The 55,893-nt window shown below is 71.6% G+C and carries 52 protein-coding genes and 1 other RNA gene (1 of these 53 cut by a window edge); 11 read left to right on the top strand and 42 right to left on the bottom strand.

The annotated features are described in order from the left end of the window. From ACTYVM_RS02690 to clpS, 4 genes are all read right to left on the bottom strand, one after another. On the bottom strand, positions 1 to 340 hold the 5' portion of the coding sequence (locus ACTYVM_RS02690; RefSeq protein ID WP_445524334.1) for a M67 family metallopeptidase. Its footprint begins 83 nt before the window's first position; only the first 340 of its 423 coding nucleotides appear in the window; it begins with the start codon at positions 338 to 340; its stop codon lies off the left edge, out of view. A gap of 143 nt (positions 341 to 483) precedes the next feature. Beyond that, positions 484 to 1,902 (bottom strand): amino acid permease, encoded by a 1,419-nt coding sequence (locus tag ACTYVM_RS02685; protein WP_445524333.1) that lies wholly within the window; start codon positions 1,900 to 1,902, stop codon positions 484 to 486. Positions 1,903 to 2,322: 420 nt separating this feature from the next. Further along, positions 2,323 to 2,925, bottom strand: a complete 603-nt coding sequence (locus tag ACTYVM_RS02680) for a DUF2017 domain-containing protein (protein WP_445524332.1) — start codon at positions 2,923 to 2,925, stop codon at positions 2,323 to 2,325. A 12-nt stretch (positions 2,926 to 2,937) separates the two neighbouring features. Then, positions 2,938 to 3,255, bottom strand: coding sequence for an ATP-dependent Clp protease adapter ClpS (gene clpS, locus ACTYVM_RS02675; RefSeq protein WP_141360548.1), 318 nt, complete (start codon positions 3,253 to 3,255; stop codon positions 2,938 to 2,940). A gap of 157 nt (positions 3,256 to 3,412) precedes the next feature. Between clpS and ACTYVM_RS02670 the strand changes: the two genes are divergently transcribed. Together ACTYVM_RS02670 and ACTYVM_RS02665 are read left to right on the top strand one after the other, a co-directional pair. After that, the gene (locus tag ACTYVM_RS02670; RefSeq protein ID WP_445524331.1) at positions 3,413 to 4,759 is read left to right on the top strand and encodes a nicotinate phosphoribosyltransferase; all 1,347 of its coding nucleotides are present in this window, start codon (positions 3,413 to 3,415) and stop codon (positions 4,757 to 4,759) included. Positions 4,760 to 4,856: 97 nt separating this feature from the next. Beyond that, positions 4,857 to 5,444 carry a nicotinamidase gene (locus ACTYVM_RS02665; protein ID WP_445524330.1) on the top strand — a complete coding sequence of 196 codons (588 nt, stop codon included), beginning with the start codon at positions 4,857 to 4,859 and terminating at the stop codon, positions 5,442 to 5,444. Between the two features lie 34 nt (positions 5,445 to 5,478). Here the strand turns inward: ACTYVM_RS02665 and ACTYVM_RS02660 are convergent, their stop codons facing one another. Together ACTYVM_RS02660 and ACTYVM_RS02655 are read right to left on the bottom strand one after the other, a co-directional pair. Continuing rightward, complete coding sequence (locus ACTYVM_RS02660) at positions 5,479 to 5,817, bottom strand: hypothetical protein (RefSeq protein ID WP_445524329.1); 339 nt, start codon at positions 5,815 to 5,817, stop codon at positions 5,479 to 5,481. Between the two features lie 121 nt (positions 5,818 to 5,938). Next, positions 5,939 to 8,287 (bottom strand): immune inhibitor A domain-containing protein, encoded by a 2,349-nt coding sequence (locus ACTYVM_RS02655; RefSeq protein WP_445524328.1) that lies wholly within the window; start codon positions 8,285 to 8,287, stop codon positions 5,939 to 5,941. Positions 8,288 to 8,769: 482 nt separating this feature from the next. Here ACTYVM_RS02655 and ACTYVM_RS02650 point away from each other — a divergent pair, with 482 nt between their 5' ends. Then, positions 8,770 to 9,090: a hypothetical protein gene (locus ACTYVM_RS02650; RefSeq protein ID WP_445524327.1), complete on the top strand. Its 321-nt coding sequence runs from the start codon at positions 8,770 to 8,772 to the stop codon at positions 9,088 to 9,090. Between the two features lie 24 nt (positions 9,091 to 9,114). Here ACTYVM_RS02650 and ACTYVM_RS02645 read toward each other — a convergent pair whose 3' ends face one another. Then, a complete protein-coding gene (locus tag ACTYVM_RS02645) occupies positions 9,115 to 9,846 on the bottom strand; it encodes an RDD family protein (RefSeq protein ID WP_445524326.1) in 732 nt (243 codons plus the stop codon). A 131-nt stretch (positions 9,847 to 9,977) separates the two neighbouring features. Next, a complete protein-coding gene (locus ACTYVM_RS02640; protein WP_445524325.1) occupies positions 9,978 to 11,465 on the bottom strand; it encodes an RDD family protein in 1,488 nt (495 codons plus the stop codon). A 242-nt stretch (positions 11,466 to 11,707) separates the two neighbouring features. On the opposite strand from ACTYVM_RS02640, the gene ACTYVM_RS02635 reads away from it, so the two are divergent. Next, positions 11,708 to 12,121 carry an SsgA family sporulation/cell division regulator gene (locus tag ACTYVM_RS02635; RefSeq protein ID WP_445524324.1) on the top strand — a complete coding sequence of 138 codons (414 nt, stop codon included), beginning with the start codon at positions 11,708 to 11,710 and terminating at the stop codon, positions 12,119 to 12,121. A 10-nt stretch (positions 12,122 to 12,131) separates the two neighbouring features. On the opposite strand, the gene ACTYVM_RS02630 is transcribed toward ACTYVM_RS02635, so the two are convergent. Both ACTYVM_RS02630 and hppD read right to left on the bottom strand, forming a co-directional pair. Next, positions 12,132 to 13,538, bottom strand: coding sequence for an FAD-binding oxidoreductase (locus tag ACTYVM_RS02630; RefSeq protein ID WP_445524323.1), 1,407 nt, complete (start codon positions 13,536 to 13,538; stop codon positions 12,132 to 12,134). Between the two features lie 238 nt (positions 13,539 to 13,776). Further along, positions 13,777 to 14,925, bottom strand: a complete 1,149-nt coding sequence (gene hppD, locus ACTYVM_RS02625) for a 4-hydroxyphenylpyruvate dioxygenase (RefSeq protein WP_445524322.1) — start codon at positions 14,923 to 14,925, stop codon at positions 13,777 to 13,779. 123 nt (positions 14,926 to 15,048) lie between these two features. On the opposite strand from hppD, the gene ACTYVM_RS02620 reads away from it, so the two are divergent. From ACTYVM_RS02620 to ACTYVM_RS02610, 3 genes are read left to right on the top strand one after another with little or no spacing between them, the layout of a single operon-like run. Beyond that, positions 15,049 to 15,516: an Lrp/AsnC family transcriptional regulator gene (locus ACTYVM_RS02620; RefSeq protein WP_445524321.1), complete on the top strand. Its 468-nt coding sequence runs from the start codon at positions 15,049 to 15,051 to the stop codon at positions 15,514 to 15,516. A gap of 60 nt (positions 15,517 to 15,576) precedes the next feature. After that, complete coding sequence (locus ACTYVM_RS02615; protein ID WP_445524320.1) at positions 15,577 to 16,161, top strand: ArsR/SmtB family transcription factor; 585 nt, start codon at positions 15,577 to 15,579, stop codon at positions 16,159 to 16,161. Between the two features lie 11 nt (positions 16,162 to 16,172). Beyond that, on the top strand, positions 16,173 to 16,379 hold the full coding sequence (locus ACTYVM_RS02610; RefSeq protein ID WP_445524319.1) for a hypothetical protein: 207 nt from the start codon (positions 16,173 to 16,175) through the stop codon (positions 16,377 to 16,379). Here the strand turns inward: ACTYVM_RS02610 and ACTYVM_RS02605 are convergent. The 13 genes from ACTYVM_RS02605 to ACTYVM_RS02545 form a co-directional block, all read right to left on the bottom strand. Next, a complete protein-coding gene (locus ACTYVM_RS02605; protein ID WP_445524318.1) occupies positions 16,376 to 17,164 on the bottom strand; it encodes a YlbL family protein in 789 nt (262 codons plus the stop codon). The genes ACTYVM_RS02610 and ACTYVM_RS02605 overlap by 4 nt on opposite strands. 88 nt (positions 17,165 to 17,252) lie before the next feature. Further along, complete coding sequence (locus ACTYVM_RS02600; RefSeq protein WP_445524317.1) at positions 17,253 to 17,894, bottom strand: IclR family transcriptional regulator; 642 nt, start codon at positions 17,892 to 17,894, stop codon at positions 17,253 to 17,255. Positions 17,895 to 18,216: 322 nt separating this feature from the next. Beyond that, a complete protein-coding gene (locus ACTYVM_RS02595; protein WP_445524316.1) occupies positions 18,217 to 20,016 on the bottom strand; it encodes a DEAD/DEAH box helicase in 1,800 nt (599 codons plus the stop codon). Positions 20,017 to 20,134: 118 nt separating this feature from the next. Further along, positions 20,135 to 20,518 (bottom strand): type II toxin-antitoxin system death-on-curing family toxin, encoded by a 384-nt coding sequence (locus ACTYVM_RS02590; RefSeq protein WP_445524315.1) that lies wholly within the window; start codon positions 20,516 to 20,518, stop codon positions 20,135 to 20,137. Then, complete coding sequence (locus tag ACTYVM_RS02585) at positions 20,519 to 20,716, bottom strand: Arc family DNA-binding protein (RefSeq protein WP_445524314.1); 198 nt, start codon at positions 20,714 to 20,716, stop codon at positions 20,519 to 20,521. 30 nt (positions 20,717 to 20,746) lie between these two features. Further along, complete coding sequence (locus ACTYVM_RS02580; protein ID WP_445524313.1) at positions 20,747 to 22,243, bottom strand: MFS transporter; 1,497 nt, start codon at positions 22,241 to 22,243, stop codon at positions 20,747 to 20,749. A 95-nt stretch (positions 22,244 to 22,338) separates the two neighbouring features. Further along, the gene (locus tag ACTYVM_RS02575) at positions 22,339 to 22,950 is read right to left on the bottom strand and encodes an SUKH-4 family immunity protein (protein ID WP_445524312.1); all 612 of its coding nucleotides are present in this window, start codon (positions 22,948 to 22,950) and stop codon (positions 22,339 to 22,341) included. Between the two features lie 218 nt (positions 22,951 to 23,168). Continuing rightward, positions 23,169 to 25,472 carry a xanthine dehydrogenase family protein molybdopterin-binding subunit gene (locus ACTYVM_RS02570; RefSeq protein WP_445524311.1) on the bottom strand — a complete coding sequence of 768 codons (2,304 nt, stop codon included), beginning with the start codon at positions 25,470 to 25,472 and terminating at the stop codon, positions 23,169 to 23,171. Next, a complete protein-coding gene (locus ACTYVM_RS02565; protein ID WP_445524310.1) occupies positions 25,469 to 27,706 on the bottom strand; it encodes a (2Fe-2S)-binding protein in 2,238 nt (745 codons plus the stop codon). Before ACTYVM_RS02565 ends, ACTYVM_RS02570 begins: the two co-directional genes overlap by 4 nt. After that, positions 27,703 to 28,596: an FAD binding domain-containing protein gene (locus ACTYVM_RS02560; protein ID WP_445524309.1), complete on the bottom strand. Its 894-nt coding sequence runs from the start codon at positions 28,594 to 28,596 to the stop codon at positions 27,703 to 27,705. The genes ACTYVM_RS02565 and ACTYVM_RS02560 overlap by 4 nt, the downstream gene beginning before the upstream one ends. Positions 28,597 to 28,859: 263 nt before the next feature. Continuing rightward, entirely contained in the window at positions 28,860 to 30,536 is a 1,677-nt protein-coding gene (locus tag ACTYVM_RS02555; protein ID WP_445524308.1) for a beta-N-acetylhexosaminidase, read from the bottom strand. Positions 30,537 to 30,678: 142 nt separating this feature from the next. After that, positions 30,679 to 30,960 carry a DUF3039 domain-containing protein gene (locus ACTYVM_RS02550; RefSeq protein ID WP_141360526.1) on the bottom strand — a complete coding sequence of 94 codons (282 nt, stop codon included), beginning with the start codon at positions 30,958 to 30,960 and terminating at the stop codon, positions 30,679 to 30,681. A gap of 28 nt (positions 30,961 to 30,988) precedes the next feature. Continuing rightward, positions 30,989 to 31,558 (bottom strand): YqgE/AlgH family protein, encoded by a 570-nt coding sequence (locus ACTYVM_RS02545; RefSeq protein ID WP_400034068.1) that lies wholly within the window; start codon positions 31,556 to 31,558, stop codon positions 30,989 to 30,991. A gap of 275 nt (positions 31,559 to 31,833) precedes the next feature. Between ACTYVM_RS02545 and murA the strand changes: the two genes are divergently transcribed. Next, positions 31,834 to 33,180 carry a UDP-N-acetylglucosamine 1-carboxyvinyltransferase gene (gene murA / locus ACTYVM_RS02540; protein WP_400034066.1) on the top strand — a complete coding sequence of 449 codons (1,347 nt, stop codon included), beginning with the start codon at positions 31,834 to 31,836 and terminating at the stop codon, positions 33,178 to 33,180. A 315-nt stretch (positions 33,181 to 33,495) separates the two neighbouring features. Here the strand turns inward: murA and ACTYVM_RS02535 are convergent, their stop codons facing one another. The 16 genes from ACTYVM_RS02535 to ACTYVM_RS02460 all read right to left on the bottom strand — a co-directional run bounded on the left by ACTYVM_RS02535 (position 33,496) and on the right by ACTYVM_RS02460 (position 52,061). After that, entirely contained in the window at positions 33,496 to 33,777 is a 282-nt protein-coding gene (locus ACTYVM_RS02535; RefSeq protein WP_003990598.1) for an HU family DNA-binding protein, read from the bottom strand. 297 nt (positions 33,778 to 34,074) lie between these two features. Beyond that, complete coding sequence (locus tag ACTYVM_RS02530) at positions 34,075 to 35,490, bottom strand: NAD-dependent malic enzyme (protein ID WP_400034064.1); 1,416 nt, start codon at positions 35,488 to 35,490, stop codon at positions 34,075 to 34,077. 386 nt (positions 35,491 to 35,876) lie between these two features. After that, positions 35,877 to 38,198, bottom strand: a complete 2,322-nt coding sequence (locus ACTYVM_RS02525) for a HelD family protein (protein ID WP_445524307.1) — start codon at positions 38,196 to 38,198, stop codon at positions 35,877 to 35,879. 64 nt (positions 38,199 to 38,262) lie between these two features. Beyond that, positions 38,263 to 39,027, bottom strand: coding sequence for an anti-sigma factor family protein (locus ACTYVM_RS02520; protein ID WP_445524306.1), 765 nt, complete (start codon positions 39,025 to 39,027; stop codon positions 38,263 to 38,265). A gap of 50 nt (positions 39,028 to 39,077) precedes the next feature. Further along, entirely contained in the window at positions 39,078 to 39,599 is a 522-nt protein-coding gene (locus tag ACTYVM_RS02515) for a sigma-70 family RNA polymerase sigma factor (protein ID WP_400034058.1), read from the bottom strand. 343 nt (positions 39,600 to 39,942) lie between these two features. Continuing rightward, positions 39,943 to 40,536: a CGNR zinc finger domain-containing protein gene (locus ACTYVM_RS02510; protein WP_445524305.1), complete on the bottom strand. Its 594-nt coding sequence runs from the start codon at positions 40,534 to 40,536 to the stop codon at positions 39,943 to 39,945. A 149-nt stretch (positions 40,537 to 40,685) separates the two neighbouring features. Beyond that, positions 40,686 to 41,474, bottom strand: a complete 789-nt coding sequence (locus ACTYVM_RS02505) for a hypothetical protein (protein ID WP_445524304.1) — start codon at positions 41,472 to 41,474, stop codon at positions 40,686 to 40,688. Positions 41,475 to 41,505: 31 nt separating this feature from the next. After that, positions 41,506 to 42,534: a hypothetical protein gene (locus ACTYVM_RS02500; RefSeq protein WP_445524303.1), complete on the bottom strand. Its 1,029-nt coding sequence runs from the start codon at positions 42,532 to 42,534 to the stop codon at positions 41,506 to 41,508. Continuing rightward, complete coding sequence (locus tag ACTYVM_RS02495; RefSeq protein WP_445524302.1) at positions 42,522 to 43,268, bottom strand: hypothetical protein; 747 nt, start codon at positions 43,266 to 43,268, stop codon at positions 42,522 to 42,524. The genes ACTYVM_RS02500 and ACTYVM_RS02495 overlap by 13 nt, the downstream gene beginning before the upstream one ends. Before the next feature lie 108 nt (positions 43,269 to 43,376). Beyond that, complete coding sequence (locus tag ACTYVM_RS02490; protein ID WP_445524301.1) at positions 43,377 to 44,279, bottom strand: MauE/DoxX family redox-associated membrane protein; 903 nt, start codon at positions 44,277 to 44,279, stop codon at positions 43,377 to 43,379. A gap of 34 nt (positions 44,280 to 44,313) precedes the next feature. Next, positions 44,314 to 44,934 carry a cell wall protein gene (locus tag ACTYVM_RS02485; protein ID WP_400034046.1) on the bottom strand — a complete coding sequence of 207 codons (621 nt, stop codon included), beginning with the start codon at positions 44,932 to 44,934 and terminating at the stop codon, positions 44,314 to 44,316. Between the two features lie 13 nt (positions 44,935 to 44,947). Continuing rightward, entirely contained in the window at positions 44,948 to 45,151 is a 204-nt protein-coding gene (locus ACTYVM_RS02480; RefSeq protein ID WP_445524300.1) for an RlpA-like double-psi beta-barrel domain-containing protein, read from the bottom strand. Between the two features lie 565 nt (positions 45,152 to 45,716). Then, entirely contained in the window at positions 45,717 to 46,985 is a 1,269-nt protein-coding gene (locus tag ACTYVM_RS02475; RefSeq protein WP_445524479.1) for an acyltransferase family protein, read from the bottom strand. 335 nt (positions 46,986 to 47,320) lie between these two features. Continuing rightward, entirely contained in the window at positions 47,321 to 49,549 is a 2,229-nt protein-coding gene (locus ACTYVM_RS02470; RefSeq protein ID WP_445524299.1) for a bifunctional polysaccharide deacetylase/glycosyltransferase family 2 protein, read from the bottom strand. After that, positions 49,549 to 50,643, bottom strand: coding sequence for a hypothetical protein (locus tag ACTYVM_RS02465; protein ID WP_445524298.1), 1,095 nt, complete (start codon positions 50,641 to 50,643; stop codon positions 49,549 to 49,551). Before ACTYVM_RS02465 ends, ACTYVM_RS02470 begins: the two co-directional genes overlap by 1 nt. A 413-nt stretch (positions 50,644 to 51,056) precedes the next feature. Beyond that, positions 51,057 to 52,061 (bottom strand): LysR family transcriptional regulator, encoded by a 1,005-nt coding sequence (locus tag ACTYVM_RS02460; protein WP_445524478.1) that lies wholly within the window; start codon positions 52,059 to 52,061, stop codon positions 51,057 to 51,059. 77 nt (positions 52,062 to 52,138) lie between these two features. Between ACTYVM_RS02460 and ACTYVM_RS02455 the strand changes: the two genes are divergently transcribed. The 3 genes from ACTYVM_RS02455 (at position 52,139) to ACTYVM_RS02445 (ending at position 54,395) form a co-directional block, all read left to right on the top strand. Continuing rightward, the gene (locus ACTYVM_RS02455) at positions 52,139 to 53,401 is read left to right on the top strand and encodes an MFS transporter (protein ID WP_445524297.1); all 1,263 of its coding nucleotides are present in this window, start codon (positions 52,139 to 52,141) and stop codon (positions 53,399 to 53,401) included. 247 nt (positions 53,402 to 53,648) lie between these two features. Next, on the top strand, positions 53,649 to 53,930 hold the full coding sequence (locus ACTYVM_RS02450; RefSeq protein ID WP_445524296.1) for a hypothetical protein: 282 nt from the start codon (positions 53,649 to 53,651) through the stop codon (positions 53,928 to 53,930). Between the two features lie 177 nt (positions 53,931 to 54,107). Then, the gene (locus ACTYVM_RS02445) at positions 54,108 to 54,395 is read left to right on the top strand and encodes an ATP-binding protein (RefSeq protein ID WP_445524295.1); all 288 of its coding nucleotides are present in this window, start codon (positions 54,108 to 54,110) and stop codon (positions 54,393 to 54,395) included. Here ACTYVM_RS02445 and ACTYVM_RS02440 read toward each other — a convergent pair. The 3 genes from ACTYVM_RS02440 to smpB all read right to left on the bottom strand — a co-directional run bounded on the left by ACTYVM_RS02440 (position 54,317) and on the right by smpB (position 55,845). Next, positions 54,317 to 54,652, bottom strand: coding sequence for a hypothetical protein (locus ACTYVM_RS02440; protein ID WP_445524294.1), 336 nt, complete (start codon positions 54,650 to 54,652; stop codon positions 54,317 to 54,319). The genes ACTYVM_RS02445 and ACTYVM_RS02440 overlap by 79 nt on opposite strands. Before the next feature lie 178 nt (positions 54,653 to 54,830). Next, positions 54,831 to 55,230, bottom strand: a transfer-messenger RNA (tmRNA) gene (gene ssrA / locus ACTYVM_RS02435). Positions 55,231 to 55,365: 135 nt separating this feature from the next. Next, positions 55,366 to 55,845, bottom strand: coding sequence for an SsrA-binding protein SmpB (smpB, locus tag ACTYVM_RS02430; protein WP_445524293.1), 480 nt, complete (start codon positions 55,843 to 55,845; stop codon positions 55,366 to 55,368). Positions 55,846 to 55,893 lie beyond the last annotated feature (48 nt).

Raw genomic sequence — 55,893 nt, 5'->3', positions numbered from 1 at the left:
GCCCGTCGGTGTCGGCCGTGGAGACCAGGACGTAGTGCGCGCCGGGCTCGTTGGCGTAGCCGATGTCGGTGCGGGAGGGGTAGGCCTCGGTCGCGGTGTGCGAGTGGTAGACGATCACCGGCTCCTCGTCCCGGTCGTCCATCTCCCGGTAGAGCTTGAGCAGGTCCTGCGAGCCGAACTCGTAGAAGGTGGGCGAGCGGGCCGCGTTCACCATGGGGATGAACCGCTCGGGCCGGCCGGAGCCCACGGGTCCGGCCACGACGCCGCACGCCTCGTCCGGGTGGTCCTTGCGGGCGTGGGCGACGATCTGGTCGTGGAGGGCCTGGGTAAGGGTCAGCATGGCGGCCAGCATAGACATGTGGGCCGTTCCGTACCGGAGTTCGGTACGGAACGGCCCACATCGTGGACGTCCTGAGCGGCTGCGGAAGCGGGTGCTTGGGGGACCCGCTCCTGCCGAACGTCCGGCCAGTAAGCGCCTCGGGGTCAGCCGATCTTCTCGAGTTGTGGTTCGCGCCGGTCGGCGACCTGCGGGTTGCGGGTCTTGAGGACCGCCCAGCCGACGGCCAGGGCGGCGGCCCACCCGGCCATCACGTACAGGCAGACGCGGGAGTCGGCGTCGTACGCGATCAGTCCGGTGACGAAGAGCAGGAACGCGATGGCGACGTAGGAGCACTTGGCGCCGCCGGGGGCCGGGAAGGAGGAGGCGCGCAGCCGGCCCGCCTCGACGCCCCGGCGGTACAGGACGTGGCTGATCAGGATCATCAGCCAGGTCCAGATGCCGGCCGCGGTCGCGACGGAGGTGACGTAGCCGAAGGCCTTCTCCGGGACGACGTAGTTCAGCACCACGCCGATGCCCATGAAGGCGACGGAGACGGTGATGCCGAACGCGGGGGTCTTGGAGCTCGACAGGCGGCTGAAGCACCGGGGGGCCTCGCCGTTGTCCGCGAGGGTGCGCAGCATCCGGCCGGTGGAGTACATGCCGGAGTTGCAGGAGGACAGGGCCGCGGTGAGCACCACGAAGTTCACGATGCCCGCGCCGGCCGGGATGCCGATGACCGCGAACGCCTTCACGAAGGGGCTGACGCCCTCGCCGAACTCGGTCCACTTCACCACGCACAGGATGACGGTGAGGGCGCCGACGTAGAACAGGGCGATGCGCCAGGGCAGGGTGTTGATCGCCTTGGGGAGGGTCTTCTCCGGGTTCTGGGACTCGCCCGCGGTGACGCCGACCAGTTCGACGGCGAGGTAGGCGAACATCACGCCCTGGAGGGTCATCAGGGAGGAGCCGACGCCCCTGGGGAAGAAGCCGTCGAACTCCCAGAGGTTGCTGACGGCCGCGGTGTCGCCGGCGGCGCTGAAGCCGAAGGTGAGGACACCCAGGCCGATCACGATCATGCCGATCAGGGCGGTGACCTTGACCATCGAGAACCAGAACTCGATCTCGCCGAAGACCTTCACGGAGATCAGGTTGGCCACGAACAGGACCACCAGGAACACCAGGGCGGTCACCCACTGCGGGACGGCGGGGAACCAGTAGTGGACGTAGATCGCGGCGGCCGTCAGCTCCGCCATTCCGGTCACCACCCACATCAGCCAGTACGTCCAGCCGGTGAAGAAGCCGAAGAACGGGCCGAGGAACTCGCGGGAGTACTCCGCGAAGGAGCCCGAGACGGGACGGTAGAGCAGCAGCTCGCCGAGCGCCCGCATGATGAAGAAGATGATCAGGCCCGCGAGGGCGTACATGACGATGAGGCTGGGTCCGGCCTTGGCGATGTTCGCCCCCGCACCCAGGAAGAGGCCGACGCCGATGGCGCCGCCGATGGCGATCATCTGGACCTGGCGGCTGCCGAGCCCTCGCTCGTACCCCTCTTCGGGAGCTTCCGTGACCTGTGGGGAGGTCATGTGGTGTGCGCCTTTCTCCATGCCGACCCGGGCCCTCGGTCGGCCCCGGATCGGGTTTCGATCCCCCCGGATTGATGGAGTGCGGGCCCGGGTCTCCCCGGATCCGCTGTGCCTGGCCGGCTGTTGCCGGCTCGGTGGCGCACCCGGCCGGACGTGGGTGGTGTCCGCCGGGCGGTCGTGAAGATGTACCACGGCCGCATCGCTGATCGGCGAGGAGCTTTGTGATGCATGCCACAGGAAGAAGCGGACAAAGCGCGCAGAGCGCACTCATACCCGGCCGCCACGGAGACCCGATCGTTATCCGGATTTGAGCGTCCTCTGAGCGAACGCGAAATCCGGATATACCGGGTGGATCACGGCATGGGCCGGGTCCTGACCGGATGGATCACGGCACGGGCCTGCGGCAGGAGAGGCGCGGCGCTACGGCAGGAGAGTGGAGACGAGGGTCTCCTGGAGCCCGCCCAGCCACAGGTAGGCCATCACCATCGGCTTGCGCGGATCCTCGTCCGGCAGGCGGTAGAAGTCGTCCGTGTCGTCCTCGTCGGTGATCTCCAGCCGGGAGCCGATGGCGAGGCGCAGGTCGTTGAGCGCGCCGAGCCACCGCCGGGACTCGTCCGGCGTCAGCTCGAGCACCGCCGGGCCCTCTCCGCCGGGGGCGAGAGCGTTGAGCGAGTGGATCACCGCGAGGGCGTTCTCGCGCTTGCCGGCCCGCAGGTCGTTCTCGGTGTAGCGGCGGAACTCGGCGGAGTGGGCGCGCTGCTCGGCGGCCTCCCGCGGGGTGCCGGGCGTCTCGGGGTCGCGGTAGGCGTCCGGGAGGAGCCGCTTGAGGACGGGGTCGGAGGGCGGTTCGCTCGGGCCCTCGGCGAACAGCTCGGCGAGCGGGTCGGCGGGGGCGTCCTCGGCGGGACCCGGGCCGATCAGTTCGAGGAGCTGCACCGCCAGCGAGCGGATGATGGAGATCTCGACGTCGTCGAGCGCGACGGACGCGCCGCCGCCGGGGAGCGGTTCGAAGGTTCCGGGCATGGAGGGAGTTCGCTACTTCCGGTCCTGCTGCAGGGTGGCCCACAGACCATAGCCGTGCATGGCCTGCACGTCCCGTTCCATCTCCTCGCGGGTCCCGCTGGAGACGATCGCCCGGCCTTTGTGGTGGACGTCGAGCATGAGCTTGGTGGCCTTGTCCTTGGAGTAGCCGAAGTACGTCTGGAAGACGTACGTCACATAGCTCATGAGGTTGACGGGGTCGTTGTGGACGATCGTCACCCAGGGCACGTCGGGTTCGGGTACGGCGAAAACCTCCTCCGCCGACTCGGTCTTCTCGATCTCGATGGGTGCGGCTGCCGTCACACGCCCCATGCTGCCACCCCGAGGGGGTACTCGCATAAACCAAGGGTCAAATCGTCAGTCTGACGAAATGGGAGTACGATTCCTCGCCAGGCATCATCCGGGGACGGTCCCCGGAACCCCCGGCCACGCCCGGGGGCACCCGCACGACATGTCTAGGAGAGCTTCGGTGAGCGTTGCGGACCTTGGGCTGCCGGTGGACGTTCCCTCGACGGCTCTGTTCACCGATCACTACGAGCTGACGATGCTCCAGGCCGCGCTGAGGGCCGGGACGGTCGGACGGCGCAGCGTGTTCGAGGTGTTCACCCGGCGGCTGCCCGACGGGCGCCGCTACGGCGTCGTGGGCGGCACCGGACGGGTGCTGGACGCTGTGGAGAACTTCCGCTTCGACGCGGGCGTCCTCGGTTTCCTGCGCGAGCGCCGGGTGGTGGACGAGCCGACCCTTCAGTGGCTCGCCGACTACCGGTTCGGCGGGGACATCTGGGGCTACCCCGAGGGCGAGGTGTACTTCCCGGGCTCGCCGATCATGCGGGTGGAGGGGTCGTTCGGCGAGTGCGTGCTGCTGGAGACCGTGATCCTGTCGATCCTCAACCACGACTCGGCGATCGCGGCCGCCGCCTCCCGGATGGCCTCGGCCGCCGGCGACCGCCCGCTGATCGAGATGGGGGCCCGCCGCACCCACGAGCTGGCCGCGGTCGCCGCCGCCCGGGCCGCCTACGTCGGCGGCTTCACCTCCACCTCCGACCTGGCCGCCGGCTTCCGCTACAACATCCCGACGGTGGGCACCTCCGCCCACGCCTTCACGCTGCTGCACGACAGCGAGCGGGACGCCTTCCAGGCGCAGGTCGACTCGCTCGGCCGGGACACCACGCTGCTGGTGGACACCTACGACGTGGCCGAGGCGGTCCGTACCGCCGTCGAGATCGCCGGGCCCGAGCTGGGCTCGGTGCGCATCGACTCCGGCGACCTGCTGCTGGTCGCGCACCGGGTGCGCCAGCAGCTCGACGAGCTGGGCGCCCGGGACACGAGGATCATCGTCACCTCGGACCTGGACGAGTACGCCATCGCCTCGCTGGCGGCGGCGCCCGTGGACGCGTACGGCGTGGGCACCCAGCTGGTCACCGGCTCCGGCCACCCGACGGCGTCCATGGTCTACAAGCTGGTCGCGCGCGCCGGGACCGGTGACGCCGGGGCGCCGCTGGTACCGGTGGCGAAGAGGTCCACCGGCGGGAAGACCTCCGTCGGCGGCCGCAAGTGGGCGGCGCGCCGGCTGGACGCGTACGGGGTCGCGGAGGCCGAGGTGGTGGGCACCGGTCCGGTGCCGGACGACCTGGCCGGCCGGCAGCTCCTGGTGGAGCTGGTCAAGGGCGGCGAGGTGGTCGCCCGCGAGCCGCTGGACGCCGCCCGGGACCGGCACACGGCCGCCCGCGCCAACCTGCCGCTGTCGGCGACCCAGCTCTCTCGAGGGGAACCCGTCCTTCCGACGGAGTACGTCCACGGAGGGTCGGGTAGCTAAAGCGCGTGCCCCCGCTTCGGTACGCCCCCGAAAGTCCCCTCCCGTCCGGCCCCGCTCCCCCTCCGCCCACCGATCCGACAGCCGAAGGACACCGCCCATGCGCCGCGCCTTGATCGTCGTCGATGTGCAGAACGACTTCTGCGAGGGGGGCAGCCTCGCGGTGACCGGGGGCTCCGACGTCGCCGCCGCCATCACCGAGCTCGTCGGGCAGGCCCCCGCGGGTTACCGCCATGTGGTGGCGACCCGGGACCACCACATCGCGCCCGGTGGCCACTTCGCCGACAACCCCGACTTCGTCCGCTCCTGGCCCGCGCACTGCGTCGCGGGCACCGAGGGCGTGGGCTTCCACCCCAACTTCGCCCCCGCCGTCGCCTCCGGGGCCGTGGACGCGGTCTTCGACAAGGGCGCCTACTCCGCCGCCTACAGCGGCTTCGAGGGCACCGACGAGAACGGCGAGTCGCTGGCCGACTGGCTCAGGGCCCGGCAGATCGACGAGGTGGACGTGGTCGGGATCGCCACGGACCACTGCGTGCGCGCCACCGCCCTGGACGCCGTGAAGGAGGGCTTCCGCACCCAGGTGCTGCTGGACCTCACCGCCGGGGTGGCCCAGGCGACCACCGAACGGGCGCTGGAGGAGCTGCGCCAGGCGGGCGTGCACCTCACGGGCAAGCCGGTCGTCGCCTAGGGCCTGAGGGCCTGGCCAGGTCCGGGACGGTCTGTCACGACGCCTGCCGGTGGGTGGCCGGTCTGCGCAGCAGGGCTCTGATCGGGTGCCACAGCTCCGGGGCGCCGACGGTGTCGCCGGGTGACGTGCGCCATATCAGGCCGTCGGGGTGGTGCAGGACCGCGGTGACCTCGTCCGGGGTCGGCGGGGCCGCGTTGCCCCGCAGGTAGACGGCGCGCAGGCCCAGGTTGCGCAGCCGGGTCAGAGCCCGGGCGCGGTTGCGCGCGTGGACGAGCACGCGCACGCCGCCGGTGCCGTCGAGAGTGGGGCTGGGCAGGTTCAGCGCCACCACCACGGTGCCGTTCGGCAGCTTGCAGAAGCCTCCTGCGGCCATGCGGTCACTTCCCCGTTCCGGTCGGTGTCAATAAGCAGGTCACAGCACGCACCTAAACACGATCGGCGGCAACCCGCCAGAGGGTTGCCGCCGATGTGCGTTTGACCTGCGAGAACGTCGATTACTTCAGCGCGCCGCCGACTTCGATCTCGATCGTGGAGCCGTCCTTGGCCTCCTTGGTGATCTTGATCTTGGTGTTGGTGTCAGTGACCTTGACGCTGCCGGTCGGGTTCGCCGGGTCGTAGTAGGTGCTGGCGTGGTCGTTGAAGACCGACACCCCCTTCGACGACTTGATCTTGGTCTTCACGCCCGCCTTGTGCAGCGTGATGCCGTCCGTGCCGTACAGGCTGAACGGCGAGTCGTAGGTCTGGACGCGGTTGCGCATCAGCGTGCCGTCGGACCACCGCAGCGCGTCCGGGTGCGAGTCGACCGGGAGGATCCGGCCGGTGCCCGGGTGCTTGCTGGTGTTGTTGTCGGCCTCGGAGGTGTCCCACTTCCAGATCAGCAGGCCGTTCTGGTACGGGTAGTGCTCGACCCAGTCCGGACGGTCGGCGAAACCGAAGTTGTACGGGCCGGTCTCCAGCGTGGTGTCGTACGAGACGTACTGGCGGTTCTCGGCTATGTAGTACTGCTGGTAGTCCTTGGTGAAGGACGCGCCGATGCGGGAGAAGCCGCTCGCCGTCCACTCCGGGTCCGCGCTCTCGGCGTCGTCCGCGAAGACCACCGAGCCGTCCGCGGTCAGCGTGATCCGGTCGGCCGTGAAGCCCTTCAGCGCCACGCCGCCGTCGGTCTGGTAGCGGAAGCGGAGCAGGATCTTCTGGCCCGCGTAGGCGTCCAGGGAGTACGACAGCTGCGTCCAGTCGTCGACCGAGCCGGTCAGGGCCGGGTTGCCGCTGCCGTCGCGCGGGATCGGCCGTCCGTCCACCGTGCCGTCCAGGGCGGTGTAGTTGGCGCCGCCGTCGGTGGAGACCTCGGCGTAGAGGAAGTCGTAGTCGGCCTCGATGTCGTACCAGCCGTCAAGAGTGAGGGCGGCCGACGTCCTGCCGGTGAGGTCCACGGACCGGGTCAGGGTGTTCTTCAGGTTGTTGGCGCTGCCGCTCCACCACTGGGTGGCACCCTGGGCCGGAGTGACGATCGTGGTGGTGACCGCCTTGTCGGGCAGGGAGACCACCACGGCCTGCCGGTGCTTGGTGTTGTACTCGGACAGACCCAGCTTGTGCGCGGACGTCACGCCCGCCTTGGCGAGGTCGTAGTTGAGCCAGCCGAGCTGGAGCTTGTCCCAGGCGTTCATGTCGCCCGGCAGGTCGCCGATGGCTTCCTTGCCGCGGCCGAGCCAGGAACCGGAGGACATCAGCGTCCAGAAGCCGGTGGAGTTCTCGCCGCCCGCCGTGTCGTACTCGTCCGGCAGACCGAGGTCGTGGCCGTACTCGTGGGCGAAGACGCCGAGGCCGCCGTTCTCCGGCTGGATGGTGTAGTCGCCGACCCAGATGCCGGTGTCGCCGATCTGCGCGCCGCCGAGCTTGTTGTACTCGGGGCCGGTGGAGCCGGCGTCGGTGCCGAAGGCGTACCAGCGGTGGGCCCAGATCGCGTCGGTGCCCTGGGCGCCGCCGCCGGCGGACTCGTCCTCACCGGCGTGCACGATCTGGAAGTGGTCGATGTAGCCGTCCGGCTCGTCGAAGTTGCCGTCGCCGTTGTAGTCGTAGCGGTCCCACTGGTCGTACTCGGCCAGCTGCGCCTTGATCTGGGCGTCGGTCTTGCCGGCCGCCTTCTGCTGGTCGACCCAGGCGTTCACGCCGTCGCTGACGATGTTCCAGACGGTGGAGCAGGTGCTGGCACCGCACGCGTTGTTGCCGTAACGGGCCTCGTTCCACGGCACCTTGACCCAGTCGGAGACCGTGCCGTCGACCGAGTAGCGGCCCGAGGACTGGGTCTCGTAGTACTTCTTCATCGACTCGACGTTCTTGCCGGTGCCGAAGTACAGGTCCTGGTAGTGCTGCTGGTTGTAGTCCTTCTGCCAGTCCGTGGAGTTGTCGTTCTTGCGGTCCGGGGCGGCGATCTCGTTGTGCAGCGGGCCGGGGGTGCCGCCGTACTTCGGGTCCGCCTGGTCGCCGAACTCGACCAGGATGGTGAAGATCTTGTCGGTCTTCTCCCGGCCCAGCTCGACGTACTTGGTGTCGCCCTTCTTGCCCTTGAGCTCGACGACCTTGGAGCCCTTGTGGTCCTTCACCTTGGCCTTGCCGGCGATGACCTGGCTCAGGGCCTCCTGGCGCTGGGCCTTCTGCGTCTTGCTCAGCGGGCCGTCCAGGTCGTGCGCGTGCTGCTCCACCGGCTGCGGGTCGTGCCGGGCCACGGAAGCGGAGTCGGCCGTCGTCGCGGCCTCCGCCACGGCGAATGTCGAGAACGTGGCGGTGGCCGCCGCGAGCGCGACACCGATCGCGGTCGTTCTGAAAGCCCAGCGTCTACTGGTCACTTGTGGTCCTCCCCTGCCGCGTCCGGGCGCGCGGTGAGGGGGTCAGGAGCCCATGGACCATGGAGAGGTCCGCGCGCGCGATGAACGCGTGTAGTCAAGTGACGTCATTCGACTAGACGTTCGCAAGAAAAACCAGATCTTGACTTGAACCCGTCAACTGCACTAGGCGGAGCCCGTGTTCGCTTTGCGGACACGAAAGGGCCAGGGCCGAACGGCCGCCGAACGGCCCCTGAAGGCGCGTGCGCCCGTCCGCTCCGTGGACCGCATGACTCCGTGCGCCCCCTGTGCATCGGCACCACGGGTTAGGTCGTGCTTACCAACGGTTCCAGTCGGGCACACAGGCGAATAGAGTCGATTGGCGAACCGCCCGGACACGGGTGGAAAGCCAGGCCACGCCCGCGTCACACCTACAAATCCTGTCCGCACCCTCCCCCGCAGCGAGAGGCACGGGGGGAGACCCCCACCTCCGAGGACCGATTGCCATGCCTCGTCCCACTGCCGCACAGGTCGCCTACGGTTCCTGCACCGTGATCCTCTCGACGCTCGCCATGCTGCTGCTGTCCAGGACGAGTTCGGGCCTGGGGATCGTGGTCATCACCCTCGCGGCACTCGCGCTGGGGCTCCTGGTCGCCCTGACGGTGCCCATGCCGAAGGCCCGCCCGGCCGAGCCGTCCGGCGCCCGCACCGCCGAAGCCGGGCAGGTTCGGGCGCAGGCCCGGGTCCAGGCACGGATGCGGGCGCGGGCACACCGGGAGCCCGTCCCGGCCGGAGTCGAGCCGGTACGGGGGCCGACGGCTCCCTGACCTCCTCGCCGCCCCCGACCGGGGTCAACCGGTGCTGACCACCACGGTCTTGGCCGCCTTGTCGTGCAGGCCCTGCTTGTACGGGCGGTCGAAGAAGCTCCAGCCTCCGCTGATCGCCAGCCAGAGGCAGGCGCAGCAGAACCAGCACGGGACCCAGAGCACCGCCGCGCGGGCCAGCGCGGTCGGGACGGACGGGGTGGAGCCGTCGTCGAGGTTGGCCACCCGCATGCCCAGCCACTTCTTGCCCAGGGTCTGCCCGTAGCGGGAGATCATGAAGGTGTCGTAGGCCATGTAGAGCACCACACCGACCACCGACTGCGCCACGGACTTGCCCACCTGCACGTTCCCGGCGTTGACCGCGTACTCGTTGACCCGCAGGGCCCAGGTGACCAGGGTGACGACGATACCGACGAGGATCAGGTCGACGATCCGCGCGAGGGTGCGTTTGCCGCTGTCGGCGAGCGGGGGCATACCGGCGAGCGGGTCACGGCCGTAGGGGCCGCCGCCGTACCCGCCGTCCTGCGGGCCGCCGCCGGGGGGCGGCGGTTCTCCGGGCGGCGGGGGCTGCTCGCCCGGGGGCGGGGGCATGCCCGCTGACGGGTCGTCGGAGTACGGGGAGCCGCCGCCCTGCCCACCGCCCCACGCTCCGCCGCCAGTCCACGCACCGCCGCCCCACGGGCCGTCACCGTGGGATGGTCGCCGCCCTTCGGGGGAAGGGGGCTGCGGTCCGGAGCCGGGGGGCGGATCGGTGCTCATGCACCCAATGGATCGCGCCCCCGGCCGCCCCGCATCCGGTACGCGGCCGTACGGATGAGACCGGCGCGGGCAGCGGCGGCGCGGGTACGGAGCCGCCCGCTCCTCCGGCCCGGTCAGCCCGGTCAGCCCGGTCAGCCCGCCACGAACGTGTGCGCCGCCTTGTCGTGCCAGCACTGGCGCCACGGCCGGTCGAACAGGCACCACGCCATGCCCACGAGCCCGATGCCGAGGAGCCCGGGGACACCCCAGACGAGCCAGCGGCGCAGGGCCGAGCCGAACGACGGGGGCTCGTGGCCCTCGATGTCCCGCACCTCCAGACCGCACAGCCTCTTGCCCAGCGTGCGGCCCCACTTGGCGGTGGGCAGCACCTCGTAGACGACGCCGACGAGCAGCAGGACGGCGAGGACGACGGCGAGGTACGTCCCCGTGGTGCCGTCCAGGAGCCAGACCGTCACCGTGCGGCCGGAGAGCCTGGCCTCGTCGATCTTGCCGTTGACGTGGTCGATCGCCTTGGTGCCGAGCGGTACGGCGGCCACGGCGGTGACGCCCCCGAGTACCACCGAGTCGACGAGTCGGGCGGCCAGCCGCCTGCCGAGGCCGGCGGGCCGCGCCGCCGCCTGCCGCCGCACCAGCGCCTGGAACGGATCCTCCACCGGCGGCTTCCACGGCGCCACGGGCTGCTGCTCACCCGAGCCGGCGAGCTGGTGCACCTGCTGCGCCCAGGAGGACTGCCCGCCGCCGGCACCACTGGTCAGCGGTGTCGCTGCGGGGGCGCCGGGGGCTTGCGGTCCACCACGCTGAAGGGGCGGGGACGACGCGGAGGACGCCGGGGGCGCGGCCGGTGCGGAGGCGGCACCCGCCCTGGCTCCGGCCTGGCCCGGCGCCTGGGCCGCCGCCCGCGCGGCGGAGGCGTTTCCGGCCCCGAGACCGTGACCGTCGGCACCACCTGTCACGGGCCCACCGGCGGCGGAAGCCCCGGCAGGCCCGGTGCCGGGCGTGCCCTGGCCGGGCCGGCCCGGCGCGCCTGCCGCCGGGGGCCTGGGACGCACCGTACGGAAGGTCATCGTGCCCTCGTCGACGGGCGTGCCCGGTCCCGGAACCCCGGGGGCGGCGTCGCCCGGGGTCCCCGGGGTACCGCCCGCCGTGGGACGGCGGAAGACGAACGTGCCGTCCGAGGCGGCGCGGCCCGCGTCCCGGGCCGGCTCCGCGTCGGCCGGTGCGGGGTCCGCCGCATGGGCCACCCTCGGGTCGACCGGTGCCGGGGACCCCCAGGAGACGCGGCGGTCCTGCTCGCCGCCGAAGCCGGACTGCCGGTTGCGGTCGGCGCCCCAGGCCGACGCCGGCTCGGGGCGGCCGCCCTGCGGTGGAGCGGCGGGGCCCGGGTCGGTCACGGGGTCCTCGTCGAAGAAGTGCGGCCCCGTCTCCTCGACCGGCGGGACCAGCGTGGTGTGCACGCCGGGCGGCGGCGCGAGGGGCTCGCCGTCGGCCGGTGCCGGGCGGCTGGTGCCCGGCACCCAGGCGGCACCGTTCCAGTACCGCACGTAGCCGGGGATGGACGGGTCCGGGTAGTAGCCTTCGCGGGGCCTGTCGTCACCGGGTGCCGGGGTTGGGGCGCTCATGTCCGTCGTCCCGTATCTGCTCGGGGGTCTCTTGAGGGCCTCCACATCTATCAGACCGAGGCGGGCGACACCCCCGGTCCGGCCGGACCCACTCCTTTCCGGGCAACCTCGTACACGTACTTCACGATCAGGTGACATCCGGATCGAAAAATTTCGGGTGACCCGCGTAATGCCCGGCGCTCACCGTGCTCTTCCTTCACAGGGGTCCGTCCAGGGGCCCGTCGGAGAGAGGAGAGACAACCATGGGGCACACCGTGGTGGAGCGCGAGCTGGAGCTGAGACTGATCCTGTCGCCCGAGTACGGCATCCCCGTCCCGGCGCGGCTCGCCTACCGCACCGACGACCCGTACGCCGTGCACATCGTCTTCCACGTCGACTCCGAGCATCCCGTGCACTGGACGTTCGCCCGGGAACTGCTCGTGGAGGGGGTGTTCCGGCCGTGCGGGACCGGCGACGTGCGGGTGTGGCCCTCGAAGGCGTTGGGCCGCAGCACGGTCCTTCTGGCGCTGAGCGCGCCCGACGGCGAGGCCCTGCTGGAGGCGTCGGCCGCGCAGGTGTCGGCCTGGCTGGCGCGCACGCTGCGCCTGGTGCCGCCGGGCAGCGAGGGCGAGCAGCTCGGCATCGACGACGAGCTGGCCGGGCTGCTCGCCCCGTGAGTGCGGGGTGTCAGAACAGCTTGCCGGGGTTGAGGATGCCCAACGGGTCGAAGGCGTGTTTGACCGCCCGCTGCATCTCGACCCCGACCGGGCCGATCTCACGCGCCAGCCACTCCTTCTTCAGCACGCCCACGCCGTGCTCACCGGTGATGGTGCCGCCGAGTTCGAGGCCGAGGGCCATGATCTCCTCGAAGGACTCGCGAGCGCGCCGCGACTCGTCGGGGTCCTGCGCGTCGAAGCAGACGGTCGGGTGGGTGTTGCCGTCGCCCGCGTGCGCGCAGACCCCGATGGTGAGGCGGTACTTCTCGGCGATCCGTTCGACACCCTCGAGCATCTCGCCGAGCCGGGAGCGGGGCACGCACACGTCGTCGATCATCGTCGTGCCCTTGACGGCTTCCAGCGCGGTGAGCGACAGCCGCCGCGCCTGCAACAGCATCTCGGACTCAGCGGCGTCGTCGGCGGGGACGACCTGGGTGGCGCCGGCCGCCTCGCACAGCGCGCCGACCGCGGCGAGGTCGGCGGCCGGGTCCGGCGTGTCGAACGCGGCAAGGAGCAGCGCCTCGGTGGTCTCCGGCAGGCCCATGTGGGCGAGGTCGTTGACGGCCTTCACCGTCGTACGGTCCATGAGTTCGAGCAGGGAGGGCACGTGTCCTCCCGACATGATCCGGCACACGGCGTCGCAGGCGGCGGCCGCGGATGCGAACTCGGCTGCCAGCACGAGCTGTTGCGGCGGCTGCGGCCTGAGCGCCAGGGCCGCCCGCACGACGATGCCGAGCGAGCCCTCGGAACCCACGAACAGCCGGGTCAGGTCGTATCCGGCGACGCCCTTGGCGGTGCGGCGGCCGGTGGACATCAGCCGCCCGTCGGCCAGCACGACGTCCAGGCCGAGCACGTACTCGGCGGTGACCCCGTACTTCACGCAGCACAGGCCGCCGGAGGCGGTGCCGATGTTGCCGCCGATGGTGCACATCTCCCAACTGGAGGGATCCGGCGGGTAGTACAGGCCGTGCTCGTTCACCGCGCGGGAGAGCGCGGCGTTGACGACGCCCGGCTCGACGACCGCGACCCGGTCGACCGGGCTGATCTCCAGGATGCGGTCCATCTTGGTCAGGGACAGCACGATGCAGCCGTCGGAGGCGTTGGCCGCGCCGGACAGTCCGGTGCGGGCGCCCTGCGGCACGACCGGGACGCGCAGTGCGGTGGCGGTGCGCATGACGTGCTGGACCTGTTCCACGGTGCGCGGCAGGACGACGACGGCCGGGGCGCCGGACGGGCAGAAGCTCGCCATGTCGTGGGCGTAGGCGGCCGTGACGTCGGGATCGATGAGGACAGCCTCGGCCGGCAGGCCCGCCAGGAGCCGATCGGTGAGGTTGCCCAGGGACGCGTCGGGTGCGGCTTCAGTACGGCTCACGATCACAGCCTCGCACCCGGGGACCGTCGGTGGGAACCCGTCGGCCGCACCCCCCTGCGCCTGCCCCTCGGCGGGCGCCGCACCGGGACCGGGCGGGCCGGGAAGGCGCCCGGTGGGCGGCGCGACGGCGGCCCGCCCGCCGCGCGGGTGTCGCGGCGGGCGGGCGGGATGCCGCGAGCGGTGCCCCGGGCGTGGTACGTGGGCGGGCTCGCGGCGGGCTCGGCGTGCGGGCCCGGCGGCGGGCTCAGAGGTTTCCGCGGCGCTCCTGCTCGCGCTCGATCGCCTCGAACAGGGCCTTGAAGTTGCCCTTGCCGAAGCCCATCGAGCCGTGCCGTTCGATGAGCTCGAAGAAGACGGTCGGGCGGTCCTGGACCGGCTTGGTGAAGATCTGGAGCAGGTAGCCGTCCTCGTCGCGGTCGGCGAGGATCTTCAGCTCGCGCAGGGTCTCCACGGGCACGCGGGTGTCGCCGACCCACTGGCCGAGGGTGTCGTAGTAGGAGTCGGGGGTGTCCAGGAACTCGACACCGGCCGCGCGCATCGTGCGTACGGTCTGCACGATGTCGTTGGTGTTGAGCGCGATGTGCTGGACGCCGGCGCCGCCGTAGAACTCCAGGTACTCGTCGATCTGGGACTTCTTCTTGGCGACCGCGGGCTCGTTGATCGGGAACTTGACCTTGAGCGTGCCGTCGGCCACGACCTTCGACATCAGCGCGCTGTACTCAGTGGCGATGTCGTCGCCCACGAACTCCTTCATGTTCGTGAAGCCCATGACCTTGTTGTAGAACCCGACCCACTCGTTCATCCGGCCGAGTTCGACGTTGCCGACGCAGTGGTCGACGGCCTGGAAGACGCGCTGGGCGGGCGGCTCGACGATGGGCTTCGCGGCCACGTAGCCGGGCAGGTACGGGCCCTCGTAGCCGGACCGCTCGACCAGGGTGTGGCGGGTCTCGCCGTACGTGGCGATCGCGGCGAGGACGACGGTGCCGTGCTCGTCCTTCAGCTCGTACGGCTCGGTCACCGAGCGGGCGCCGTGCTCGATGGCGTAGGCGTACGCGGCGCGCGCGTCCGGGACCTCGATGGCGAGGTCGATGACGCCGTCGCCGTGCTCGGCCACGTGCTGGGCGAGGAAGGTGCCCCAGTCGGTGGCGGGCTTGATCACCGAGGTGAACACGAAGCGGGCGGAGCCGCTCTCCAGGACGTAGCTCGCGGTCTCGCGGCTGCCGTTCTCCGGTCCGGAGTAGGCGACCAGCTTCATGCCGAAGGCGGTGGAGTAGAAGTGCGCCGCCTGCTTGGCGTTGCCCACGGCGAAGACGACCGCGTCCATTCCCTTGACCGGGAAGGGGTCGGCCTGCCGGGCGGTCGCGTCGGGAGTGAGGTCTGTGGTCTGCGTCATAGCGGAAGCGTCACCCGGTCTCGCAAGGTGCGCAATAGTTCGCGTATTTGCTGGGCAATGTGCTCGGTGGAGGCGGCGAGTCTTCGGGCTTTCTGTACAGGATGACCATTGGGGAGACGGGACATGGCGATCGATCATCTGGACGGCCGCATCATCGTGCTGCTGGCGCGCGAGCCGCGCATCGGCGTGCTGGAGATGTCACGGCGGCTGGGGGTGGCGCGGGGGACGGTCCAGGCGCGTCTGGACCGCCTTCAGGCGCGCGGGGTGATCCGCGGCTTCGGTCCGGAGGTGGATCCGGCGGCGCTCGGGTATCCGGTCACGGCGTTCGCGACGCTCCAGATCCGGCAGGGGCAGGGTCCGGACGTACGGGCCCATCTGGCGAGCGTGCCGGAGGTGCTGGAACTGCACACCACCACCGGCACCGGCGACATGTTGTGCCGGCTGGTCGCCCGCTCCAACGCCGACCTCCAGCGCGTGATCGACCGGGTGGTGGGCTTCGAGGGCATCGACCGGGCGTCGACGGCGATCGTGATGGAGAACCCGGTACCGCTGCGGATCATCCCGCTGGTGGAGCAGGCGGCGGAGGAGTGAGAGGGGCCACTTCCAAAGAACCTGTTGCAAAGTCTTCTTTGCAACGCTATCTTTGTATGCATGGCCGAACCCCTGGACCCTCGGGTCCGCCCTCTTGATGCCCGCTCGCTGCGTGGTCTGGCGCACCCCCTGCGCATACGGCTGCTGACCGCGCTGCGGCGCGGCGGGCCGGCCACCGCGTCCCAACTGGCCGCGAAACTGGGTGAGTCCAGCGGCGCCACCAGTTACCACCTGCGTCAGCTCGCCGCGCACGGCTTCGTCGAGGACGCGCCCGAGCACGGCAAGGGGCGGGAGCGCTGGTGGCGGGCGGCCCACGTGGCCGAGAGTTTCGACGACACGTTGCTGAGGGACCCCGACCCCGAAGTACGCGGCGCCGCGGACCTGTTCCTGCACGAGGTCGCGAACCAGCGCACTCAGGAGCTGGCGACCTGGCTCGGCACGAGGAGCGACTGGTCCGAGGCATGGACCCGCGCCGCGGACATGAGTTCCTGGACGCTGCGCCTCACGCCCGAACTCGCCCTCGAACTGATCGAGAAGATGCACGAGCTCGTGGAGAGCTACCGCGCCGTGGCTCCCGCCGACGGCACCCCGGACACCGAGCAGGTGCGCGTCCACACGCACGTCTTCCCCATCCGCACGGACTGAGAGGCCGCCCCATGCATCCCGAGACCCTTCTCGCCCTGTACGACACCCGCGCCCTCGCCCTGCACCACACCCGCACCGCCGAACTCCGGGCCTTGGCCGAAGCCCACCGGCTCGCCGCCGGGGCGCGGCGACCGCGCAAGATGCGTATCCGTCTGGGCTGGACGCTCGTCAAGGTCGGGCTGCGGCTGGCCGCCGCGCCCAGGCCGGTGAGCGTCTAACAGCTCGGGACCCGGTTCCCCGTCTCCAGCGCGCCCAGGGCGTTGACGGCGCCCTTCAGGGTGGTCACCGGGATCAGGCGCAGCCCCTTGGGGAGTTCGGACTTGGCCTCGGCGCACTCCGCCTTGGGGACCAGGAAGACGGTGGCGCCGTCCCGGTGGGCGGCCTGGGTCTTGAGGGCCACGCCGCCGACGGCGCCGACCGTGCCGTCGGCGTCGATGGTGCCCGTACCGGCGATGGTGCGGCCGCCCGTGAGGTCGCCGCCGTTGCCGTCGCCGTGGAGCTTGTCGACGATGCCGAGGGAGAACAGCAGGCCCGCGCTGGGGCCGCCGACGTCGGCGAGCTTCAGCGTGACCTCGACGTTCTTGTCGCTGACGTCGAGGTACTTCAGGGCGGCCCGGGTGGCCGCGTCCTGGGACTGCCTCATCTGCGCGGCGTTGTGCTGCTCGATCTCCTTGACGCTGTCGCCGCTCGGGTAGACCGCGTCGCGCGGCATGACCGCCCGGTCGGTGGCGAACCAGCCGTCGATCACGTCCCCCAGGGAGACCTGCGCGTCCGGTCCCGTCGCCTCGATGGTCGTCATACGGAGCTGCCCGCTGGTGCTGCGGACGGGCGCGCCGGAGATGGTGATGACGGGGGTGCCCTTGTTCTCCCCGAGCACGTTCGCCGTCATCCCGGGCTGGGCCACCGAGAACGGCAGCGGCGCGAACACCGCCGTGGCGATCAGAGCCGCGACGGGCAGCGCGCAGACGGTGAGGGCCTGGGAACGCGTGAGACGAGAGAGCACGGGTTCAATCTATCCCGCGCACGCATTCCGGCCAGCCGACGACCGTCCCCCACGACCGCCGCCGGCCGGGCGGGTGCCGCGGCGGCGGTCAGCGCAGGGCCTCCGCCACCTCGCAGGCCGCGTGGACGACGCGTGGGCCGACCCGTTCCGGTACGGAGTCCGCCAGCATGACGACCCCGACGCTGCCCTCCAGGCCCGTCACGCCGAGCAGGGGGGCCGCCGCCCCGCAGGCCCCGGCCTCCAGCTCGCCGCGCGTCAGGGTGTAGCCGGGTTCCGCGGCCGGCTGCCGGCGGGCCGCGAGGATCGCCTTGCCCGCGGCGCCCCGCTCCAGGGCATGACGGAAACCGGCCCGGTAGGCCACGTGGTAGTCGGTCCACGTCGGTTCGACCACGGCGACGGCCAGCGCCTCCGCGCCGTCCACCAGCGTCAGATGCGCGGTCGCCCCGATGTCCTCGGCCAGCGACCGCAGCGCGGGCAGCGCCGCCTCCCGCACCAGCGGATGCACCTGGCGGCCCAGCCGCAGCACCCCCAGCCCGACCCGGGCACGACCGCCCAGATCACGGCGGACGAGCATGTGTTGTTCCAGGGTGGCGAGCAGCCGGTACACCACGGTCCGGTTGACGCCCAGCCGGTGCGACAGCTCGGTGACGGTCAGCCCGTGGTCCGTCTCGGCCAGCAGTTTGAGGACTCTCAGTCCCCGGTCGAGCGTCTGGGAGGTCTCCGCGGTCACGACGCCCACTCCTTCGTGGTGAGGTAGGCGGCCCTCTCCACGTCGGACGCGTCACCGGGTCCCGTCGGTGACGCGCGGCAGAGGCCGCCGATCGGCCGACGGTCCGGGCCGTCCCGGACTGAAGTCGCTTCACGGCTGCGCTCCGCGGCGGCGCTGCCACGGTGCGTCGGCGTAGCGGGACATTAGCGAAGCCAGTTCGCTGAGCGGAAGACTTCGTCCAGAATCCGGTCATCGTCCGGTACGGAGTGCGGCGTTCCTCCCGATACGTACTCCGGTGGTGCCGTAGGACAACGCCTCAGGAACGCCCGGCGACACCCCGGTGTCACGTCATCCGCGTGGCCCACTCCTGCACCTTGGCGATGCGCTGGCGCAACTGACCCGCCGTCGCCTCGGCGCTGGGCGGCCCGCCGCACACCCGGCGCAGCTCGGTGTGGACGACCCCGTGCGGCTTGCCGCTCTGGTGGACGTACGCGCCGACCATCGTGTTGAGCTGCCGGCGCAGCTCCATCAGTTCCTTGTGGGTCACCACCGGCCGCCGGTCGGCGGGCAGTTCGAGCAGGTCGGCCTCGGTGTCGGGCCGCTTGCGGCTGTGCGCGATCTGCCGGGCCTGCCGCTTCTGCAGCAGCAGCTGCACCTGCTCGGGTTCGAGCAGGCCCGGAATGCCGAGGTAGTCCTGCTCCTCCTCGCTGCCCGGGTGGGCCTGCATGCCGAACTCGGCGCCGTCGTAGAGGACCCGGTCGAAGACGGCGTCGGACTCCAGCGCCTCGAAGGGCAGCATGTCCTGCTCGCCGGTGTCCTCGTCCTGCTCCCGGTTCGCCTCGTCCATCTCCTTCTCGGACTCGGCGTACGGGTCCTCCTCTCCGTCCTTCTTCGGCTTGTCGAGGGCGTGGTCGCGCTCGACCTCCATCTCGTTGGCGAAGGTCAGCAGGTCCGGAACGGTCGGCAGGAACACGGAGGCGGTCTCGCCGCGCCTGCGGGACCGCACGAAACGGCCGACGGCCTGGGCGAAGAAGAGCGGGGTGGAGATGGTGGTCGCGTACACCCCGACCGCGAGCCGGGGCACGTCGACGCCCTCGGACACCATGCGGACGGCGACCATCCAGCGGTCCTCGCTGCCGCTGAAGTCGTCGATGCGCTGGGAGGCGCCGGCGTCGTCGGACAGGACGAGCGTCGCGCTGCTGCCCGTGATCTCGCGGATCAGCTTGGCGTAGGCGCGGGCGGAGTCCTGGTCGGAGGCGATGACCAGGGCGCCGGCGTCCGGGATGGCCTTGCGGACCTCGGTGAGCCGCTGGTCAGCGGCGCGCAGCACAGCCGGCATCCACTCGCCGCGCGGGTCGAGCGCGGTGCGCCAGGCCTGGCTGACGGCGTCCTTGGTCATCGGCTCGCCCAGCCTGGCCTCGATCTCGTCGCCCGCCTTGGTGCGCCAGCGCATGTTGCCGCTGTAGGAGAGGAAGATGACGGGCCTCACGACGCCGTCGGAGAGGGCGGAGCCGTAGCCGTAGGTGTAGTCGGCCGCCGAACGCCGGATGCCGGCCCCGTCCTCCTCGTACGTGACGAACGGGATGGGGTTGGTGTCGGAGCGGAACGGCGTACCGGTGAGGGCGAGCCGGCGGGTCGCGGGCTCGAAGGCCTCCAGGCACGCCTCGCCCCACGACTTGGAGTCGCCGGCGTGGTGGATCTCGTCGAGGATGACGAGGGTCTTGCGCTGCTCGACGCGGTTGCGGTGCAGCATGGGGCGCACGCCGACGCCCGCGTACGTGACGGCGACACCCTGGTACGACTTGCCGAGCGGGCCCGCGCTGTACTCCGGGTCGAGCTTGATGCCTATCCGCGCGGCGGCCTCCGCCCACTGCTTCTTCAGGTGCTCGGTCGGCGCGACCACGGTGACCTGCTGGACGACGTGGTGGTGCAGCAACCAGGAGGCCAGCGTCAGCGCGAAGGTCGTCTTTCCGGCGCCGGGGGTGGCCACCGCCAGGAAGTCGCGGGGCTGGGCCTGGACGTACTTCTCCATCGCCCCCTGCTGCCAGGCACGCAGCTTCCCGGCCGTACCCCAGGGGGCGCGACCGGGAAAGGCGGGCGAAAGATGGTGCGAGTGGGACGAGCTGGCGGCGGTAGTAGTCACGGTCTCCGGTTCGCAGTGCTGGGGGTCTCGGCTACGTATGACGACCGGGCCACCCTACCGGCGGCCCGGCAGTGCCAACGCGCCGACGGCACGGCGTCACCCGGGGATGGGACTGAGGTCACATCCCCTCGTGCAGGCACCTCAGCCGCCTGGCGATCGCGCCCGGATCCTCCAGGCCGCCCGACGCCACTTCGACGACAAGCTTGTACGCCTCGTCCTGATCGACGTCGACCATCTCGATACCGTTGAAGTCGAGGAACACGACGGTGGACATCCACGCCATGCGCTTGTTGCCGTCCACCAAGGGGTGGTTGGCCGCCAGCGAATGAAGCAGCGCGGCAGCCTTCTCGAACAAGTCCGTGTATGCCTCGACGCCGAACATCTGCGACTGAGGGCGATGTACCGCAGAGGTGAGCAGCCCCAGATCGCGCACGGCGACCTCCTGCCCCCCGCAGGCCAGCTCGGCCAGGTCCAGAACCTCCTGGACCGTGAGGTACTTCATCTACTCCCCCAGCCTCCGCAGCAGGTCGGCGTGCGCCGCCGCGTACTTCGCCCCGAGACGACGCACGGTGACCCGGTCCGCCTCCTCCGCCAGATACCGGTCGATCGCCTGAAGCACTATGGCGTGCATGCTGCGCCCCTCCTCTTCCGCGCGCGCCTTGAGGGCTTCCTGCTGGTCGTCGCGAAGACGAAGATTCATAGCCATACCATCACGGTACCATTAGTGGGGTCACTGTGGTACCGACTCTGCCGCCCGCACCCGTCGCGTCACCCAGACCCCCGTCAGCGCCACCGCCGCCATCGGCAGGAACACCGCCGCGAACGCGGCCGGGTGGGAGGTGGACCCGGTGGTGGTCGCGGTCGTGTGGGCCACCGTGCCGCCGCCCAGGGCGGCGAAGGCGGCGCCGCCCGCGGCGAGCAGGACGACGTTGGAGAGGGCGTCGGAGATCTGCAGGGCCGCGGAGTTGGTGCCGGCCTCCTCCGGGGCGGACAGCCGCAGCAGCAGCACGCTGGTGGAGGCGATGACCAGGCCCATGCCGAAGCAGCCGAAGGCCCAGGAGACGGCGACCGTCCAGACCGGGACGGCGTGGATCAGCACACTGGGCGCGGCGGCGATGGCCGCGGCCACCAGCACCATCCCTAGGCTCATCAGCCGCTCCCGGTGCGGCGCCATCCGCGGCCGCGACTGCACCCACGAGCCCAGCGCCCAGGTGACCCCACCGGCCGCGAGGGAGAACCCGGCGAGCGTCGGGGACAGCCCCCGCTGGGTGACGAGCATCAGCGGCACGAAGGACTCGGCGGCGATGAAGGAGCCCGCCGCGACCCCGCGCAGCAGCACCACGGACGGCAGCCCGCGCGCCGCCCGGTAGGTGCCGCGCGGCAGCAGCCCCCGCACGGCCGGAACCAGCAGCGCGGCCCCCACCGCACCGGGCAGCAGCGACAGCCAGCGCAGGTCCTGGGCCGCGTACTGGAGCAGCCCGGCGCCCAGCGAGATGCCGAAGGCGAGCCGGATGCGGCGCAGGTCGAAGGAGGACTGCCCGGCGCCCTCCCCGCCGTCCTCCCCGGCGCCCTTGCCCACCGGGCCGCCCGCCCGCCGCCGAATCTGCGGCAGGGCGATGGCCAGCGGGAACACCACGAGCACCGGGATGCCGACGAACACCCAGCGCCAGCCCAGGTGCTCGGTCACCGCGCCCGAGGCGAGCGGTCCGACGATCGACGGGACCACCCAGGCCGCCGCGAACGCCGCCATGATCGACGGGCGCAGCCGCTCGGGGTAGGCCCGGCCGATGACGACGTACAGGGCGACGATCACCAGGCCGCCGCCGAGTCCCTGCACGGCCCGCCCCGCGATGAACACCCACATCGTGCCGGCCGTGCCCGCCAGCAGCAGCCCGGCCACGAACGAGCCGATCCCCGTGGTCAGCGCCCCCAGGGGGCCCCGGCGGTCCGACCACTGTCCGGAGAGCACCATCCCGAACAGGCTGGTGGTGAAGAACCCCGAGAACGCGAACGCGTACAGCGACACCCCGTCCAGCTCCCGCGCCGCGACGGGCATCGCCGTACCGACGGCGGTCGCCTCGAAGGCGATCAGCAGGACGACGGAGACGATCCCGATGCTCAGCGCCCGGTAGCTGCGGCTCAGCACGGTGTCGGTCGCCCCGTCAGGGGAGCCGGGTCTGTCAGGGATGTCCGCGACCTCGGTGTCGCGTGGTTCCAGGGCGCTCATGGTCGCCAGCGTAAGGTGCGCAGTCCGCTTTGGCCCCTGTCGGGAGTCGGTCCGCGGTCAGGACCTTGGTCGTAGGACCAGGGCGAGGGCCCCGTTCATGAACGCCGCGTGGCAGTCCCGTCGCGTCCGCGGCGCAGGAGCCACAGGGTGAAGGCGAGGGTGGAGACGTCCTTGGTGAGGGGGGCCGGCTCGGCCGCGGGCCCGCTCCAGGTGAGGACCTCGCCGGTGATGCCGTCGACCAGCAGGCTGCTGCCGCCGGCGAAGCGGCCGAGGCGTATCAAGTGGGCCGCGCGCGCGGGGAGTTCGTCCGGCCAGAAGTCGTCGGGGCACTCGTCGGCGCAGAACTCGGCGAGCGTCGGCAGGGGTACGTCGGTGTCCGACTGGAGGAGTACGCCGTCCTCGGGCAGGCCCGTGTCGCGCAGGAAGCGGCGGGTGGGCTCGTGGGTGAGCGCGGCGGGGAAGTCGACCTCCTCGTAGCGCGCGACGCGGCCGTGGCCGAAGTCACGGTGCAGCAGGCGGGCGCGCAGGTCGAGGGTCAGTCCGGAGGCGGTGCCGGGCCGCACGGCCGGCACCGCCGGGCGGACGCGGGCCGCCGGGCGGGTGGGTGCCACCGCCGGGTGGAACGCGAACTCGGCGTAGGCACGGCGTGGGTCGCACCCCGCCTCGGGCAGGGTGATCACCCTGACAATGGTGTCGGTCGTGCTCATCGGTCCCCCGTGCTGTTCGGTTCAGGTCCGGGACGGACGGCGTCCCGGGCTGGGTGGGTCCGGGCGCGCTCCGTCGCGGGCAACTTCCCTCGCCCCACTGCCAGAAGACTACGCCCCCTCACTGACAACACCCCAAAACGGAAGACGCCGGGCGGGCGCCCGGCGTTGCCTTCCGGCCCGCCTCACCGCGGGCGGTCCCCCTGGACTCCCCTATCCCCTCACTGCGTGGTCACGACCGCGGCCTGCGGCCGGATCGGCAGGCGGTTGACCGGTCGGCCCGTGGCGGCGCGCACCGCGGAGGCGACGGCCGCCGGGGAGGTCACCACCGGTACCGCGCTGACCGCCTTCGCGCCGAAGGGGGCGACGACGTCCCGCTCCTCGACCAGTTTCACGATCCGGACGTCGGGCGCGTCCAGGGCGGTGGACAGGGCGTAGCCGGTGAGGTCGGGGTGGCGGACCAGCCCGCGCGGGGTGCGCAGGTTCTCGGTGAGGGCGATGCCCACGCCCTGGGTGACGCCCCCCTCGATCCGGGCGGCCAGCTGGGCCGGGTTGAGGACCCGGCCCACGTCCTGGGCGAGGGCCATCTCCACGACCCGCACCGAGCCCAGTTCGACGTCCACGTCCACCACCGCGCGGATGGCGCAGAACGCCAGGCCCACGAAGGCGTCGCCCTGGCCCGACTCGTCCAGCGGCTCGGTGGGGTGCGGGCGGCACTGGGCGGTCGCCCACAGCTCCTTGCCGTCCAGCGCCTCCGTGACCGTGGTGGACAGCACACCGTCGTAGGACGTGATCTTGCCGTCGGTGATCTGGAGCAGCTCGGTGGACATGCCGAACTTGTGGGCCAGCGGCTGGAGCAGCTGGGTGCGGACCATCTTCGCCGCGCGTTCCACCGCGCCGCCCGACACCCAGGTGTGCCGGCCGCGGCAGCCGGCGCCTGCCGGCGGCTGGTCGGTGTCGACCGGGGCCACGTGCACCTCGTCGACGCCGAGCGTGTCCTGGACGATCTGCCGGGCGAGCGTCGTGAAGCCCTGGCCGCTCTCCACCGCCGCGCAGAGCACCGTCGCCACGCCGCCCTGGACCCGCACGGTCGCCGTGGAGACCTCGTCGGCGCCCTCCGCGCCGAGCATGTGCACCATGCCGAGGCCGTAGCCCACGCCTCGGCGCACCGCGCCCGGTTCGCCCGCGCCCTCGAGGCCGCCGGGCAGCAGCCACTCCTCCTCGGGGACGTCCTTGGGCAACGGCGGCAGCGGGTGGTCCCGTACGGCCTGGAGCAGTTCGGCGACCGGGGCCGGGCACGTCACCGTCTGGCCGGTCGGCAGTACGTCGCCGGTCGCCATGGCGTTGCGCAGGCGCACCTCGGCGGGGTCCAGGCCGAGCTTCTTGGCCAGCTTGTCCATCTGCGCCTCGTAGGCGGCGCACACCTGCATCGCGCCCTCGCCACGAACGTGCCCGGAGGGCGGGTTGTTGGTGCGCACGGCCCAGCCCTCGATGAAGGCGTTCGGGACGACGTAGGGGCCGCAGGCGAAGGACACGGCGGCGGCGAGGGCGTCGGAGGAGGTGTCGGCGTAGGCGCCCGCGTCCAGCAGGATCTGCGCCTCGACCTTGACCAACGTGCCCTCGGCGTCGGCGTGGTGGCGGTAGCGCAGCAGTGTCGGGTGGCGGTGGGTGTGGCCCAGGAACGACTCCTCGCGGGTCGCCGTGAGCTTCACCGGGCAACCGGTCCTCAGCGCCAGCAGGCCGAGCGGGAGTTGGAAGCCCTGGTCCTCGCGGTCGGCGGTGGCGCCCGGCACACCGGTGACGACGATCTTCACGCGCTCGGGTTCCAGGCCGTAGCAGGCGGCGAGCGCGTCGCGGTCGGCGTGCGGGTCGGTGGAGGCGATGTACAGCTCCACGCCGCCGTCGGGGCGGGGCACCGCGAGACCGGCCTCGGCGCCGATGGGGGCCGGGTCCTGGCGGCCGATGCGGTACAGGCCCTCGACGACGACCTCGCCGGCCGCCTCCGGGTCGCCGTGGCGCAGCGGGATGTGCCGGATCAGGTTGCCGTCGGGGTGCAGCGGCTCGGCCTCGAAGGCCTGTTCGGGGTCGGTCACCGGGTCGAGCACCTCGTACTCGACGATGACGGCGGCGGCGGCCATCCGCGCGGTGTCCGGGTGGTCGGCGGCCACGGCCGCGATGGGCTCGCCGTGGTGGCGTACGACCTCGGAGGCGAACACCGGGCGGTCGGCTGTGCCGCGGCCGTGCACCGGGCGGCCAGGGACGTCCTCGTGGGTGACGACGGCCCGTACGCCGGGCATCTCGCGCGCGTGCTTGGTGTCGATGGACACGATGCGCGCGTGCGGGTGCGGGGAGCGCAGCACGGCCGCCCACAGCAGGCCCTCGGCCCACAGGTCGGCCGCGTACGGGAAGGTGCCCTCCGTCTTGGCGCGGGCGTCGGCGGCCGGCAGCGAGGAGCCGAGACCGTGCGGCAGTGGTTCGGGTGCGGGGGCGGTCTCCGCGGCGGCGATGGCGGCTTCGTCGCTCACGCCTGGCCTCCGTCCTGGCCGTAGGGGTCGTGCGGTGCCGGGGTGTCGAACGCGGAGGGGTGGACCCCGCCGGCGCCCGGACCCGCCTGGTGGGGGATGCGCGGCTCGTCGGCCTCCTGCTCGGCCTCGTCCGTCGCGGTGTGCCCCTCGCGTTCGGTGACGACCTCCTTGACGGCCTGGAGGACGCCCCGGTAGCCCGTGCAGCGGCACAGGTTGCCGCAGAGCGCCTGGCGGGTCTCCAGTTCGGTCGGGTCCGGGTTGCCCTCCAGCAGGTCGTGCACGGTCATCGCCATGCCGGGCACGCAGAAGCCGCACTGCACCGCGCCGCATCGGGCGAGCGCCCGCTGGACGTCCGAGGGCTGACCGTCCACGGCCAGTCCCTCGACCGTGCGCACCTCGCTGCCGGCCGCGGTGACCGCGGGTACCAGGCAGGAGGCGACGAGGCGTCCGTCGACCTGCACGTTGCAGGCGCCGCACTCGCCCTGCGAGCAACCGTCCTTGGCGCCCGCGAGTCCGAGCCGCTCGCGCAGCACGTACAGCAGGGACTCGCCGATCCAGGCGTCGGTGACGGGCCGGTCGGCGCCGTTGACGCGCAGCACGTACGAGGCGAGCGGGTGCTCGTCCTGCGGGGGCGCCGGAGGCGGATCCTCCTGGGCGGCGTCCGGCTGTCCGGCGTCCGGCTGTTCGGCGTCCGGGTCCGGGGTCGCGGAGCCGGAGCCCGTGGCGGGCTCCTCGGCGGCCCGGGAGGGCGGCTGGGCATCCTCGGCCGGGCCGGGCCGGGCGGGCGGCTCGGCGGGCCCTTCGGCGGCCTCCACGGCCCCTCGGGCGTCCTCGCCGACCTCGGCCGCGCCGGACGTGGACCGCGGGGAGTCCGCGGGGGACTCCGCCGGGTGCTCGGGCCGGGTCTGCGGGTCTTGGGCGCCCTGGTCCGCGCGGAGTTGGGCGTGCTGCTCCGCGGGGGTGCCGGTGGGGCCGTGCCCGGGTGCGGCTGCCGCGCCGCGCCCGTACGGGGCCCCGGGCCCCTGGGCGGCGGCGGTGTCCGCGCCGGTTCCGGTCGCGACCGACGGGAAGGGAGGGGCGGTCGCCGCGGAGGAGGCGGCCTGCGGCGCCGGCTGCCCGGCCGCGCGCGGGCCCTCCGCCGGACGACCCTCCACACGGCCCGCACCCGATGCCGCCCGGTCCTCGTGCGCGCCGTCCGCCGCAGTCCCGTACGCGGCTTCAGCCGCCCCGGCACCGTCCGGCCGCCCGGCCGGGGCCGCGCCACCGGTCACGTCCTGCGCGGCGAAAGCCCCCGGCATCCGCACGCCTCCGTGCGCGCCGTCCGCCGCAGTCCCGGCCCCGTACGCGCCCTGGGCCTGCCCGGCACCGTGTCCAGCCGCACCCGGCCCTCCGGCCGGGGCCACGCCACCGGCCGCTTCAGCGCCGGCACCCTGTCCAACCCCACCGGGCCGACCGGCCGCGAAGCCGCCACCGGCCGCACCACCCGCACCAAAAGCCCCCGGCAACCGCACACCCGCGCCCGCACCGTCCGGTGCGACCCCGTACGCCGCTTCAGCCGGGCCGGTCCCGTAGGCGCTCTCGTGGGGGCCGCCCATCGGGGGCTCGCCGGGCTGTCCCGGTGTCCCGGGCTCGGTGCGGGGGCGGCTCCAGGCCTGGCCGACCTCCTCCGCGGCCCACGGGGCGGCCGCGCCGCCGGGGAGGGTGGTCGGAGGGGTGCCGCCCCACTGCTGCATCAGCGACGACGTGGTGAACTCGCCCGATTCGTCAGGGATGTCGCCCCCGGCGACCGGGATCGACCACTGCCCCGTCACGTCCTGGCCGGTCACGTCCTGGCCGGGGGCGGAAGGGGCGTGGGCGACCGGGCCCCCCTGGGACTCGCCGAAGTTCCACTGCTGGGTGGCCTCCGGACGGTACGTGAACCGGTCGTCCGTGCCCGCGTCCTGCGGCACGGCGTTGGGGTCGGGCCACTGCGCGCCCTCGGCGGACCCGCCCGGCACGCCCCAACCGCCGGTCCCCGCCGGGTCGGTGGCCCCCGGGGAGGGCGTGACCGCTATCTGCGGCGGCACGTAGCCGTGGCCGGGCGCCGCGAGCGGGCTGTGGGCGGCGAGGAGGGCGTCGATGCCGCCCTCGGGCAGCTTCACGAAGGCGGTGGCGCCGTCGTCGTACTCGCCCTGCGGCAGCGGATCCCATCGGCTGCCGCCCGGCGTGCCCTCCGCGTGCTGGTCGTCGGTCACGACAGCGCCCTCCCCAGTGCTCGTCGGGCCAGCGCGGCGACGGTGCGCCGCAGATGCAGTACGGCGGGCGGAAGCTGCTGCACGGAGCCGTCCTCGGCCGGAACCGGATCGGGGATGCAGGCCGCGGCCACGTACTCGCCGAAGGCGTTCTGCGCCTCCGGGACGATCACGCGGCCGTTGTCCCAGTCGATGAGCTGGGCCACCCAGTGCTCGGCGTCCAGCGGCCGCAGCGGCATCGGCGCTATGGCGCCCACCGCGCACCGCACCCCGCGCCGGGCCGGATCGAGGACCAGCGCCACGGACGCGACCGCGCGGCCCGGTCCGGTCCGGCCGGTCGCCTTGAGGAAGACCTGCGGCGCGTGCAGCAGCGGCACGCGCACGTAGCCGATGAGTTCGCCCCCGCGGAGCATCTCCACGCCGGCCAGCAGGTGCGACACCGGGATCTCCCGGCGGGCTCCGTCCGGGCCCGCGATGATCAGGGTCGCCTCCAGGGCGGCCAGCACCGGCAACGCGTCCCCGGTGGGGGCGGCGGTGGCGATGTTGCCGCCCAGGGTGCCCGCGTTGCGGATGTGCGGCGGGCCCGCGGCGCGCGCGGCGGCGGCCAGCGCCGGGATCAGGGCGGCGAAGTCGGGACGCCCCATGCGGGCGTGGGAGAGGCCGGCGCCGAGCAGCGCGTGGCCGTCCTGGTACTGCCAGCCGCGGATCTCGCTGATCCGGCCGAGGCCGACCAGCGCGGTGGGCCTGAGCTGCCCGGAGTTGACGGCGGCCATGAGGTCGGTGCCGCCCGCCACGGGCACCGCGGCGGGCATGGCGGTGAGTGCCGCCACCGCCTCGTTCAGCGTCGTGGGCAACGTGACGGCCTGCGCCGCCTGAGGTGCGTGCGTGGTCAAAACCGGCTGCCCCTTCCCGCTGCCCCCGCTGGTCCCACCTGTGCTGCCGTACGGTACGTGCCGACAGGGCGGACGTGGCAACTCTGGCACATCTTCGCAGGACCCGAGGACAGGGGTCCGCTAGGTGACATTCGCCCACCTCATCGAGGACATCGTCCGATTTGGCACACCCTCACCGATGCGAGCGAATTCCCACTCTTCGCTGACTCTTGCGGTCTTTTTCCGGCACTCGTTCGAGACAGCGGGCGGAACCGGTCGTCCCGCTACCTCGAAGGCGGCGGCCCCTCCAGGGGCCGCCCCAGAATGCCGGGACGCCGCTGCCACGGGCGCGGTCCGGCGGGCGGCCGGTAGCGGACTCCCAGGGCGTCCAGGCGCCCGTAGTGGGCGGTCATCCGCCGCTCGAAACCCTCGAAGTCCCGTTCCGCCGGGGCGGGCAGGGCGCTCCAGGCGACCTCGGCGAACGCGGCCAGCCGGGGGAACACCTGGTAGTCCACGCGCGCCTGATCCTCCATCACCTCGGTCCACACGTTGGCCTGCGTGCCCAGCACCCGGCGGGCCTGCGCCACGTCCAGCTCCGGGGGTACCGGCTCGAACCGGTAGACGTCCTCCAGGGTGCGCACGAAGCCGATCGGCACGGGCTCGCCCTCGCCCGGGGCCTGGCGGTGGTCCAGGTACACCTGCTGCTCGGGGCACATGACGACGTCGTGGCCCGCCCGCGCGGCGGCGATCCCGCCCGCGTACCCGCGCCAGGACGACACCGCGGCCCCCACCGCCAGGCCGCCCTCCAGGATCTCGTCCCAGCCGATGAGCCGGCGCCCGCGCGCGGCGAGCCAGGCGTCGAAGTGGCCGACGAACCAGGCCTGGAGTTCGTCCTCGCCGGCCAGCCCGAGTTCCGCGATGCGCGCCTGGGCGGCCGGCGAGGCCCGCCACTGCCCCTTGGGGCACTCGTCGCCGCCGATGTGGACAAACCTTGCGAACTCTGCGGACCCCGCGGACCGCGCGGATCCGGTGTTCGCCAGGGCGTCCGCGGGGAACAGGTCGAGCAGTTCCTCGAAGACGCCCTCGTAGAAGCGCAGGGTGGTGTCGGTGGGGGCGAGGACGTTCGGACTGACCCCCCAGTCGTCCCAGACGGTGAGGGCGGCGGTGTCGACGACGTCGGTGTTGCCGAGTTCCGGGTACGCGGCGATGGCGGCCTGCGAGTGCCCGGGGACGTCTATCTCGGGGACGACGGCGATGTGCCGCTCGGCGGCGTAGGCGACGATCTCCCGGATGTCGTCCTGGGTGTAGTGACCGCCGTGCGGTTTGTCCTCCCACAGTGGGGACGCCCGGTGGCCGAATCTCGTCCGCGCCCGCCAGGAACCGACCTCCGTCAGCCTCGGGTACCGCTTGATCTCGACGCGCCAGCCCTGGTCGTCCGTCAGGTGGAAGTGCAGCACGTTGAGTTTGTGCGCGGCCATCAGGTCGAGGTAGCGCAGGACGCCGTCCTTCGGCATGAAGTGGCGGGCCACGTCGAGCATCAGACCGCGCCAGCGGAAGCGGGGGGCGTCCTCGATCACGCCCGCCGGGACCGCGTGGGCGGCGTCCGGCCGCAGGGGGGCGCGCCGGAAGGCGTCGGGGCCGAGCAGTTGGCGCAGCGTCTGCGCACCCCAGAAGACCCCGGCCGGCGAGCCGCCGCGGATCTCGACGCCCCGGCCGGGCACGGCGGCGAGCCGGTACCCCTCGGGCGCCAGGGAGTCGTCCAGGCGCAGCCGTACGGAGTCCGGGTCGTCCTCGGCGCCGGGCGCGAGGGGCAGGCCGAGGGCCGCGCCGAGCGTGCCGCGCAGCCAGCGTTCCGTGCCGCCGGTGCCCTCGGCGGCCCACAGGGTGGTGCCCCGGTCGAGGGGGACGGCGCGGTCCGGGAGGCCGGTCACGGCGCGCGGGGCCGGAATCACGTCGGTCATGCCCCCATGGGTAGCGGCGGCCGCGACGCGGCGCAACGCCCGTTGCGCATGGTGCACCGGCCGCCCCACGACACAGGCCCCCGAGGTGCGCGCCGGCGCGCACCTCGGGGGCCCTGCGAGTCTCTGCCGAGCGGGCAGCGGGTTACTTCTTCTTGTCGTCGCCGCCCTCGCCGCCGCCGCTCATGGATTCGTAGATCTCCTTGCACAGCGGGCAGACGGGGTACTTCTTCGGGTCACGGCCCGGCACCCACACCTTGCCGCACAGCGCCACGACGGGCGTACCGTCGAGGGCGCTCGCCATGATCTTGTCCTTCTGGACGTAGTGGGCGAAGCGCTCGTGGTCGCCGTCGCCGTGGGACACCTGCGGCGTCGGCTCGACGAGGGTACCCGTACCAGTGCCGCGCTCGGGCTCGAGAGTGCTCATACCGCAAGGGTACTGAAGGCGCCGCGCATCAGTTGAGCGAAGGGTCGTCCGGATATGTGGCGACCATGGCCAGTTCGTTGCGCTGGCGGCGCAGCACCTCGCGCCACAGTTTCTCGGGGGCCGGTGAGGACACGTCGCCGGGTTCCGACTCGACGACGTACCAGGCACCCTCCGCCAGCTCGTCCTCCAGCTGGCCGGGCCCCCAGCCGGCGTATCCGGCGAAGATCCTCAGCGAGCCGAGGGCGGAGGCCAGCAACTCGGGAGGTGCCTCCAGGTCGACGAGACCGATCGCGCCGTGCACCCGGCGCCAGCCCAGCGGGGCGCCCTCGCCGGAGCCGCCAGGGATGACGGCGACGCCGAGTGCGGAGTCCAGCGACACCGGACCGCCCTGGAAGACGACGCCGGGCTCCCCGGCGAGGTCCGCCCACCCCTCCAGGATGTCGCCCACGTCCACGGGGGTGGGACGGTTGAGGACGACACCGAGGGAGCCCTCCTCGTCGTGGTCGAGAAGGAGCACCACCGCACGGTCGAAGTTCGGGTCCGCCAGGGCGGGCGTGGCCACGAGCAGCCGCCCTGTGAGCGAGGACACCTCGGTCATGCCAGACATGATCCCGCATCTTCCCCGCGCATGGGGAGCCAATCCGGCTACGGGGGTGAGCGCAGCTCAGGGGACACCGAGGCGTCACCGGCGCACGGCGTGTGCGGTGACCGCACGTGCCCGGTGCTCAACGGGGCGTGTTGGTGCGGCGTGGTAGGCCAACCCGGGCCGCCGACGGGCTTTCTGAAGGGGGGCGCATGGCGATTACCCTGTCTCTCCGGCCCCCTCCGAAATGATCGGCCGGCTCCTGCCCACCTCATCGGAACGCGAGATACATGACCGTCAACGGCACTGATGACGTACTGCTTGTCCATGGCGGAACCCCGCTGGAGGGTGAGATCCGTGTCCGCGGTGCGAAGAACCTCGTACCGAAGGCCATGGTCGCCGCCCTGCTGGGCGGTGAGCCAAGTCGCCTCCGCAACGTTCCGGACATCCGTGACGTGCGTGTCGTCCGCGGTCTGCTGCAACTGCACGGGGTGACGGTCCGTCCGGGTGACGAGCCCGGTGAGCTGGTGCTCGACCCGACCCGCGTGGAGAGCGCGAACGTCGCCGACATCGACGCCCACGCGGGCTCCTCGCGCATTCCCATCCTGTTCTGCGGGCCGCTGCTGCACCGGCTGGGGCACGCGTTCATCCCCGGCCTGGGCGGCTGCGACATCGGCGGCCGGCCCATCGACTTCCACTTCGACGTGCTGCGGCAGTTCGGCGCGGTCATCGAGAAGCGGGCCGACGGGCAGTACCTGGAGGCCCCACAGCGGCTGCGCGGGACGAAGATCCGGCTGCCGTACCCGTCCGTCGGCGCGACCGAGCAGGTGCTGCTGACGGCCGTGCTCGCCGAGGGTGTCACCGAGCTGTCCAACGCGGCCGTGGAGCCGGAGATCGAGGACCTGATCTGCGTTCTGCAGAAGATGGGCGCGATCATCGCGATGGACACCGACCGCACCATCAGGATCACGGGTGTGGAGAAGCTCGGCGGCTACGACCACCGGGCCCTGTCGGACCGGCTGGAGGCCGCGTCCTGGGCGTCGGCGGCGCTGGCGACCGAGGGCGACATCTACGTCCGCGGCGCCCAGCAGCGGTCGATGATGACCTTCCTGAACACCTACCGGAAGGTGGGTGGCGCGTTCCGGATCGACGACGAGGGCATCCGCTTCTGGCACCCGGGCGGCCAGCTGAAGTCCATCGCGCTGGAGACGGACGTGCACCCCGGTTTCCAGACCGACTGGCAGCAGCCGCTGGTGGTCGCCCTGACCCAGGCCACGGGCCTGTCGATCATCCACGAGACGGTGTACGAGTCGCGGCTGGGCTTCACCTCCGCGCTCAACCAGATGGGTGCCCACATCCAGCTCTACCGCGAGTGCCTGGGCGGCTCCGACTGCCGCTTCGGGCAGCGCAACTTCCTGCACTCGGCCGTGGTGTCGGGACCGACCCGGCTCCAGGGAGCCGACCTGGTCATCCCCGACCTGCGCGGCGGCTTCTCCTACCTGATCGCGGCCCTCGCGGCCCAGGGCACCTCCCGCGTCCACGGCATCGACCTGATCAACCGCGGCTACGAGAACTTCATGGAGAAGCTCGTGGAGCTGGGCGCCAAGGTGGAGCTCCCGGGCCAGGCCCTCGGCTGACCGAACCCTCCCCCACCGGGCCGGCCGCGTCGCCCCCGGCCGGGGGTCCGGGGGTCGCCCCCGGGCAAGCACAGCCTGGAGAAGCTCGTGGAGCTGGGCGCCAAGGTGGAGCTGCCAGGCCAGGCCCTCGGCTGACCGAACCCTCCCCGCCGGGCCGGGCCCTGGACTGATCCGCGCCCCCCGGCTGGCGCCGGGGGGCGCGTACGACGTTGGGGCGGCCCCCGGTGAGGGGACCGCCCCAATGGGCGTCGTGGTGGCCTGAAGGACCGGCCTACAGCGCCTCGTACGCCGTCCCATGGCGTACGGACGCCGAGGTCACTTGCCCTTGGCCGCTTCCTTGAGCTTGCTGCCCGCGGAGACCTTCACGCTGTAGCCGGCCGGGATCTGGATCGGCTCGCCGGTCTGCGGGTTGCGAGCGGTGCGAGCGGCACGGTGGGTGCGCTCGAAGGTCAGGAAACCAGGGATGGTGACCTTCTCGTCCCCCTTGGAGACGATGTCGCCGACGACGTCGGCGAACGCGGCCAGCACGGCGTCGGCGTCCTTGCGGGTCACCTCGGCGCGGTCGGCCAGCGCGGCCACCAGCTCACTGCGGTTCATGTTGTTACTCCCGTGTTCTTCTTGCCGTTGCGGCGAGGCCGCATGTTGGGCACAGCGAAGCCGATGCTGCCAGGGTCCTCGGTGAGTCCCCGGACCCGGGTCCGTCGCCGAACCCTCGCGCCCAGGGAGGCATCCTGCCCCCACCTGCGGCGCGAATGCCAATCCAGCACCCATAGGAGTCGTGAGAACACCCTTGGGAGTCACACGAAGAGATGCCCCAGCCTGGCCGTCACGATAGGGCCGCACCGGCGGCGTGGTGCCACGACGCGCCGGTTTCGCGGCGCGTCGTGGCCATCCTCACGCCGTTGCCGCAGTCTTCGCGGCCGCCTCCCGGACGGCCCCGGCGACCGCGCCGGCGACCTTCTCGTTGAAGACGCTCGGAATGATGTAGTTCGGGTTCAGCTCGTCCCCGGTGACCACGTCGGCGAGGGCCTGCGCGGCGGCCAGCATCATCTCCGTGTTGACGGTGCGGGACTGCGCGTCCAGCAGGCCGCGGAAGACGCCCGGGAAGACCAGCACGTTGTTGATCTGGTTGGGGAAGTCGGAGCGGCCGGTGGCCACAACTGCCGCCGTCTGACGGGCGATTGCCGGGTCGACCTCGGGGTCGGGGTTCGCGAGCGCGAACACGATCGCGCCCTCCGCCATGGCGGCCACGTCGTCGCCGTCGAGCACGTTGGGCGCCGAGACGCCGATGAAGACGTCCGCACCGTGCACGGCCTCCTTCAGCGTGCCGGTCAGGCCCTCCGGGTTGGTGTTGTCCGCGATCCAGCGCAGCGGGGAGTCCGGGGCAGCCCCGACCAGGTCCTCACGGCCGGCGTGCACCACACCGTGGATGTCGGCGACGACGGCGTTCTTCACGCCCGCGGCGAGCAGCAGCCGCAGGATCGCCGTACCGGCGGCGCCTGCGCCGGACATCACCACGCGCACGCTGTCGATCGACTTGTCGACCACGCGCAGCGCGTTGGTCAGCGCGGAGAGCACGACGATCGCGGTGCCGTGCTGGTCGTCGTGGAAGACGGGGATGTCGAGGGCCTCGCGCAGCCGGGCCTCGATCTCGAAGCAGCGGGGCGCGGAGATGTCCTCCAGGTTGATGCCCGCGAAGCCGGGGGCGATCGCCTTGACGATCTCGACGATCGCGTCGCTGTCCTGGGTGTCCAGGCAGATCGGCCAGGCGTCGATGCCGGCGAAGCGCTTGAAGAGGGCCGCCTTGCCCTCCATGACCGGCAGGGCGGCCTTCGGGCCGATGTTGCCCAGGCCGAGCACGGCCGAGCCGTCCGTCACGACCGCAACGGAGTTGCGCTTGATGGTCAGGCGCCGGGCGTCCTCGGGGTTCTCCGCGATCGCCATGCACACGCGGGCCACGCCGGGGGTGTAGACCATGGACAGGTCGTCACGGTTGCGGATGGGGTGCTTGGACGCCATCTCGATCTTGCCGCCGAGGTGCATGAGGAACGTACGGTCCGAGACCTTGCCCAGCGTGACGCCCTCGATGCCGCGCAGCTTCTCGACGATCTCCTCGGCGTGGGACGTCGAGGTGGCCGCGATGGTGACGTCGATACGGAGCCTCTCGTGGCCCGACGCGGTGACGTCGAGGCCGGTCACCGACCCTCCGGAGGACTCCACGGCCGTGGTGAGCTGCGATACGGCGGTTCCGCCCGCCGGCACCTCCAGACGGATCGTCATCGAGTAGGAGACGCTGGGCGCCGTTGCCATGGCCGACTTCCTCTGCTTTCACCGTGTCGCGAAGTTCTGCCGTCCGATCGTCGCACCTACCCCCGAGTACGCGGTAGCCGCCCCTGATTGCGGACGTAGTGTTCACCGGGTGGTGTCGTTTTCGGAAAGTTAATTCCACCATACGAGAATCGGTGCGGCCACGGAAGACGCGAGGGCGGCAGGGGACGACAAAAGAGGCTCACGTCACATCGTGACGTGAGCCTCCTGGAAGTTTGACGACACCGACCCGCCATGCTCGCCTCGCGGCAAGTGGTCGCTCGTAGCGACAAAGGTTGGGCCCGGGGGCTTGGATCGGGCCGGTGCCGTGTCCAGGCTAACAAACGGATGGCTTGTGGCCATTCCCGTCGCAGCGGTTACCCCCGGATTCAGTCCCTCAGCAGATCCGGCACGCCGGCCCCGTCCGGCTCGTCCCGCTCGCCGGAGACCACCGTGAGCTGCTGGGTGGCCCTGGTCAGAGCGACGTACAGGACCCGCAGGCCGGCCGGGGACTCGTCCGCGATCTCCGCGGGCGAGACGACGATCGTCGCGTCGTACTCCAGGCCTTTGGCCTCCAGGCTGCCGAGAGCCACCACACGGTCGCCGAGCCCGCCCAGCCAGCGCCGGGCCTCCTCGCGCCGGTTCATGGCGACGACCACGCCGACCGTGCCGTCCACCAGGTCCAGCAGCCGTTCGGCCTCCGCCCGCACGGTCTTCTCCACGGAGCCCCGGACGACGGCGAAGCGCGGCTCGACCCCGGTGGAGCGCACGGCCCTCGGCGCGGTGGAGCCGGGCATGGCCAGGGCGAGGACCCTGGAGGACAGCTCGGCGATCTCCGCCGGGTTGCGGTAGTTCACGGTCAGCTCGAAGCGGCGGCGCGGCCGGGTGCCCAGGGCCTCGTCGCGGGCCTCGGCCGCCTCGTCCGGGTCGGACCAGGAGGACTGTGCGGGGTCGCCGACGACCGTCCAGGTGGCATGCCGGCCGCGGCGGCCGACCATCCGCCACTGCATGGGCGTGAGGTCCTGCGCCTCGTCCACGATGACGTGCGCGTACTCGGTGCGCTCCTGCGCCAGTCGCTCCGCCCGCTCCCGCTGCGACTCCTCGCGCACCGGCATCAGCTCCTCGAGGCCGGTGAGCTGGTCCAGCGGATCCAGTTCGCGCTTGCGGCGCGGACGGGCCGGGGTGCCGAGGATCGCCTGGAGCTCGTCGAGCAGGGCGACGTCGTGCACCGAGTGGCCGCCGCGCCGCAGCGAGCGGGCCACCCGGCGCACCTCCCCCGGGTTGAGGATCCGGCGCGCCCAGCGGCCCAGCCGCCGCTCGTCGGCCATCGCGGTGAGCACCGCGGACGGGGTCAGCTCGGGCCACCAGGCGTCGAGGAAGGCCACGAAGGAGTCCTCGCCGGTGACGTCCTCGTCGAAGGAGGAGCGCAGCTCGGCGGCGAGTTCCGGGTCGGTGTGCCGGCCGGCGGCGCCCGACTTCTCCCACAGGGCGTCCAGGAGCAGCTTGCGGGCGCGCGGGCGCAGCAGGTTGACCGGCGCGGTGCCGCCGAGGGCGGTGCGCCGGACGTGGCCGAGCTCCTCGGCCTCCAGTTCCAGCCGGCGGCCGAAGGCGACGACCCGCAGCCGGTCCGGTGCGCCGTTCTGTTCCAGCGCGCCCCGTGCGGCCTTGCGCAGCACCTTCAGCATCCGGTACGAGCCCTTGGCCCGCGCCACCGCCGGAGCGTCGTACAGCGTGGCCTCGGTGCCGTCGACGAGCGAGCCGATCGCCCGGATGGCGACCTGGCCCTCCTCGCCGAGCGAGGGCAGCACGCCCTCGGTGTAGGCCACGAGCAGCGGTGTCGGGGAGACGATCAGGATGCCGCCCGCGTAGCGGCGCCGGTCCTGGTAGAGCAGGTAGGCCGCCCGGTGCAGCGCGACCGCCGTCTTCCCCGTCCCCGGGCCGCCCTCGACGTACGTCACCGAGGCGGCGGGGGCACGGATGACCAGGTCCTGCTCGGCCTGGATGGAGGAGACGATGTCCCGCATGGTGTGGCTGCGGGCCCGGCCGAGCGCGGCCATCAGCGCGCCGTCGCCGATCGCGGGCAGCTCGTGGCCGTCGAGGAAGGCCTTCAGCTCCGGGCGCATCAGGTCGTCCTCGACCCCGAGCACGCGCCGCCCCTTGGAGCGGATGACCCGCCGGCGTACGACGCGGCCGGGGTCGACCGGGGTGGAGCGGTAGAACGGGGCCGCGGCCGGTGCCCGCCAGTCGATGACCAGCGGGGCGTAGTCCTCGTCGAGGACGCCGATGCGGCCGATGTGCAGGGTCTCGGCGATGTCCGCCGTGCCGTCCCCGCGGACCGCGCCCTCGGCCGGCTCGACCGCGGTGTACGCGCCGTCCGGGCCCCTCCTGCCGTCCTTGCCGAGCAGCAGGTCGATCCGGCCGAAGAGGAAGTCCTCGAACTCGTTGTTCAGCCGGTTGAGGTGGACGCCCGCCCGGAAGACCTGCGCGTCCCGCTCGGCCAGCGCGCCGGGTGTGCCCACCTGGCCGCGCTGGGCGGCGTCGCGCATGAGGAACTCGGCCTCGTGGATCTTCTCCTCGAGGCGGCGGTACACCCGGTCCAGGTGCTGCTGTTCCACACCGATCTCACGGTCCCGTACGGAGTCGTGCGCCTCTTCGTGCGCTGCGCCGTGGACCGATCCGACCGCGGAATCCTGTTGAGCCTGTGCGGCCACCGGGCCCCCTTCTGACGTGCTGGGCAGCCGTCAACCGTACGCGAAGGGGGCCCGCTCACGGAAGCTACGCGGGCACCTCGACGAGTCGCCGGCCGTCGAAGGTCATCACTTCGAAGTGGTCGATCTGGTTCGGCTCCAGGGCCGCGCCGCCGCGGACGTAGAGGGGGTTCTTCGCCTCTTCCGTCTTCGCGTTCGGGACGCCGTAGCCCCACTTGGGGACGGACCAGGACGTGACCGTCTCGCGCTCGCCGTTCTTGCCGACGGCGACGAGCGAGCACTTCTGCGGGCCGGTGACGTTGTTCAGCTCGAGAACGGCGTTCGTGCCCCAGTCCTTCTTCTCGACGGCGACCGTCGCGGTGACCTTCGTCGTCGGGTCCGTCGCCGTGACCTTGTCGGGCATCGACTCGAAGGCGGACCGCGCGGGGCTCACGGCCACCGTGGTGTTGTTGTCACCGCCGTCCGAGCCGCTCACCGCGAACACGGTCAGCGGGCTGCCGATGATCAGCGCTGCCGCCGCCGCGACCAGGTAGAAGCCGCGCCGGCGCTTCTGGGCGCGGCGTTCGGCGACCTCGTCGACGAGTTTCTCCACCAGGCGCGGGCCGGGCTTGGCCGACAGGGACTCGCCGACCACCTCGGGTGTGCCGGAGCCCGGCAGGTCCGCGAGCGCGGCCAGCATCGGCTCCATCCCGGCCAGCTCGTCGAGCTGCTGGGCGCACCACTCGCAGCCGGCGAGGTGCGTCTCGAAAGCGGTTGCCTCGGCGTCGTCGAGAATCCCGAGGGCGTAGGCGCCGACGGTCTCGTGCTCGTTCGGAGCCGGGGTTCCCTGCATGGCCCCAGACATACCCGCACCACCCGTTCCGAATCCCCCGTACCTGCTCATCACGCCGTCACCCCCCGCTCCTCCAGCGCCAGCTTCATCGACCGCAGGGCGTAGAACACCCGTGAGCGGACGGTGCCGCTGGGTATGCCGAGCGTCTCGGCCGCCTCGTTGACGGTACGCCCTTTGAAGTACGTCTCGACGAGCACCTCCCGGTGAGCCGGGGTCAGGTCGTCGAGCGCGTCCGACAGCGTCATCAGCCACAGCGCCTTGTCGATCTCGTCCTCCGCGGGGATGACCTCCAGCGGCGACGGATCGACCTCCTGCGGCCGGGCCTGCCGGCTGCGGTGGTTGTCGATGACGATGCGTCGGGCGACCGTCACCAGCCAGGGGCGTACCGAACCGGTCGCTCGATTGAGCTGGCCGGCGTTCTTCCAGGCACGGATGAGCGTCTCCTGCACCACGTCCTCGGCGCGCTGCCGGTCTCCGGCCACCAGCCGCAGGACATACGCGAGGAGAGGTCCGGCGTGCTCGCGATAGAGCGCACGCATCAACTCCTCATCAGGTTCCGAGGACTGGGACATGCGATGTCGGGCCCTCGATCCACGTTCATTGGCCACGGCCGCATCCTTGCGCACGCCCACCTCCGGTGTCCGGGGCTTCCCCCCAGTCGGTCGCTCGCCGACGGGTACGGACGCCGGGCACGCCGTGTTCAAACCCGGCCGACGGATTTCCGTGGGGTGATGTGACGAGGGAGGACATGGGCGCACATTCCCCCCGCGCGGCCTTCACATTTCCGACACAGACGCGACGGCGCGTGCGCTGCCCGCTCCGGGCGAAGACCAAACGGGGTGTTACGGAAATCACTTCGCCACCGGACCCACACAACCGGCAAATGGGACACGGGAGTTACCGCCCCCACCCCCTCTACGCCCCTGAGTGGGCGGTGCGGCGGCGATGGCGGGCCACCCGTTCGCGGTTCCCGCAGACCTCACTGGAACACCAGCGCCTCCTGCGCCCGCGAGACGTGTCCAGGTACACGATCGGGCAGTTGTCGCCCTCGCACTGGCGCAGGCCCGCCCGGGCCACCGGGTCGGTGAGCAGCTCCACGGCGTCCCGGGCGATGGCCGCGAGCAGGGCGGCGCACTCGGGCCGCCCCGCCAACTCCCGTACGAGGGCTCCGTCCTCGCCCCGTACGGCGCGGGGTGCGGGCGGCGCGGTGCGAGCGACGTCGTTGACGCGGGCGAGCGCGGGATCGTACGCCCGGGGCTCGATGGCGAGATACCCACGAACCAACTTCCCCACGTTTCCCCGTAGTTCCCGAAAACCGGCGAGCCAGGAGGCGTCCGCGTGCGCCAGCGGGGAGCCGGGCGGCACCAGCCCCGAGCCGATGATCCACGCGCGCAGGGGCGCGACGGCGTCCAGCCGTTCCTCGGGGTGGGTGGTGGAGAGGAGATCCAGGCAGACCCGCCCGGCGTCGAACCTCAGCTCGTACGGGGCCGTGGCCGCAGCCAGTGCCATGTGCCTGTCACCGCCTAGGCTCACCCCGGCCGGCAGGCCTCGCCGGGGCATCGTCGGAGGCCGGAAAACCGCTTCCCTCCCACAGTGCCCGGCTACCGGCCGGACCGGTAGCCCCCGGGCGGTCCGCCTCCGGTGTCGGCCGGGGCGCCCTACTGGGGGTGGTACGGACCCGGCGGCTGCGGCGGGGTGTACGGCCCCGGCTGGGGATACGCCTGCGGGTGAGGCGCCTGGGGGGCGGCGTACGGACCGGTCGAGTACGGCTGACCGTAGGGCCCGTTGTTGTACGCCCCGTTGTTGTACGGCCCATGACCGTACGGCCCCGCCTGCGCCGCCTGCCCCGGAACCTGCGCGCCTGAGGGCAGATACCGGACCCGTCCGTCCTCCTGCGTCACCGGCACGAACCCCGCGGCACCGAGCCGTGCCGCGAACTTGGCGTGGCGCTTGCGCGTGACGAGGACTCCGATGCCGAGAAGCACCATCGCCCCGGCCCACACACTCGCGGCGACGAGGAAGGCGGACGCGTCGGCACCGAGCCGCACCGCGAGGATGACGCACCCGACGGTCAGCCCCAGAGCTGCAAACACCATGCGCTTCTCGGCGCTCTTGTCGGTGAGGTCGAAGTTGATGCGCGCCTTGAGGAGTTCCAGCGCGTCCGGTACGAGCGGCGGCAGCGACACCCCGTCCCAGGCGTTCGGATACTGCGCCCAGTTCTGCGCGGCCCGCGCCTGGGCCTGCGGACCGGGGTCGGGCACGAGCAGCAGCGTGAGCACGTTGTTCCGTCCCCCGGAAAGGCGCGCGTCCGCGTACTCGTACCCGAACTGCTGGGCCACGAAGGCGAGTTTCGCGGCCTTCTTCACTGATCCCATGGGAATGGTCAGCTCGACGGGCTGCCCCTGCCGCACCAGTTCCAGCATCTTCCGAACCTGCTGCTTACTCACCGCGCCCCCTTTTTCGTCTCTTCACCGTTGCTCAGCGGTTGACGGCCTGGATCTCCTGGACCGTGACTTCCTGGGTGTCGCCGAATGTGCCCTCGGGCAGATCGCCGCCCGCACCGCCGGTGCCCGTCCAGTGGATCTTCCAGGTGATGGTGGCCCTCAACCGGTAGGAACCGTCGCCCGACGACCGCAGGTACCTGACCCCGCAGGGCGGCGTCCGGTCGGCCTTCCCCTTGGCGTACGCCTCCCCGATACGGCCACCGTTGATCGCGCAGACCCCCGAGGCGGGGTAGGTCTCGGCGTCCGCCGTGCCGGGGTCGATCCTCAACGAGACCGGCTCTGCGGTCGTCGTCGCGGACATGTTCAGCACCGGAACCGAAGCCGTCACGGACACGGGCCTGAACCGCGCCCCGTCCAGCCACGCCCAGGTCGGCAGATTCACCTTGGTCGCCCCCGCGGGCGCGAGGGTCACCTCGGTACCGGGGACCCGGATCTCGTTGTAGGCGAGTTCGGCGAGGATCTGGGGGGTGACGGCGTTTTCGATGTTCGCGGGTGGAGCAGCGCCCCGATCAACCCAGAAGATCGGCCCATCGCACTTGTCCCACCCCGGCGGGAAGTCCCTGTTGACGTACGAGTCCCACCAGTAGCCCTTGCCGGCCTTGTCCTTGTTGAAGTCCTTGTACGGGTGTCCGTCGACGTACCGGTCACGCTGCTGGGCGTCCCACTCAGGCCCGGTGGACTCGGCCTCCCAGATCGGCTCCAGGTACTTCTGCAGTTGCCCCGGCGTGTACTTGGGGGCATACCAGCAGGCGGGCGGGGTCCAGGAGGTAACCGGAGCGACCGGTCCCACGGAGCTGCCGCTGCCGTTCTTGGACCGATCGAAGACAATGCCACCGGCCGTCGCGGAGATCGTGTCACCGTCGGCTCCGCCCGATGCGGTGTCGCTCCCGCCATTGGTGCTGCCGCCGTGGCCATAGCCCGCCCATGCCTGTGTCGGGCAGAGCAAGACCGCGGCTGCGGCAGAGACGGCCGCTGCGCGTCGCAGGTTACTCAGGGCTGGCATACGGAACTCCCCCGCTGCGACATCAGCTTCTCCGTGATCCAGATGCCTTGCTTGTTGACCCGCAGTCGGCTGCTGTAGAGGACGTAGTTGTCCTTCGACTGCGGGGTCACCTCCGTCTTTCCGGTTTTCAGGCTCTTGTTGTACGCCTTGTTCTGGTCTTCGCAGTAGACGAGGCTCGCCGTTCCGTCTTCGTTGACCTGGACCTTTGCGTCGTAGTACCGCTTGGCACCAGTGATCCGGTCCTTGTAGTCCACGAACTCCTGGATGAACTTCTGGCTTCCTGCCGCTGCCTCGCCCTCCGAGTAGAAGCGATACCCCATATCGAGCGGCTTCTGATCAGCGATCGCCATGTCCACAGCCTTGATGAACTGCTGACTGTCGTAGAGGACAGCGTCCTTGGCCTTGTCCCCCGTCTTGGGCCATTCGAAGGTGTAGGTGAGATCCGACGGCAGCTTGATCTCCGGTCGACCCTCCGTCGTCGCGGACGGAGTCGGGGAGGCCGGCGTCTCCGTTCCGGTGTCCGCGCCCGCGATCTTGTCGTTGGCTTTCGAGCCGCCGGCGTCGCTCCCGCCGCAACCGGCGAGGAGCAGTGCGGTCGCCGTACCGGCGACGGCTGTGGTGAGCAGGCGGGTTGGACGGCGGGTCACAGCAGGCTCCTGGTGGGGCAGGTGGGTTGGGCGAAACAGCCGACACGCTATCGAGACCACCCACGCCCACACCAGCGCGATGCGCATCCGCCACGTCCGCGCATGAGACGTACGCGAACGGAGCCCGCGCCTCCGCTCACAGCTCACCGCCCCTGCGAGGGAGGCAGGGGCGGTGAGCCGGGCGGAGCCGGTTCGTCAGCCGAGTGTGGGCAGGGCCCTGCGTGGTGGGATCGCGTTCAGCAGGTCCGATGCCAGCGATTCCCCGGTGTCCGCGTCGACGAAGCTGACGCGGACCACGGGGTCGCCGGCGGTGTCGCGGCTGGCGGTGGCGTCCAGGGCGAAGACCACGGACACCGGCCGCGCGTTCTCCCGTGTCCCGTACACACCGGAGAACAGGAGGATCCGCCAGCCGTCCTCCTCCCAGTGGTCCAGCAGACCCGACCGGACCACCGGGAAGGCGGTCTGCCAGGCGAGGGAGTTCTCCAGCAGCTCGACGCTGGCGGCGACCGGCACCCGGTCGCCGGCCTCGGTGCCGAAGAGCGGATGCCCGAAGACACGCAGCCTCAGCCGGCGCAGCGGCAGCAGCCACCACCGGTCGAGATCGACCGACAGCGCCACCAGGACGGCCGCGGCCACGGCCAGGAACACGAGCGAGCCGCCGGGCCGTCCGGTGAGCGTGGACCACCAGGCGCCGTGCGCCACCGCCGCCGTCGCACCGCCCGCGAGCACCAGTGCGGCGCGCGCGAACGCGCGCCAGGTGATCGGGGTGTCCTCGTTGGCCGTGCAGCCGCAGGAGGACTCCGGTGCCAGCGCCCGGCCGTAGCCGAGATAGCCGAGGAACCCGGCCCCGAGGACGGCGGTGGCCGCGCCCGGCACCGGGTGCGCCGGTACGGCCAGCAGGCCCGCGGCGAGCAGGAGTTCCACGGCGCCGGTGCCGCGCAGCACCAGCGCCGCCCGCTCGCTGCTGCGCAGCATCCGGGCCAGCGCCGTCCTCGGTGCCTGGCGCACGGTGTCCCGGTCGAAGAGCTTGACCGAGCCGGTCCACCCCAGCAGACCCGCGAGGACCAGCGGTACGAGGCCCGTTGTCAGTGAGAGCATCCTTGTCTCCCCTTCTCCTCCTCGGATCCGGCCGTCAGTGCCCGACGGAGATGCGGACGACGTCCACCGCGTTGTCGGACGGCCGCCAGGCCCCGAGCACCTGGGCGCTCTGCCCGATGCGCAGCCGGGACAGGTCCGGGGTGAGCGCGCGGCCCGCGTAGGAGGCGTTCGTCGTGTCCCGGTGGAGGTGGCCGACGATCTCGTGCTGCCCGTGGGAGAAGTGCAGCCGGTCCTTCGCGATGCCGCGGATCGTGGTGTCGATGTTCACGATGTTCACCCACACCGCGTCGGCGGCGACGGTGCCGTCCGGCATCGGTACGCCCCGCGCGTACAGCCCGTCCCCGATCTCGATGTCGCGGGCGGTCGTCGGGCGGACCTTCCAGACGCTGGTGACGTTGGTCATCTGGACCCGGGAGTGGTCGCCGTAGGATCCCGCGACCTCCAGGACACTGCCGGTGATGCCGGTGATCCGGCCCTCCACGAAGGCCGACTTGGGGATCGCCGGGTCGAGCGACGGCTCGGCGGCGAAGGCCGCGTCGGCGTCGAAGCCGCCGAGGGCGGACGCCCCGACGATGGTGGCGCCGCTGAGCGCGGCCGTGGTGAGGAAGCGCCGACGGCCCAGACCGCCGTTGTCGTTCTTCTGTCGATACGTCATGCCGGAGTCCTCCTCACTCGTAGATGTAGACCGGCAGCATGCCGGAGCTGAGGTTGCCGATCGCCGAGAAGGCGGCCGGGGTCAGGTCCAGGACGCGGTTGGTGCGGCAGGCGCCGTTGCAGCAGGTGGCCTCGCCGCACCAGGACTTGGTGCGCGGTCCGCAGTCGGTGATCGTGATGCAGACGGTGGCGCCGGAGCACTGGTGCTTGACGTTCATCACCGAACCGCAGCCGCGTCTGGGGATGTTCTCGCCGCACAGGTCGGGCCGGGTGATGTCCCAGCACGCCTGTGACGCGTTGGGCCAGGCGCCGTGATGCGCGCTGGACTGGCAGTTGCCGCAGGCGCCGCCGCCCGCGCTACCGCACGGACCCCAGGAGGATCCGCAACAGAACCAGCTCGTTTCACCGGCCCATAGGCTGGTCGATCCGCAAGCCATCGTGCCGTCTCCCTTTGTCGCTGAATGACGCGCGTGAGTGAGCGTGCATGCGTCTTGACGAGTGCATGACAATTTCAGGGCGAGGGTTGTGCGCACAGAGCATCCCCATGATGCGCCCGTCTACGCGCGTTGGCCAGAGCCCCGCAGCACTCCGACTCCACGGTCTGCGAAGAGACTTCGTTCCCGGGTTCCCGACTCCCCGGCGGCGACCCCGGTCCGCGCGGCCCGAACGCCCGGCCGGGGGCACCGACGCGAAGGCCCCGCGCCCGAAGGGACGCGGGGCACCCCGCCTCAGTGGACCCGCCTCAGCGGCGGCCCGCCTCACCGCCCCAGTGGGCGGCCCGGCTCAGCGGGCTCTCGCCGCCTGCTTCTTCTTCGCCCCGTTCGGCCACAGCCGGGGCTTGCGCTTCGCCGCCAGGTCCTCGATCCAGCCGACGGAGAGTACGGCCAGGCCTATCAGCGGCCAGATGAGCACGAACTGCCAGAAGAGCTCCGTCGAGTCCAGCCACGAGGAGGCCGCGTCGCTCTCCATGAAGGGCAGGTTGTAGACCTGGTCGAGTATCGGCACCGTCGCCATGATCAGCAGGTTGTGCCAGAGGTAGATCGTCACCGCTCGGTTGTTGGAGAGGGTGATGAGCTTGTCCCACTTGGCCAGCCGGCCCGGCAGCGTCTGCCACGACGGGGAGTACTGCAACAGGATCACCACGATGCCGAACGACCAGGTCGCCTGCGCGAGCGGGATGTCGTTCAGGTCCCAGCCGTCGGGGCCGAGATGGCCGGACGCCCACCACAGCCCGAACGCCATCACCGCGGCCGCGCCGGACACCGCCGCATAGCGCGGGATCTTCTTCAGCATGCCGTTGTTGTGGGCGAAGCCGAGCACCCAGCAGCTGCCGTACACGGCGAAGTCCTGGACCGCGTTGCCGGTCTCGCCGGGGATGGTGACCAGGCCGGTGCCGACCACGGCGGTGAGCGCCAACGGGAACAGCAGGGTCGCCCACGGCACCCGGCGGAACGCCCACAGCAGCAGCGGGGACGCGAGCACGAACCACAGGTAGGCCCGCAGATACCACAGCGGACCCGCCGCCTGGTCCGCCCAGCTGCTCTCCAGCAGCCCGGACTCGGAGCCGATGCTCAAGGGGTAAGGCGGGGCGCCGATCGGCACCAGGTAGTTGAACACGCTGACCGGACCCCAGAAGGAGCCCCCGAGGTCCGGATCCCTCGCCGGACTCCAGCCCTGCACGAACAGGATGCCGAGCACCAACGCGCTGAACACCCACATCGGGGGCACCAGCCTGCGCACCCTGCTCTTGATCACGGACCACGCGGGCCGGCTGAGCGAGCGCGCCATGAGCGAGCCGGCCAGGGCGAACATCACGCCCATGGACGGGAAGACGACCGACAGCCAGGCCCAGCCGAAGAGGTGGTACACCACCACACGCACCAGCGCGATGGAGCGCAGCAGGTCCAGATAGCGGTCACGACCCGCGCCCGCCGGCTTCTTCGCCGGGCCGGCCGCGTCCGCGCCACCGGTGGCGTCGACCGTGCCGACCGCACCGGCGGTGCCCGCCGGGACCGCGCCGTTCGCCGCGTCCGCCGCCTTCTGCGCGGGCATCCTCACGTCACTCGCGCCGTCGTACGGCCACCCGGCGGTGGTGTCGACCGGATGCCCGCCCGCGGAACCGGCCGGGAATCCGCCGACGGTACCTGCCGGGTACGGGTACCCGCCCGCAGAACCGGAACCGGCCGGGAATCCGCCCGCGGTACCTGCCGGGTACCCGCCCGCGGAACCGGCCGCCGTCGCCCCCGTCGCGTCCCCGTACGGCCAGTTCCCCGGGGCCTGCGCCGAGCCGGCGGGTGCCGAGGAGCCGTAAACGGGGTCCGGGCCCGGAGGCCTCCCCGGTACGCCCGGCGGCGGTGTGCCGTCCGCCGAGCCGTACTCGTGTGCCGTCATCCGACGGGCCTCCGTTCACTGCCGCTGTCCGCGGCCCGCTGTTGCGGTATCGAACCCGGCGCCTCCACCACGCCGGTGCGCCGCAGCTTCTGCCAGCGCAGCCGACCGCCGGTGAGCGCCGTCATCCAGGACCGGAGCAGGACGACGTACATCAGTTGCCGATAGAGGATCTGCTGGAGCGGCAGCGAGATGAGGTGGTTCATCTTCTCGCGGTCCAGCCGGAAGGCGTACGCGGCGCAGATCGCCTGCACCGCCAGCACGCCGAGCCAGGCGCCGACGGTCTTCTGCGTGGGTCCGAACAGCAGCCCGTACAGCAGGAAGACGTCGATCAGCGGGGCCAGCAGCGGAGCCACCACCATGAACAGGGAGACGAACGGCAGTCCGACGCGGCCGAAGCGGCCGGAGGGTCCCCGTTCCACGACGGCCCTGCGGTGCTTCCAGATCGCCTGCATGGTGCCGTACGACCAGCGGTAGCGCTGGGACCACAGCTGCTGTACGGACTCCGGGGCCTCGGTCCAGGCGCGGGCGTTCTCCGCGTAGACCACCCGCCAGCCGTCGCGGTGCAGGGCCATGGTGACGTCGGTGTCCTCGGCGAGCGTGTCCTCGCTCATGCCGCCGACCCGCTCCAGCGCGGTGCGCCGGAAGGCGCCCACGGCTCCGGGGATGGTCGGCATACAGCCGAGCATGTCGTACATCCGGCGGTCGAGGTTGAAGCCCATCACGTACTCGATGTGCTGCCAGGCCCCGATGAGCGAGTCCTTGTTGCCGACCTTGGCGTTGCCGGCGACCGCGCCGACCTTCGGGTCGGCGAAGGGCTGCACCAGTTCGCGGATGGTGGACGGCTCGAACACGGTGTCGCCGTCCATCATCACGATGATGTCGTACCGGGCGTTGGCCAGGCCGCGGTTGAGCGCTGCCGGCTTGCCCGCGTTGAGCTGGCGGATGACACGCACGCCCGGCAGGTTCAGGTTCTCGACGATGCGCGCGGTGCCGTCGCTGGAGCCGTCGTCGATGACGAGCACCTCGATCGGGTGGTCGCTCGCGACGAGGGAACGCACCGTGTTCTCGATGCACTTGGCCTCGTTGTACGCCGGGACGAGCACCGTCACCGGCTCGGTGATCGGCGCGTCGGGGCCCCAGCGGAAGTTCTTCTTGCGCACCCGGCGGGCGTGCGCCCCGGAGAGCAGCAGCATCAGGCCGAAGCGGACGAGGACGAGGGTGCCGATGACGGCGAGGCCGACGACCAGCCCGCCGGTGATGTTGTCCGAGGCCTGGACCAGGAAGATCCAGGCCCGGCCCTTCCACAGTTCGGAGCCGGTGACCGGGGTGTGCGCGCTGGGTGCGCCGAGGGCCTCGGTGAGGTTCTGGAACTTGTAGCCCTTGGCCTGGAGGTCGGGCAGGAACCTGTCGAGCGCCTCGACGGTCTGGTGCCGGTCACCGCCGGAGTCGTGCATCAGGACGATGGCGCCGTCGCCGTGCCTCGGGGTGGCCCTGCGGATGATCTCGTCGACACCCGGCTTCTTCCAGTCCTCACTGTCGGTGTTGTTGAGGACGGTGAGGTAGCCGCGGGAGCCGATGTACTTGGTGACCGGCCAGGACGCGTTGTCCATCGCGTCGGCGAAGGACGAGTACGGCGGCCGGAACAGCGACGTGCGGATGCCGGCGGCGCCCTCCAGGGCCATCTGGTTCTGGGACAGCTGCCAGTCGATGCCGCTGGGCGACTTGTAGGACAGGTCGGGGTGGTTGAAGGTGTGCAGCCCGATCTCGTGTCCCTCGGCCACGATGCGCTTGACCAGGTCCGGGTACTGCGAGGCCATGGTCCCGGTGATGAAGAACACCGCGTGCGCGTTGTGCTTCTTGAGCACGTCGAGCACCTTGGGGGTCCACGTGGGGTCGGGACCGTCGTCGAAGGTGAGGACGAGCCGGTGCCTGGGCACGCTGAGGCTGGAGATCTTGTCGCCGCGGGTGTCGATGACCGGGCCGCCCTCGATGATCTCCTCGGGCACCTTGTCGTAGGAGACCTCGGGCCTGACCCGGTAGTCGGCGAGGATCTCGCTGTGCACGTAGCCGCGCAGCATCAGCATCGCGGTCATGGCGAGCAGCAGCATGACGGGGAGCACCCAGCGCATGGGCAGCCGGCGGCGTCTCAGATTGACGTGTGCCGGGGCACGCTGGGATCTCCCGTCGCCTCCGGTGGAGCGGCGACGGTTGGAACGGGAGGCCATCAGAGGACGTTCTCCGGGGAGTTGTCGGATGCGGCGCCGGGCTGGTCGGCGGCCAGGTCGGTGGTGGCGACGGGGTCCGCCTTGGGGGCTCCCCCGGCGTTGGTGGGATTGTCGGGCGAGGGCGGGTCCGTGTCCTGGCCGGGGTCGGTCGAGCCCGGATCGGTCGACGACGGGCCCGGGTCCGGGGACGAGCCACCGCCCCCGGTGGCAGGAGGCGTGGAGCTGCCCGGGGTGTCCTTCTTCGTGCTGGACGCGGAGGGCTGGGGCTTGGTCGACGCGGCGGGCGCGCTGCCGGGCGCGGCCGGGGCTCCCGGTCCGACGGTGGATCCCGCGGGCGGGTTGACACCGGCGCTCGGGTCGACGATGGCGGAGGGGTCGACGGAGGCGTCGGGCAGGCCGCTGGCGTCCGGGGACGGGCTGGTGGCGTCCGACTGCTGCGGGGACTCCTTGACCTTGCTCGACGGCTGTTCGTCGGAGCCCGGGGCCGGGAGCGGCACCCACGGGGCGGCCGCGTTCCCGGACAGCAGGGTGACGACGATGACGACCGCGTAGACCGCGCAGGCGAGGCCGATGGCGATGCCGAGCCGGCGGAAGCGGCGGCTGCGGCGGCCGGACTCGTCGACGAAGACGGGCCGGTCGGCCTCCTTGGCGACGGGTCCGGCCGAGCCGAGGGTGCCGCCCGGCCGCAGGCTCACGGCGTCGAGCTGCACGGTCACCTCGTGCGGGTCGTGGTTCTCCCACGGGTCCTCGACCTGGACCCGCAGGGGCCCGGTGCCCGCGGGGCCGCCGCCGGCCGGGTCGATCGGGTCCGTGTCCGCGCCCGCCGACGTCCCGGGTACCGAGGCATTCGGCGTTCCGGGCAGTACCTGGGTCTCCGCGGCGAGCGCGGGTCCTGGCAGCATCTGCGTCTCGGCGGCGGCCGAGCCGGGCGGCATCCGGGTGTCCGCGGCGGCCGGGTCGGCCGTCGTCCAGGGGTCCGCCACCGGACCCGGCCCGGGCAGCATCTGCGTCTCCGCCGCGGCGTCCGGGTCGGTGAAGTGGCCGTTGTCGAACCAGGACCCGGCCGCCGGCCTCTGGTCCAGGCCCTCGCCCACTTCCCGCGGGTGCCCTTGCGCACCGTCCGGACCGGTCTTCGGCCAGGCCGCCGTCGGTCCGGCGCTGTCCGACCACGCGTCCCGGCCACCGGTCTGAGGTGCCGCTCCGGCGGGACGGCCCGATTCCGGTTCCGTACCCAAGGAGTCAGCGGGTATGAGTGACTCACTCGGGTCCGCGGCCCTCTCGCGGCCGCCTCCGGACAGCGGTCCGGAGCCGCTCGGTTGGGCGTGATTTGGCCATTTGTCGACGCGCACGTACTTCCCCCCCAGGGGCATGACTTCCAGGTGGGCTACGAATCCGGGCCTATGTACTGTCGGCGGGCAAGGACCCCCACCCGGCCCGAGCGCCCCCTTACCACAGTGCACCCGGGCCCCTGAATGTATCGCATGTGGCCATGCCATGGAGATGGGACTCAAATGTGTGCACCCATCACCACCTCGTCCATGGCCGGAATCCATTCCTCCACCGGTCTGCACAACCACCCCTCCTCGCGTGCCAGTTCGGCGGCGGAACGCCTGAGCGCCTCCAATCCCGGATGAATCAGACCTTTCCGCCACACCAGCGAAACCGGCGACAGGGGCACGGGGTCGACAAGAGGCCGCAGAACCGTCTGGGGCATCGCCGGAAAGTCGACCACGGCGAGGATCGGGTTCCGGTGCTTGGCCATGATCCGCCGGAATTCGGCCACGCCGATCGCGAGCGGAGCGGGCGATGCGACGCGGATGCCGCGTCCCTCGAACAGGTCACGGGCGAGGTCCGTCCACTCCAGCGTGCGCGGATTGCCCGCGCCCGCGTACACGCTCTCCCCCGCCAGCGCGTCGAGGGGCACCTGCTCCAGGTGCGCGAGCCGGTGCCCCTCGGGCAGGATGACGGCCATCCGCTCGTACCGCACGGGCTGGTGCAGCAGTCCCTGCCGGACCACGGGGTCGAGCCCGGCGAACCGTCCGAACGACGCGTCGAGCCGCCCCGCCAGGATCTCGGCGGCGGCACCGGTCAGGCCGCTCTCGAAACGGGTCATCAGTTCCAGGTGCGGGACGCGGGAACGGGCGCGGTCCAGCACCCGCTCCCCGAACAGGCCCGGGCTGTTGACGTCGACGAGCAGCGGCCGCTCCGAGCCGCCCCGGCCGAAGGCGTCGAGCAGCGCGCGCTGCGCCTGGAGCACCCGGCGGGCGTACGGCAGCAGCCGGGTGCCCTCGGCGGTCAGCGCGACCTGCCGGGTGGTCCGTACGAACAACACGGCGCCCAGCTCCCGCTCCAGCCGCCGGATGTCCCGGCTGAGGGCCTGCTGAGCGACGTACAGCCGGGCGGCGGCGCGGGTGAAGTGCAGTTCCTCGGCGACGGCGACGAAGGCACGCAGCAGGCGGGGGGCGATGTCCTCGACGGAGAGGGACGGTCCGGGTTCGGCGGGCACCGGCAGAACTTACAACGCGGATGCGTCAATCGCATCCGATCAGGTGTTGGACCGCGGGTCGGACGGCGGGTGACGGTAAGCGCATGCCGCCTTCACCGTCTCTCGCAGCACCGGCCCGGAACCCGTACCGCCGGCTGTTCACCCACCCCGGCACCGTCGCCTTCACCCTGGGCAACCTCGTCGCCCGACTGCCCGTGGGCATGTTCAGCGTGAGCGCGGTCATCATGATCGCCGGCTCCCGGGGGTCGTACGCCCTCGCCGGTGCGGTCACCGCCACCGGCCTCGCGGCGACGGCCGTCGTGGCCCCCTGGATCGCCCGGCTCGTCGACCGCCACGGACAGGCGCGGGTCGCCGTGCCCGCGACGACGTTCGCCCTGCTCGGCGGTCTTGCCCTGCTGCTGTGCGTGCACTACGACCCCCCGGACTGGACCCTGTTCGCCGCCTACGCCGCCACCGCCACGACCCCCAACATCGGCGGGATGTCCCGGGCGCGCTGGGCCCACCTCTTCCGGAGCGATCCGGAGGCCCGGCACACCGCGAACTCCTTCGAACAGGCCGCGGACGAGCTGTGCTTCATGCTGGGCCCGGTGCTGGCCGCGCTTCTGTGCGGGTCCCTCTTCCCGGAGGCGGGCACCCTGACCGGCGGGATCCTGCTGCTGACGGGCATGCTGCTGTTCACGGCCCAGCGGGCCACCGAACCGCCGCCGAGCCGCTCCGGGAGGACGGCGCCCCCGCTGCGTGCCCCCGGTATGCCGGCGCTGCTGCTCTCCCTCGTCGCCACAGGCGCGGTCTTCGGGTCGATGGAGGTCGTCACCATCGCCTTCGCGGACGCCCAGGGTCACCGGTCGGCCGCGGGTGCCGTGCTCGCCCTCCAGGCGGCGGGATCGTGCGCGGCGGGTCTGCTGTACGGAGCGGTGAAGCCGTCCGGTCCCGATGAGCGCCGTCTTCTGTGGTGTCTGGTCGCGATGGCGGCACTGATGACGCTGCCCCTGCTCGCGGCGGGCATCACCGGGTCACTGGTCGCACTGGCCGCCGCCCTGCTGCTCGCGGGGATGGCCACCGCGCCCACGATGGTCACCACGATGACCGTGGTGCAGCACCGCACTCCCGAGGGGCGCCTCAACGAAGGCATGACCCTCGCGGTGACCGGCCTGCTCGGCGGCATCGCCTGCGGCAGCGCGACCGGCGGCTGGGCCGCGGAGCACCTCTCCCCGACCACCGGGTTCATCATGCCGGCCGCCGCCGCGGGCCTCGCCCTGCTCATCACCCTCTGCCACCGGGCACTCACCCCGACTCGCCATGACGGGGACCACCACTCCCCCACGGCCACCGCCGAGACGGCCTGAAGTGGCGAACTCCGGGCCGCACATCTCCGCGCCGCCGTTCACGATGCGCCCGATACGTACGGATTGCGCCGTCGACGGTACCGTCGTCCGCCCCCACCAGTACCGTAGGCAGCAGGGAGCACACCCCGAAGGAGCCTCGCGTGACCATCCAGCCTGATCACGGACACGAGCTGATTTCTCGGCCGGAGCGGACCCCCGAGGCCGTCCGTATCGCGCTCGCCCGTGTCGCCCCCACCGGCTCGGCGACATGGAGCGGCACAAGGAACAGGCTGTCGCAGCCGCCATCGCGGACGGAAAAATCGGCCACCTCCAGCACTGGCTCACCTACTGGCACGCCCAGGTCGAGATCGAACGGCGTCCCGATCTCTCCGCCCGCTATCGCGCCGCGCTCACCGCGGTGCACTGCACGAACAGCAAAGACGACCCCGACTTCCGGTCCGGCATGAACGACTTGTCCACCGTCGAGGCGGAGGCTCGGCAGGCGGTGTTCGAGAGGCTTCTTCAACTATCTGATCGTCCCCCGGCATGAACGGCTCCACATCATGCAGGTGACCTTCCTCTGACGCCTGCGCAGGCAGCGACGATCGCCCTGCTGATCTCGTCGGCCAGCGGGCGCTCAGCGGGCCGTGTACCCGAGGAAACCTGACCAGGCGTCGACATCCACCGCGAAGCACGGAACCTCGACGCCGAGTTTGGAATCACGAACGTGGACGAGATCCGGGCGCGCCGCGTACTGAGTGACGGGGGCCGCCTGCGCGTCTCGGTCGCGGACGCCGAGGACACGCTGCCCACGGTCCGGGAGGCGTCACCGGAGGAGGAGTCGGGCCGGAGCCTCGCCCTCGTGGAGGCACTGGCGGACGACTGGGGCGCCGAGCCCCGCCCCGGCGGCATCGGCAAGACGGTGTGGTTCGAGCTTCACTCGGAGGCGAAGGAGAAGCTGTGCCAGGGCCCGGTGGCCTTGACGGCCTGGTCGGAGTTTCCGATGTCCAGGTAGTTGCTCTGTCCGCCCGGCGGCACGGTGCAGTCCTGTGTGGTGTACAGGACGAGGTTGCTCTGCGTCTGGTTGTCGACGTTGGTCACGCCCTCGGGGAAACGGTGGCATCCGTCGATCGGCGGGTTGGTGACGGTCTCCACGACCCGGGCACCGTTGCGGCCCACGACGTGACCGGACGCCGTGTCCTGGCACGCGGTGAGCGCGATGCCGAGCAACGCGATCCCGATGAGCGCGACCTGCGACCGTGAAGGGGGCATCGAGCCTCCTGAGGTACGAAGAGGCGAGGGACGTCGTCCTTCCTTCACTATCCGCCAGATCGGACGGACCCGCCCGGCGAACCGTGCGCGGCGGCCGGGGCACGACGAGAAAAGCCCCGCCGCTCGAAAGCGACGGGGCCTTGCCCACATGGGTGAAGGAGGCTCGGGAGCCTCCCGATCGTGGAGATGGCGGGAATCGAACCCGCGTCCAACGGTGCGGAATCAGGGCTTCTCCGTGTGCAGTCCGCTTCGATTTTCTCAGCCCCGGAGATCACGCGGACAAGTCTCCGACGGGCTCAGTCACTGTTTGGTTTCCCTCTTCACCCCGTGACCGGGATCAAGGTTTAGTCCCCTAGCTGATGCCAGGATCCGGGTCGGGAACAGCCCCGGGCTGACACTCCCTTTAGTAGGAGGCTCGCTCTGCTACCTGAGATCAGGCAGCGAGGGCGAAGGCCTGCTGGGAGGAATCGCGCTTGGTGTTGGCGATTATTTTTTCGGCCTGTGGTTTACGAGATCATGGCCGCTTCCTCGACACGCTTCCCCTGCTTCGACAGCCGCTGTCGAAACCGATCATCCCCATGTTGCTGTATTTAATTAAAAACCAGCTCAAGAACCCCTCCGAGGAGGGATGCACCTGCCTCGCGGTGCTGGTGTCATCGTACGTGACCAACGCGGGTCCGTGCCAGCGTATTCCCCGCGTCCCGGACCCGCCGCTACGCCCGCTGCCTGCGCCGCGCCGCCGCCACCGCGCGGTCCGTCTCGCGGCGGTCCTGCTTCTCGCGGAGCGTCTGCCGCTTGTCGTACTCCTTCTTGCCCTTCGCCAGCGCGATCTCGACCTTGGCCCGGCCGTCCTTGAAGTACAGCGCGAGGGGCACGATCGTGTGACCCGTCTCCTGGGACTTCGACTCCAGCTTGTCGATCTCCTCGCGGTGCAGCAGCAGCTTCCGCTTGCGGCGGGCGCTGTGGTTGGTCCAGGTGCCCTGGCTGTACTCGGGCACGTGCACGTTGTGCAGCCACGCCTCGTGCCCGTCGAGCTGCACGAACCCGTCGACCAGCGACGCCCGCCCCTGACGCAGCGACTTCACCTCGGTCCCCATCAGCACCAGACCGGCCTCGTAGGTGTCGATGACGAGGTAGTCGTGCCGCGCCTTCTTGTTCTGCGCGATCAGCTTGCGCCCTTTTTCCTTAGCCATAGTGCGGTCCATTTTCGCACTACGGAGGCGGTGTGTGGGAAGCGCATT

Source organism: Streptomyces cyslabdanicus (assembly GCF_052663305.1).
Note: the sequence above shows the minus strand (reverse complement) of the source record. Positions and strands in the feature narration are given on the sequence as shown.

Bases quoted from the DNA above. Each gene is read 5' to 3' on its own strand.
- ACTYVM_RS02685 (WP_445524333.1), bottom strand. From the start codon at position 1,902: ATGACCTCCCCACAGGTCACGGAAGCTCCCGAAGAGGGGTACGAGCGA.
- ACTYVM_RS02680 (WP_445524332.1), bottom strand. From the start codon at position 2,925: ATGCCCGGAACCTTCGAACCGCTCCCCGGCGGCGGCGCGTCCGTCGCG.
- clpS (WP_141360548.1), bottom strand. From the start codon at position 3,255: ATGGGGCGTGTGACGGCAGCCGCACCCATCGAGATCGAGAAGACCGAG.
- ACTYVM_RS02665 (WP_445524330.1), top strand. From the start codon at position 4,857: ATGCGCCGCGCCTTGATCGTCGTCGATGTGCAGAACGACTTCTGCGAG.
- ACTYVM_RS02660 (WP_445524329.1), bottom strand. From the start codon at position 5,817: ATGGCCGCAGGAGGCTTCTGCAAGCTGCCGAACGGCACCGTGGTGGTG.
- ACTYVM_RS02650 (WP_445524327.1), top strand. From the start codon at position 8,770: ATGCCTCGTCCCACTGCCGCACAGGTCGCCTACGGTTCCTGCACCGTG.
- ACTYVM_RS02645 (WP_445524326.1), bottom strand. From the start codon at position 9,846: ATGAGCACCGATCCGCCCCCCGGCTCCGGACCGCAGCCCCCTTCCCCC.
- ACTYVM_RS02640 (WP_445524325.1), bottom strand. From the start codon at position 11,465: ATGAGCGCCCCAACCCCGGCACCCGGTGACGACAGGCCCCGCGAAGGC.
- ACTYVM_RS02635 (WP_445524324.1), top strand. From the start codon at position 11,708: ATGGGGCACACCGTGGTGGAGCGCGAGCTGGAGCTGAGACTGATCCTG.
- hppD (WP_445524322.1), bottom strand. From the start codon at position 14,925: ATGACGCAGACCACAGACCTCACTCCCGACGCGACCGCCCGGCAGGCC.
- ACTYVM_RS02620 (WP_445524321.1), top strand. From the start codon at position 15,049: ATGGCGATCGATCATCTGGACGGCCGCATCATCGTGCTGCTGGCGCGC.
- ACTYVM_RS02615 (WP_445524320.1), top strand. From the start codon at position 15,577: ATGGCCGAACCCCTGGACCCTCGGGTCCGCCCTCTTGATGCCCGCTCG.
- ACTYVM_RS02610 (WP_445524319.1), top strand. From the start codon at position 16,173: ATGCATCCCGAGACCCTTCTCGCCCTGTACGACACCCGCGCCCTCGCC.
- ACTYVM_RS02590 (WP_445524315.1), bottom strand. From the start codon at position 20,518: ATGAAGTACCTCACGGTCCAGGAGGTTCTGGACCTGGCCGAGCTGGCC.
- ACTYVM_RS02585 (WP_445524314.1), bottom strand. From the start codon at position 20,716: ATGAATCTTCGTCTTCGCGACGACCAGCAGGAAGCCCTCAAGGCGCGC.
- ACTYVM_RS02580 (WP_445524313.1), bottom strand. From the start codon at position 22,243: ATGAGCGCCCTGGAACCACGCGACACCGAGGTCGCGGACATCCCTGAC.
- ACTYVM_RS02575 (WP_445524312.1), bottom strand. From the start codon at position 22,950: ATGAGCACGACCGACACCATTGTCAGGGTGATCACCCTGCCCGAGGCG.
- ACTYVM_RS02555 (WP_445524308.1), bottom strand. From the start codon at position 30,536: ATGACCGACGTGATTCCGGCCCCGCGCGCCGTGACCGGCCTCCCGGAC.
- ACTYVM_RS02550 (WP_141360526.1), bottom strand. From the start codon at position 30,960: ATGAGCACTCTCGAGCCCGAGCGCGGCACTGGTACGGGTACCCTCGTC.
- ACTYVM_RS02545 (WP_400034068.1), bottom strand. From the start codon at position 31,558: ATGACCGAGGTGTCCTCGCTCACAGGGCGGCTGCTCGTGGCCACGCCC.
- murA (WP_400034066.1), top strand. From the start codon at position 31,834: ATGACCGTCAACGGCACTGATGACGTACTGCTTGTCCATGGCGGAACC.
- ACTYVM_RS02535 (WP_003990598.1), bottom strand. From the start codon at position 33,777: ATGAACCGCAGTGAGCTGGTGGCCGCGCTGGCCGACCGCGCCGAGGTG.
- ACTYVM_RS02530 (WP_400034064.1), bottom strand. From the start codon at position 35,490: ATGGCAACGGCGCCCAGCGTCTCCTACTCGATGACGATCCGTCTGGAG.
- ACTYVM_RS02520 (WP_445524306.1), bottom strand. From the start codon at position 39,027: ATGCAGGGAACCCCGGCTCCGAACGAGCACGAGACCGTCGGCGCCTAC.
- ACTYVM_RS02515 (WP_400034058.1), bottom strand. From the start codon at position 39,599: ATGTCCCAGTCCTCGGAACCTGATGAGGAGTTGATGCGTGCGCTCTAT.
- ACTYVM_RS02510 (WP_445524305.1), bottom strand. From the start codon at position 40,536: ATGGCACTGGCTGCGGCCACGGCCCCGTACGAGCTGAGGTTCGACGCC.
- ACTYVM_RS02500 (WP_445524303.1), bottom strand. From the start codon at position 42,534: ATGCCAGCCCTGAGTAACCTGCGACGCGCAGCGGCCGTCTCTGCCGCA.
- ACTYVM_RS02495 (WP_445524302.1), bottom strand. From the start codon at position 43,268: ATGCGCATCGCGCTGGTGTGGGCGTGGGTGGTCTCGATAGCGTGTCGG.
- ACTYVM_RS02490 (WP_445524301.1), bottom strand. From the start codon at position 44,279: ATGCTCTCACTGACAACGGGCCTCGTACCGCTGGTCCTCGCGGGTCTG.
- ACTYVM_RS02485 (WP_400034046.1), bottom strand. From the start codon at position 44,934: ATGACGTATCGACAGAAGAACGACAACGGCGGTCTGGGCCGTCGGCGC.
- ACTYVM_RS02480 (WP_445524300.1), bottom strand. From the start codon at position 45,151: ATGAACGTCAAGCACCAGTGCTCCGGCGCCACCGTCTGCATCACGATC.
- ACTYVM_RS02475 (WP_445524479.1), bottom strand. From the start codon at position 46,985: ATGCCCGCGCAGAAGGCGGCGGACGCGGCGAACGGCGCGGTCCCGGCG.
- ACTYVM_RS02470 (WP_445524299.1), bottom strand. From the start codon at position 49,549: ATGGCCTCCCGTTCCAACCGTCGCCGCTCCACCGGAGGCGACGGGAGA.
- ACTYVM_RS02455 (WP_445524297.1), top strand. From the start codon at position 52,139: ATGCCGCCTTCACCGTCTCTCGCAGCACCGGCCCGGAACCCGTACCGC.
- ACTYVM_RS02450 (WP_445524296.1), top strand. From the start codon at position 53,649: ATGGAGCGGCACAAGGAACAGGCTGTCGCAGCCGCCATCGCGGACGGA.
- ACTYVM_RS02440 (WP_445524294.1), bottom strand. From the start codon at position 54,652: ATGCCCCCTTCACGGTCGCAGGTCGCGCTCATCGGGATCGCGTTGCTC.
- smpB (WP_445524293.1), bottom strand. From the start codon at position 55,845: ATGGCTAAGGAAAAAGGGCGCAAGCTGATCGCGCAGAACAAGAAGGCG.